This window comes from Xanthomonas sp. NCPPB 1826 (assembly GCF_056725285.1).
In genome coordinates this window covers 3677817-3735055 of record NZ_CM161521.1, presented here as the reverse complement: position 1 = coordinate 3735055, position 57239 = coordinate 3677817, and the positions used below count along the sequence as shown (strand labels likewise).

The window sequence follows — 57239 nt, the reverse complement described above, 5'->3', positions numbered from 1 at the left end:
CCAGGCCGAACACCAGCCCATGCATCAGCGGCCAGCCCATGCTCCAGGCCAGTGCCCAGCCAAGCAGCGTGGCGACCACGATCTGCGCCAACGCACCCGGAATCGCGATCCATTTCACTTCCATCAGATCGTCGAGCGAGAAGTGCAGGCCCACGCCGAACATCAGCAGCATCACACCCAGCTCGGACAGCTGGTTGGCCATGGTCTGGTCGGCCACGAAGCCGGGCGTGAACGGCCCGACGCAGACGCCGGCCAGCAGATAGCCGACCAGCGGCGAGAGTTTCACTTTCTGTGCGAGCGTGCCCAGCACGAAAGCGACCGCGAGGCCGACGGCGATGATGTCGATGAGGCTGGTGTCGTGATGCATTCCAATCCGTTGTGAGAGTGTCCGAGAGAGCGTCGCGGGCGCGACCAGCCAACGGCACTGCGCCGGGCGTCGCCTGCGGGCATTGCGTGGTCATGGCTGGAGTCCGGCGCGGGGGAAACCGGGACCGCGTTGCTGGTCCGGTTGGCCGGACGCCCATAGTACACAGCGCTTGATTAACGCGATGCGACACGCAGCGCATGCACGCAGGCCGATACATGGGTCAGACGCCGCGGGTAAACCGCTGTGGCTCGCACGTGCGCGTGCGAGTTGCGACGCAGGGCGCAAGTCCGGCACGCCGATTCAACATTGACGACACCGCTTCGCCCCTGCGCAACGCCGCGGCGCGGCACCGGCCGACAATCCGGGCTCCCAGTGGAGCGCCTGCGTCCTTCGGCAGGCCCACGCACGTATCGCCCCTGTTGCGGGTGACGCCACACGAGCCAGGCCATGCATCTCAGCGATTTGGCAACACCCCAGTTCCGGCACGATCCCTATCCGACCTATGCACGCCTGCGCGCCGAAGGCGCGTTGGTGCAGGTGGCAGACGGGCGGCTGATGTCCGGCCGCTACGCCGTGGTCGATCGCCTGCTCAGCGATCGCCGGGTCGGCCGCGACTATCTGCAAAGCATTCGTCTACGTTACGGCGAGGCGGCGGTGCACCTGCCGCTGTTCCAAGGTATGAGCCGCATGTTCCTGCTGCTCAACCCGCCGCTGCACACCCAGTTGCGCGGACTGATGACACAGGCCTTTGGTGCGGGGCAGATGGAGTCCATGCGTGAAGTGGCCAGCGATACCGCCGCCGGGTTGATCGATGCCTTTCAGGCAAACGGCCACTGCGATCTGCTGACCGAGTTCGCGTTCCCGCTGCCGATCGCCATCATCTGCCGGATGCTGGATATCGATGCGGCCGATGTCACCGCGTTGAGTCACGCGACCAGCGCACTGGCAAAAGTCTTCGATCCGATGATGACGGCGGAAGAACTGCAGGCCACCAGCGTTGCGTACGACCAGCTGGCAACATATTTCCACGGCGTGATCGCGCAACGGCGCAGCGATGGGGGCGATGATCTGATCGCGCGTTTCATCCAGGCCGAGGACAACGGCCGCCGCCTGAGCGACGAGGAGATCGTCTCCAACGTGATCCTGCTGTTCTTTGCCGGCCACGAAACCACCTCCAACATGATCTGCAATGCGCTGATCGCGCTGCATCGGCATCCACAGCAATTGCGCCTGCTGCAGGAAACCCCGAGCCTGCTGCCCAATGCAGTGCTTGAATGCATGCGCTACGACAGCTCGGTGCAGATCGCCACGCGCACGGCGTTGCAGGATTTTGAGATCGAGGGCGTGGCGGTCCCCCAGGGCGTCATGCTGTATCTGATGCTGGGCGCGGCCAATCACGACACGCTGCAGTTCACCGACCCGCAGCTGCTGGATATCCGCCGCCAGCAGGGCCGCGCGCTGTCCTTCGGTGGCGGCATCCACCACTGCCTGGGCAACCGGCTGGCGCTGATCGAAATGGAAGCCGCGCTGGCCTGCCTGCTGGCGCGTCTGCCGGCGCTTCGGCTGGAGCAGCTGGACACGCTGAGCTGGAACGATCGCGCCAACCTGCGCGGTGTGGACGCGCTGCTCGCCTCCTGGTGAGTTGCGGCCAGGCGGCGCAGTGCCGGGCCGGCACGCAGTGTTGCGGCAGTCATGGCGCTGGCAATCACCGCGGCAGATGACGCACGGCCGCTGCTGGCGAATCGAAGCCCACAACGACAAACACCGCCGATCACTCGGCGGTGTTTGCGTGGACGCATGTACGGACCGGCAGGTCCGCTCAAACCCGCCAATCAGAACCGGTAGGTGACCCGCCCGTACCAGTAGCGGCCGTTGAAGCCGAACGGCGACAGCGACGAATACTGCAGGCCGCCGGCGCGGTCGTCGTAGGCGGTGGTCAGCTGCGCCTTGGTCGGATACTGGTTGGTGAGGTTGTCCGCGCCCACGGTGAAGGTGAACGCGTTCCAGGTCTGGCTTGCGGCCAGGTTCAACAACCAGCGCGCGTCGTAGGTCTGGTCCTGGCTGCCATCGGCCGGGTCGCTGATGCGCTTGATCGATCCATAGCGGGTGGCGTTGAAGTTCAGCGCAAAACCGCCCAGCGTCCAGTCCGCCGCCGCCATGTACTTGGTACGCGGGGTGGCGTCGGTGAGCAGGCCCTGGCTGGCGCGCCCGAAGTTGGGGTTGGACAGTTCCAGGATCGTGGTCTTGTTGTAGTTGGCGCTGGCACTGAGATTGAGCTTGCCGTAGCTGCCCAGGTCGGCGAGATAGCTGTTGATCCAGTCCACGCCACGGGTGCGGCTGGTGGCGCCGTTGACGAAGAACTGCACCGCGGCCACCTGGCCGATCGGCTGTGCCAGCTGCAGCTGGTCCGAATACAGGATCTGGTCCCAGATGCGGATCTGGTAGACGTCCAGGCTGGAAGTGAAGCTGGCGGTCGGCTGCCACACGGCGCCCAGGCCGTAGTTGGTGGATTTCTCCGGGCTCAGCGGGCCGGCGCCCAGCGCCACCGCGACCGGGTCGGAGGTGCGGTAGGTACCGACCTGCACCAGCTCGCCGTTCTGGATCAGCGTCACCACCGAGGCGTAGTTCTGCTGGGCCAGCGACGGTGCGCGGAAGCCGTTGGAGATGGTGCCGCGCAGCGAGAAGGTGTCGCTGAAGGCATAGCGTGCCGACAGCTTGCCCGAACGCGTGGAGCCGGCATCGCTGTAGTTTTCATAACGCCCGGCGATGCCGCCGGACAGCTTGTCGGTGATGTCCGCTTCCAGGTTGGCGTAGACCGCATTGCTGTGGCGTCCGAACTTGCCGGCCACCGTCGGCTCCAGGCCGGAGAACACCTGCGCGCCGCCCGGATACGGCGCGCCGTCGTCGGGATTGATGGTATTGGGATCGAAGAAGTACGACTCCGGCGAGCCGGCGGTGATCTGGTAGCGGTCCTGGCGATGCTCGGCGCCGAAGGCCACGTTGACCGGATACGCCAGGCCCCAGTCGAAGGACTTGTTGACGTCCAGGTTGATCGTGCCCTGTTCGGTTTCGAAGCCACCGGAATTGAAGTTGGTCGGCGAGCTGCCGGTGGTGTAGTACAGGTTGGTGTTGATGCTGTTGAGGATGTTGAAGGTCATGTCGTTCTTGCCGTAGGTGGCCGACACGTCCCAGTTCCATTCGCTCTCGGTGCTGCCTTTCAAACCCAGCACCGCCGAGCGGTCGTTGGTGGGGTTGTAGATCTGCGGCAGGAAGCCGTTCGGGTAGATCGCCTGCACATTGCGTGCGGTGTTGTCGGCGGCGCGGTAGTAGCCGTTGGAGGTGACCTCGCGACGGCTCATGCTGAGGTGGCCGTACAGCTCCAGGTTGGGCGAGAACGCGTAGCCGAATGCAGCCAGCCCCTGATAGAACGTGGAGGCCGGGTCGCCGTGGCGCTGGTAGGGCACACCGCCCGGATTGGGCGTGCCCGGCACGGTGGTGGCGCGGTTGGTGTTCTCGCCGCGGTTGGTGCTCATGGTGTTCTGGTAGTTCCACGACAACCGCACCCAGCCTGGTGCGGTGTCGCCGCCGCTGCCGCCGAACGGCAGGCCGACCGAGCCGTCGATGCCGTTCTGCTCGCCATCGCCCTTGTCCATGATGCCGCCATTGACCGACACGCTGTTGCTGCCGGCATCGGCGCCATGCTTGAGCACGATATTGACCACGCCGGCGATCGCATCGGAGCCGTACTGGGCCGAGGCGCCGTCACGCAGCACTTCGATGCGCGCGATGGCCGACATCGGCAGCGAATTCAGGTCGGCCGGCGCCGAGCCGCGGCCGACGTACGGGTTGTAGTTGATCAGCGAGGAGGTGTGATAGCGCTTGCCGTCGACCAGCACCAGCACCGCATCTGGCGACAGGCCGCGCAGCGTGGCCGGGCGCGCGGCATCGTTGCCGTCGGAGATCGCCGGGCGCGGGAAGTTCAGCGACGGCAGCAGCTTGCCCAGCGCAGTGGCGATGTCGGTCGCGCCGGTGGCCTGCAACGACTGCTCGGTGATGATGTCGATCGGCGATTCGGATTCGGCCACCGTGCGGTCGCTGACGCGGGTACCGGTAACGATCAGGGTGTCCAGGGTTTTCTGCGGCTGGGCAGGCTGCGATTGCGCACTGGCAGCGAACGTACAGACGGTGAGTGCGACCGAGATCGCAAGCGAGAGTGCGTTGGAGGTGTGCATGGGAATGGAGACTCAAAGGGGATGGTGGACGCAGCGATGCGCTGCGCGCATTGCCGGGGGAAGACGACGGCGGACTGCGTGATCCGTGTTGCCTGCGCGCAGCGCGTGTGCGCTGGCAAGGCGACGTGCACAGCAAGACAGCAGACTGCGACGCAGCGTCTGCTGCGTGGCGCATCCTTGCGAAAGAAGGGGGGAACTCGCCCTTTCGCGACAATCGGAAAGGGCGAGCGATGCTGCGGGCGTGCTGCCTCGTCTCAGCGAGGTGGGACGAGGCGATCGACGTGCCGGTCGCTGCCGACCGGCACGCGGCGATTTACCACTTGTAGCTCACGTTGGCGTACACCAGCGCACCGTTGAAACCGAACGGCGAGGCGCTGCTGTAGGGCAGGTAGGTGCGCGTGCCCAGGCCGGCTTCCTGACGGTCGGGATACTCGTTGAGTACGTTGTCGCCGCCGATGGTGAAGTTCCAGTCGTTCAACTTGTAGGACGCGGCCAGGTCCAGCGTCCATTTGGCCGCATAGGTCTGGTCGCTGCCGGCGTTGGTGCCAAAGGTGCTGAACTCGCCCCAGCGCGTGGCGGTGCCGGTGAACGACCAGTTGCCCGGCGACCAGGTGCCGCCCAGGAAGAACTTGTCGCGCGGCGTGCCTTCGGTGATGCGACCGAGTTCGGCGCGGCCGATGCGCACCGCGCCCGGATCGATCGCTTCCAGCGCAGCCGGGTTGTCGGCGACCCGTTCCACTTCGGTCTTGTTGTAGTTGTAGCCGGAGGTCAGCTCCGCGCTGCCGCCGTCCAGCTTCCAGCGATAGGTGCCGACCGCATCCACGCCCTGGGTCTTGGTGTCCACCGCGTTGGTGAAGTAGCGCCCGCCACCGATACCCGGGAAGCCATTGGCCTGCAGGTAATTGCGTGCCGCATTGGAGGTGAGGTTCTCCGACAGCACGATGCGGTCATCGATATCGATGCGGTACGCATCGACCGTGATGTACAGGTTTTCGATCGGCTGCAGCACCACGCCAAGACCGTAGTTCTTGGATTCCTCGGCCTTCAACGGCTCGGCGCCGAGTGCGATCGCGGCCGGGTTGTCGGTACGGAAGGTGCCGATCTCGAACGGGATCGCAGTGACCGTGCCATTGGGCTGGGCCACGTTGAGGAACTGGGTGGCGATCGACTGGAAGTTCTGCTGCTGCAACGACGGCGCACGGAACCCGGTGGAGGCGGTGGCGCGGACGGCCACCTTGTCGGTGAACGCGTAGCGCAACGACAGCTTGCCGGTGGCGGTATCGCCGAAGTCGCTGTACTTCTCGTAGCGCCCGGCCAGACCGGCCGAAAGCTTTTCGGTCAGATCCGCTTCCAGGTCGACGTACGCCGAATGGCTGTTGCGGTTGTAGTAGCCGGCGTCGGAGAGTTTGAAGCCGGGGAACACCTGTGCGCCCGGGATCAGTGTGCCTGCCGCAGAGGGAATGCCGCCATTGGCCGAGGACGCCGCGTCGCCGGGCGACTGGTTGAACTTCTCACCGCGCCATTCCGCACCGAAGGCCAGTGTGACCGGATACGCCAGGCCCCAGTCGAGCGTCTTGGTGAAGTCGGCATTGAGCACGTTCTGGGTCACTTCCAGCGTGCCGGCATGGAAGTCGGTCGGGCTGGCCAGGCCCAGGCTGTTGTTCAAGCTGTTGCGCACATCGAAGGTGAGATTATTCTGGCCGTAGTTGTAGCTCAGGTCGATGTTCAAGCCGCCTTCGGTGGAGGTCTTCAAACCGCCCACCCAGGACACGTCCTTGCTGACGTTGTAGATCTGCGGCAGGAAGCCGTCCGGATAGATTTCCGGGCGGTTGCGGTTGTCGCCGGCAAAGCGGAAATAGCCGTTGGACAGTACTTCGCGGCGGCTGACCATGCCGAACGAGTAGAAGGTCAGGTAATCGGTGGGGCTGTATTCGCCGTTGAAGGAGATGGCGCCCTGGTCGATGTCCGGATCGCCGTAACGCTGCTCCACGCGGCCCTGGAATGGCAGTGCGCGGTTGGTCTGGTCCGAATGCCCGGCCTGCGCGGCCAGATGCACCTTGCCGGTTCCGGCAAAGCTGAAACCGGCATCGCCGGATAGCTGATACTGCTCGCCGTCGCCGGCGCTGTACTTGCCATAGCGGCCATTGACGCTGCCGCCTTCGCCGCTGCCCTTGAGCACGATGTTGATCACGCCGGCAATTGCATCCGAACCGTATTGCGCCGATGCGCCGTCACGCAGCACTTCGATGCGCTCCACTGCGGCGATCGGAATGGTGTTGAGATCGGCCGGCGATGAACCACGGCCCTGGGTGTCGTTGAGATTGATCAACGCGGTGCTGTGATAGCGCTTGCCGTTGACCAGCACCAGCACCTGATCGGGCGACAGGCCGCGCAACTGCGCCGGGCGCACTGCGTCCGAGCCGTCGGAGATGGCCGGGCGGGGGAAATTCAACGAGGGGATCGCGCGTGACAGCGCGGTAGCCAGCTCGGTGGTGCCGGTCGATTCCAATGCCTGTGGCGAAATGATGTCGATCGGCGATGCCGATTCGGCCACGGTGCGATCGGCCACGCGCGTGCCGGTCACGATCAAGGTATCGAGCGTCTTCTGGGTGGGAGCCTGTGACTGCGCGGACGCGTTTGAAGCGGAAAACGACAGTGCAAGAACAACGGCAACTGCGAGTGGACTGGTCTTGCAATTCATGCGGTGACAACTCCGAGTGGGGAACGGATGCATCGCAGGGGGCCCCCTCCCGGGCCGCGTCCGTTGCGGCAGCTGCGGTGCGTTCCCAACCATTAACCACGTGTAACCGCATGTCAAATTTTGGTTACGTTGCGCAAGTAACTGTCATGCATGACGTGCTACTGCCATCGTTGTCATCGTGCACCAAAGTGATGCGCCGTTTGCACCAGACCTGCGGTATCAGCCGCTTGCCTGCACCATCATGGACATCGATACCAGATATGAAACTTCTGCATCAGAACGTGATCTGCACCGCATCGGCACTGCGTTGCGCAGGACCATGGAACACCGCTTCGATGTTGTTGCCATCCGGGTCGAGCACGAACGCAGCGTAGTAGCTCGGGTGATAGGGGCGCACGCCCGGCGCGCCGTTGTCGCGACCGCCGTGGGCGAGGGCGGCCTGATGGAATGCATGCACCATGGCCACGTCGTGCGCCTGGAAGGCCAGATGATGGCGGCCGGTGAGTTGGCCTTGCGCCATCGTGTCGCGATCGGACACGAACAGCTCGTCGGCCCAGAAGAATCCATCGCCTTCGCCACCGATCGGAATGCCCAGCACATCGAACACCGCCTGGTAGAAACGTCGGCTCGCCGCCAGGTCGTGGACGACCAGATGCAGGTGATCGATCAGGCGGCCACGTGAGAGCTGCGCTGCGTCCATGGTGGGTGCTCCGGCAGGGTGGAAGCGGTGTTGATACCACCGCGGCCGCCGGCAGCTCTTCACGGCGCATCGATGCCCGCGCCTGGATAGCTGCATCAAAACGCCGCACGTACAACGGATAAAACGCACACGCCCCGGGCAGGCCGGGGCGTGTGGTCAGGCGTCAGGATGCGATCGTGCCGCGTGCGTCAGTAACCAACACGTGGCAACACCGTAGCAGTGTGGATCGCTGTCTTGATTACCAGCGATAGTTGATGCGGCCGTACACGTAGGCACCGTTGAAGCCAAACGGCGACAGATTGCTGTACGGGAACTGCCCGCTGGTGGAGTTGGCGAAGTTGTTCTCGTCCGGGTACTCGTCCAGGAGGTTGTCCGCACCCAGGGTCAGTGTCCAGCGATCGATCTTGTAGCTGGCCGAGGCATCCACCACCCACTTGGCGCCGAAGGTCTGGTCGTTGATCGCCGCGGCCGGACGCGTGCTGTACTTGCCATAGCGCGTGGCACCTAATGCCAGCGTCCAGTGCTCCAGATTCCAGCTACCGTTGACCAGGAACTTGTCGCGCGGGAAGCCTTCTTCGATGCGACCGCGTTCGGTGCGGTCGATGCGCTCCAGGCTCAGCCCGTTGGCCGACAACGCAGCTGGATTGGCGGCGACGCTGCGCACTTCGGTTTCCGAATAGTTGTAGCCGGCGGTCAGGTCCACGCTGCTGGCGGCGAGCTGCCAGCGGTAGCTGCCGACCACGTCCACGCCGCGGGTGCGCGTGTCCACCGCATTGGTGAAGTAGCGCCCGCCGTTGATGCCGAAGATGCCCTGCGCTTCGAGCAGGTTGCGCACGCCGGTGCCGGTGAGGTTGGACGACAGCACGATGCGGTCGTCCACATCGATCTGGTACGCATCCACGGTGAGGTAGAGCGCGTCGGTCGGCTGCAGCACCAGGCCCAGGCTGTAGGACAGCGAGGTCTCGGCATCCAGCGGCTCTGCGCCCAACGCGCGCGCCACGTTGCTGTCGGCCGGGAAGGTGCGGATCTCGAACGGGTTCGGATTGCCGGCCAGGAAGGTGGTGCTGGTGGACTGGAAATACTGCTGCGCCAGCGACGGCGCGCGGAAGCCCGACGCCACCGTGCCGCGCAGCGCGATCTTGTCAGTGAACGCATAGCGCCCGGACAACTTGCCCGATGCCTGGCTGCCGAAGTCGTTGAAGTCTTCGTAGCGCCCGGCCAGGCCGGCGGAGAACTTGTCGGTGAAATCGGCTTCTAGATCTGCGTAGAGCGCGTAGCTGTCACGCGAGTACCGCCCGGACACGCTGGGCGCGAATCCGCCAAAGCCCTGCGCGCCACCGGCCAGCGTGCCGGCCTGGAAATACGAGCCCACTTCGCCCGGCGACTGGTTCCACTTCTCGTTGCGGTATTCGGCGCCGAAGGCCACCGTCACCGGGTACGCCAGGCCCCAGTCGAAGCCGCGCTTGACGTCTAGGTTGACGATGTTCTGCGTGGTCTCCAGCGCGCCGTCGTAGAAGGAGGTCGGCGAGCTCGGCCCCAGGCTGACGTTGAGGGTGTTGCGGGTGTGGAAATCGATCTTGTTGTAGCCGTAGTTGTAGCTGGCATCCCAGTCCCAGCCGCTGGCGGTGGAGCCGCGCACGCCGGCCACCAGCGAGCGGTCCTTGGCGTAGGTCTGGATTTCCGGCAGGAAGCCCTGCGGATACACCGACAGGATGTTCTGGCTGCTGCCCGGCGCGCGGAAGAACGCGAACGAGGTGATGTCGCGGTTGCTGGCGGTGGCGAAGGCGTAGCCGGTGATGCTGTCGCTGAAGGCGAACTCGGTATTGGCCGACACCGCCTGCGCGTTGACGTCCGGGTCGCCGATCTTGAACGCCTTCTGGCCCACGGCCGGCTGCGAGGCGCTGGGTGCGCCGGCATAGCCGCGCGCGCGGTCGGTGGGGTCCTGCTGGTTGAGCTGGGCGGCCACGTGCAGCCAGCCGCGCTCGTTGCCGTAGGCCACGCCGGTGTCGCCGGACAGCTCGTAGTTGCTGCCGTCGCCGGCCGAATACTGGCCGAAGCCGGCCTGCAGGCTGCCGCCCTTCTCCGCGCCCTTGAGCACGATGTTGACCACACCGGCGATGGCATCGGAGCCGTACTGCGCCGAGGCGCCGTCGCGCAGCACTTCCACGCGCGCGATCGCCGCCACCGGAATGGTGTTCAGGTCCACTGCTGCAGCGCCACGGCCGATGGTGCCGTTGAGGTTGAGCAGCGAGGAGGTGTGGCGGCGCTTGCCGTTGACCAGCACCAGCACCTGGTCCGGCGACAAGCCGCGCAGCTGCGCGGGGCGGATCGCACTGGTGCCGTCGCTCAGGGCCGGGCGCGGGAAGTTCAGCGACGGCAGCGCGCGGGCCAGCGCGGTGGCCAGCTCCGAGGTGCCGGTGGCCTGCAGCGACTCGGCGCTGATGATGTCGATCGGCGACTGCGACTCGGCCACGGTACGGTCGGACACCCGGGTGCCGGTGACGATGACGGTATCGAGCGTATTGGCGGGCGCGCTGGCCGGGGTGGCGGTCTGGGCGAAGGCGGGGGAGGCGAGCAGCGCCGCAACGACGGCGGTTGCGAGCGTGGACAACGGGTAATTCATGACAACTCCGAACGGGGGTCCAGGCAGGACCAGCAAGGCTGGGCGGGGTCTGGTCGCGGCGATGCGAAGGGAACGACGGCCAGCCCGAAGGCGCTAATTATTCGTTAACGCTAGAATGGCGTCGCAGGAGTGCTGCTCATCTGCTCATTCCTTTTCGTTCTATCGGACTGTCCATCAATGATTTCCCTGCGCAACTTCTCCATGCGACGCGGCGAGCGTCTGCTGTTGTCCAACGTCGACCTGACCATGCATGCCGGCTACCGCGTCGGTGTGGTGGGCCGTAATGGCACCGGCAAGTCGAGCCTGTTTGCCGCGGTCAAGGGCGAACTGGAAGCGGACAAGGGCGATGTCGACCTGCCCGGCAAGGTGCGCACCGCCAGCGTCTCGCAGGAAACCCCGTCGCTGCCCGATCCGGCGCTGTCGTTCGTGCTCGGTGGCGACATCGAGGTCTCCGCGATCCTGCAGGAAGAGGCCGCGGCCACCGCGCGCGAGGACTGGGAAGCGGTCGCCAACGCGCACCAGAAGATGGCCGAGCTGGGCGCCTACGATGCCGAGGCGCGTGCCGGCAAGTTGCTGCACGGCCTGGGCTTCCCGGCCGACACCCATCACCGCGCGGTGTCCTCGTTCTCCGGCGGCTGGCGGGTGCGCCTGAACCTGGCGCGCGCGCTGATGATGCCCAGCGACCTGCTGCTGCTGGACGAACCGACCAACCACCTGGACATGGACGCGGTGCTGTGGCTGGAGCAATGGCTGCTCAAGTACCCGGGCACCTTGCTGCTGATTTCGCATGACCGCGAGTTCCTCGACAACGTGGCCACGCATACGCTGCATCTGCACGGCGGCACCGCCAAGCTGTACGTCGGCGGCTACACCGATTTCGAGCGCCAGCGCATCGAGCACCTGCGTCAGCAGCAGATCGCCCACGACAAGGAACAGGCCGAGCGCGCGCATCTGCAGAGCTTCATCGACCGCTTCAAGGCGCAGGCCAGCAAGGCCACCCAGGCACAGAGCCGCATGAAGCGCCTGGCCAAGATGGCCGGCACCGAGGCGGTACGCGCCGAGCGCGAATTCCGTATCCAGTTCGCCCAGCCCAATCGGTTGCCGTTTTCGTTGATCCGGCTGAATCATGCTGCTTGCGGGTATGCGGCTGCGCCGGCGGAATCGGGAATCGGGAATGGGGAATCGCAAAAGCGCGGGTCCAGCGATGCGATTACCGTGTTGCACGATGTTGGATTCGGATTGGAGGCGGGTGACCGGATTGGTTTGCTGGGGCCGAATGGTGCGGGTAAGTCAACGCTGGTCAAGACGTTGGTGGGCGAGCTGCAGCCGCTGTCGGGCGAGCGCAGTGCGCATCCGGATCTGCGGATCGGCTACTTCGCCCAGCACACGGTGGAATCGCTGCACGAGGGCCAGTCGCCGATGGATCACTTCCGCGAACTGTCGCCGGATGGCTCCAATCAGGCGTTCCGCGATTTCCTGGGTAAATGGAATTTCGCCGGCGACCGCGCCTTCGAAGTGGTGGATGGGTTCTCCGGCGGCGAGCGCGCGCGTCTGGCGCTGGCGCTGATCGCCTGGCAGCAGCCGAACGTGCTGCTGCTCGACGAACCGACCAACCATCTGGACCTGGAGATGCGCGAAGCGCTGGCCGAAGCGCTGAGCGACTTCGAAGGCGCCATCGTGATGGTCTCGCATGACCGCCATCTGATCGGCCTGGTCTGCGACAGTTTCTGGCGCGTGGCCGATGGCGTGGTCGAACCGTTCGCTGGCGATCTGGACGAATACGCCGCCTGGCTGCGCAGCCGCCCGGCCGCCCAGGGCACCAAGCAGAAGATGGCCGAAGTGGCGCCGACTCCGCCGCCGCCGACCAAGCCGCTGCCGCCGAAGAAAGCCGTCAACCCGCACAAGCTGGCCAGCGCGGAAAAGCGCGTCGGCGAACTGGAATCGGCGCTGGCAGCACTGGACCGCGAACTGGCAAACCCCGGCAACTATGCCGACAGCGACAAGATGGCGGTGCTGGGCCGTGACCGCGAGGCCACGGCCCAGCAGTTGGCCGCCGCCGAGGCGGCGTGGATGGAGTTGCTGGACGGGGCGGGCTGACAGCGCGCATCCGGCTGGCGCCGTAGCGGCGCACCCAGCTGGAAGAACGTCACTGCGCCGGTATCGCGCCGCGCTCGCCTCATCAAGGCGCGCGTGCGTGGCACCGCCCACGCTGCAAGACCATCGCGGCCTACGCGGCACCGGCGTTGCCGATCCCTGCGACGGTCACGTCGTGCGATCAGCCTGCCCGCAGTCGTGCCAGTAACGACGTGCTGGCATACCCGTCTTGCGGCAACTGCTGGCTGCGCTGGAATGCACGGATTCCCTGGCGAGTTCGCGCCCCCAGCGCACCGTCGACGCCGCCCACGTCGAATCCCTTGTCGGTCAGCCGCTGCTGCAGCTCGGTGATATCTGCCACGCTATTAAGCGGCGGATCGTCTTTGGGCCAGGGCTGCTCGACCCCGGCTCCACCCGCATAGCCATCGGCCAGCAGACCGACCGCCAGCGCATAGGCGGTGGAATTGTTGTAGCGCAGAATGCTGCGGAAATTGTCGAACACCAGGAACGCCGGGCCGCGATACCCGGTGGGCAAAAGCACCGATGCCTGTTCCTGGGCCAGTGCGGGCGCAATCGGCTTGCTGCCACACACCACACCCTGGCGCTGCCATTCGGCAACGGTTTTCTTGATCGTCATGTCGGCCTGCGCGTAGTCGAAGCCGCCTGACAGATGCACTTCCTGGCCCCAGGGAACAGCGCTGCTCCAGTTGCTCTGCTTAAGATAGTTCGCGGCAGAGCCCAAGGCATCCGCACTGGAATTCCATACATCCCGTTTGTGGTCCCCATCGTCGTCGACGGCGTAGTCGCGATAGGTGCTCGGAATGAATTGCGTCTGTCCCATGGCGCCGGCCCACGAACCCACAAACTGCGATCGATCGACGCCTTTTTCCGTCTGCAGGATCTGCAACGCCGCAAGCAGTTGCGTATTGCCATAGCGGGTGCGCCGACCCTCATGCGCCAGCGTCGCCAGCGAACGGATCACGTAGCGGTCGCCGATCTGTTTGCCGTACTCGCTTTCCATGCTCCAGATGGCCGTCAGGATGCCCGGATCCACACCGTACTGCTGCTGCAACTTTTGAAAGAGGGCGCGCTGGCTGACCAGTAGTTGCTGTCCTTGCTGGATGGCGGACGGGGTGACACGGTCGTCGAGATAATCCCAGAGATCGCGGGTGAATTCGGGCTGCTGCTGATCCAGCGCCTGCACCGATGGATCGGGTGTGACGCCAGCGAATGCGGTGTCCAGTGTGGTTGGTTCAATGCCGGCAGCGAGCGCACGCTGGCGGAAGTCGACCAGCCATTGTTCGAAGCTGGGCGTGGGTGCGGCATCTTGTTGGGCAGCGGCGTTCGTTGCGGAAGGCGAGGTTGTTCCAGGGGCAGTGGCTTGCGCTGTCGCGTTGGCGGCAGCAACACCTGCGCCGATACAGAGCGAGAAACGAAGAAGATGCGAAGGCGTGATCATGGGGCCGCCCGATGCGGGATGGGAGCCCAATGTAGCCATCACTTTCCGGGAATAAAGCTATTGCAGCTATTCGTTTTCATCACTTCTTTCATCTCTAAAACAGGCGGCTAACAGCGAGTATGTCGGCGTGCGCCTTCGGCGCGGGTCCAGAGGGAACAGGTGCCGCTGGACCGCTCATGCGGAAATGGTTTGCGCTAGTCAGCGGTGAAAGCTGAGCTCGGCGGCGCCGGCCGGTCGCGAGCGCAGCCGGGTCAGCCAGTAGCGTCCGGCATTGATCTGGATCGGGAACGGGCACACCAGGCGTCCCGCATCCAGATCCTGGCGAAACATCGGCAACGGCAACAACGCCACGCCGGCACCGGCCGCCGCGGCGCTTGCCAGGGTCAACGATGAATCGAACATCGCCCCGCGCGCGGCGACCTCGGTCATGCCCGCCGCGCGAAACCACTGCGGCCATTCGTCCAGGCGGTACGAGCGCAACAACGGCATGCCTGCCAGATCGGCCGGGGTGCGCAAGCCACGCGCCATGCTGGGTGCACACACCGGCGCAAACGGCGCCTCCATCAACGCCTCGGCAATCTGGCCTTGCCAGTCGCCATCGCCAAAACGGATCGCCAGATCCAGGCCTTCGCCGGCCAGATCGACCCTGTTGTTGTGAGTCGACAGACGCAGCTCGATCTCCGGATGCGCCGCATGAAAGGCGTCCACGCGCGGCAGCAGCCAGCCGGTGGCGAAGGTACCGACCACGCCGACGCTGAGCACCTCGCGATAACGGCCATCGGCAAAGCGCTCCAGGGTGGCCGCGATGCGGTCGAAGGCCTCGCCGAGCACCGGCGCCAGCGCCGCGCCTTCGTCGGTAAGCGCCACGCCGCGCGGCAGGCGGTGGAACAGGCTGGTTCTCAGTTGCTGCTCCAGCGCCTTGATCTGGTGGCTGAGCGCGGCCTGGCTGACGCACAGCTCGCTCGCGGCGCGGGTCAGGTTCTGGTGGCGCGCGGCGGCCTCGAAGGCGCGCAGGGCATTGAGCGGAAGACGGGGCCGGGGCATGCACAGAGATTAGTTCAATTCATGCCAGGGATCGAAACATCGCAATAGTCCGGTGGCCGGCATGCGCCGATACTGCGGGCTCTCACCGGGAGGCTGCTGCATGTTGAACCGTCGACAATTCTTGTACGCAACCGGCGCGGGCGTGCTGCTTGCGGCCTCCAGACCTGCATGGGCACTCACCCCGGCGATGACGGTGGACGATGTGCTGCGGGCACAGTGGGCGGAGATCGAACGCCGCACCGGCGGCCGCCTGGGCATCAGCCTGCTCGACAGCGCCACCGGCAGGCGCCTCGGCCAGCGCGAGGACGAGCGCTTTCCGATGTGCAGCACCTTCAAATTTGTATTGGCTGCGGCAGTCTTGCAGCGGGTGGACCAGGGCAAGCTGACGCTGGCGCAACGGGTCAAGATCCGTGCCTCCGACATGCTCGAGCACGCCCCGGTCACCGAGCGCCATGTCGGCGGGGCGCTGAGCGTGGCCGAGCTCTGCCGGGCCACGATGATCTACAGCGACAATCCGGCCGCCAACCTGCTGTTTCCGCTGGTCGGCAACCCGGCCGGACTGACCGCCTTCCTGCGCGGCATCGGCGATGCGCACACCCGCAGCGACCGCCGCGAGCCGGAGATGAACCGGTTTGCCCCGGGCGACCCGCGCGACACCACCACGCCGGCGGCAATGGCCGCCACCTTGCGCACCCTGCTGCTCGGCAACGCGCTGCAACTGGCCTCGCGCAAGCAGCTGACCGACTGGATGATCGACAACCGCACCGGCGAGACCTGCCTGCGCGCCGGCCTGCCGCGGGGCTGGAAGATCGGCGACAAGACCGGCAGCAACGGCAGCGACACCCGCAACGACATCGCCATCATCTGGCCACCGGCAGGCAAGGCACCATTGCTGCTCACCGCGTACTTGAATGGCGCCAGCGTCGACAGCGATGCGCGCGATGCGGCGTTGAAGGCAGTGGCGGCCGCGGTGCGCGACAGCATCGTGGTGTGAGCGCAATGACCCGCTGCCTCCCGCGATCCATGTCGCGTGTGAGTCCACAAGCTGCTTGCTGTTTCCTGCCAGCTGTTCGAGGTACGACCGTGCGCATCAAGGTGTGTCATTGCCATCGCCGTCTATCCGGGCCATCTGTGGGCGCACGAGCACGACGACCGCGCCACACGCGATCCAACCCATCTGTCGCTGCGGCCAGACATCACCGTCACTGCACGGACGCCGCCGACCTTCTTGCTGCAGGTCGAGGACTGATGCGGTGAATGGCGTCAGTCAATCGCTGGCCTACTACGTGGCACTCAAGCAGGCCGGCGTACCCGTGGGAATGCATCTCTATGCCGATGGTGGGCAAGCGTTCGGTCTACGCGCAGGCGCACTGCCGATCACGCAATGGCCGCATGTGGTGGAAACCTGGTTGGGGACGATCGGCATGCTGGATGCGGCCGACGCACACTGAGCGCGACCGTGCGCAAGCGTGCTGATCACGCAGCCGCCTGCGTTCTCACCGCCTGCCCAGCTGCAAGGCTCAGCCGGGCGCGCCGAACGGCAAAGGCAGGTCTTGCTGCAGCCGCGCCGGCCCACCCATGGCTGGATCACTGACACTGTCTGCACCGGTTTCGATACGTCCGGCCAGACGCTGGGCTGCGCCGTCGTGGTGTACCCACAGGTCGTACCAGCCGCCAGTCGCCGCCGCTTTCCAACGGCGCTGCTCGGTGGTGCCGGGCGCAACGCTCAGGCGTTCATGCGGCTGCGCGGCTGAATATGCGGCCGGCTGCAGTTCCACCTGCACGGCAGTGCTGCCGGCGTTGCGCAGCGATAACGACATGGCTTCGGGATCGTTCGCATCCTGGGTGATTTCGGCCGCCAGCAACGCTGCGCTCAGATCGCCACGGTAGTGGCGATGAAATCCGTTGGGGCCGAGCAACCACAGATCGTAACGGCCATCGTCGGTGGTCCACGTGGCGTCCACTGCTGCGCCGCTCCCTACGGTGTAACGGCGTGGAACCGCCGCAAGAGCGAAGCGGTCGTAGACATGCAGGACCACCGCAGCGCCCGCGTTGGACATGCGCAACTTCACCTGGCCACGCTCGGGCAACAGGGCCAGTTCCACGCTTTGGCGATACGGCAGCGCCCGCGAACGGCGTGTACCGAAGGGCTGCTGCGGCGGTTGCAACGCGGCAGGCAACGGCGGCAGTGCGTGTTCGCGCAGGGCTGCTGCGCGCGCTGCGGTCGCGCTGACATCGGGCAGCGCCGCGGCGAACGGGCGCGCATCGGCCGTGCGGAAATCGAACGCATTGACCAGGTCGCCACAGACTGCGCGCCGCCACGGCGTGATCTCCGGTGCGGGCACGCCGAAGCGGCGTTCCAGCAGCCGCAATACCGATGTGTGGTCGTACACCTGCGAATCCACCCAGCCGCCGCGGCTCCACGGCGAGATCACGTACAGCGGCACACGCGGACCCAGGCCATAGGGGCGGCCGCGCAGCTCGGGCAGATCCACTTTCTGTTCGCCCGGTGCCGGGTGGCGATGGTAGTCATCGTCGGTGGCGATGCTGGATGCGCCCGCAAAGCCGCTGGCCGCGTGCGGGTCCGGCGACGGTGGCGCCGGTGGCGGCATGTGATCGAAAAAGCCGTCGTTCTCGTCGAACATCAGCAGCAATGCGGTGCGGCTCCATACCTGTGGGTCGGCGGTCAGCGCATCCAGCACGCGTGCAGTGTAGGCCGCGCCTTGCGCTGGGCTGGAGGGATCAGGATGTTCGCTGCCGGCCGCATCGGCAATGATGAAACTCACCGATGGCAGTTGCCCGCCCAGCACGTCGGCGCGCAGCTGCTCGACACCGCGCGTGCTGACGCCACGCGCGCGCAGTTGCGCATCGTGCCCGGGCGCGGCAGTGAAGGCCTGCCGGAACGGCGCAAAGCCCGCCAGCGGGTTGTCGGTGAAGTTGTCGCGCATGTCCTGATAGATCTGCCAGGACACGCCGGCGTTCTGTAGCTGCTCGACGTAGGTCGTCCAGCGGTAGGGTTCGGCGAAACCGCCCAGCTCCGCAAAGTTGTCGTGCGAGTTGCCGATCACCGGGCCACCGGCTCGCGCCTGCGGGTCGTTGCCGCCGCTCCACAGGAACACGCGATTGGAATTGGTGCCGGTCTGGATTGAGGCGTGGTACGCATCGCAGATGGTGAAGGCGTCGGCGAGCGCGTACTGGAACGGAATATCCGCGCGCCGGTAATAGCCCAGCGCATGGTTGTGCTTGGCGGCGGCCCAGTGCCCGAGCCGGCCGTGATCCCAGGCGCGTTGCGCATCCACCCAACTATGCGGCGTGCCTTGCACGCGCATGAAGCCGAACTGCGCTGCCGTATCCAGCGCAAACGGCGTCAGCCATTGGCGGCCGTCCTCGCTGGGCTGCAGCCACACCGTGCGCGCGGGCGCGCCCGGTAACGGCGGTGCGGGAATCGGAAAACGATCGCCGAACCCGCGCACGCCGGGCAGGCTGCCGAAGTAATGATCGAAGGCGCGGTTTTCCTGCATCAGGATCACCACATGCTGCAGATCCTCCAGCGTGCCGGTGCGGCGGTCCGGCGCGATGGCGGCGGCCCGCGCGATGCTGGGCGGCAGCAGCGCGGCGGCGGCACTGGCAAGACCGGTCTGCAGAACGCGGCGGCGGGGAAGGTCGATCATCGTGTCACCTGGTTGGCGCTCCCATCCTGTCTACGCTGGAGCGGGTCGAGCGTACCCGACGCGTCAGCGCGTGTGTTCTCTTGCGTGCTTGCAACACCGCCGACCCTTTTCGTTTGCACCTGCGCGGCAGCCGATGCAGGGAGCGGATCGGGTGGCGTGTCTTCAACCCGATCCACTCGCGCACGTTGCAGGCCCATCCCGCGCAGGTCGGCCCTACGCCGCCGACGTTAGAGATCCAGCGTCAACGTCAGCCCGACCGTGCGTGGCGCGGCGATAAAGGCACTGTCGCTGCCGTCCACGCCTTCCAGGTAGCGTTTGTCGGTGAGGTTGCTGACGTTGAGCGCCAGCTGCAGGCCCTTGAGCTGCGACGACAGCTGCGACAGCTCCACCCCGAGGTTGGCATCGAAGGTGGTCACGCCATCGAGTGCGGCACGGTTGGAGGCATCCAGGTAGCGCTTGCCCAGATAGCGTCCGGACACACCGAAGCGCCACGCCTGGCCGCGCCAGTCCGCCGACATCACCAAGGTGTTGCGCGGTTGCCCGATTACCTGCGCGCCGGGGGTGATCTCCAGCGCGGTGTCGCGTGCGGCGTCGCCGCTGCCCAGGTAATCGGCCTTGTTGTAGGTGTAGGCACCGTTGATGCGCCAGCCGTTGTCCCAGCCATAGCCCAGTGCCGCTTCCACGCCGCGCGCATGCACGCCGCCAAAGTTCTCGTACACGCCGTCGGTTTCGCCCAGGTAGTCGATGCCGGTGACGAAGTTGGCCGGCACATAGACGATGCGGTTGTCGAAGCGGATGTCGTACAGGGTCACGCTGCCGGTCAGCGGCCAGCGGCTGAGACGCAGGCCGAGTTCGACGTTGTCGGCGGTCTCCGGTTGCACGCGGCTCAGTGCGACCGGGTCGGTCTCGCCGAGCACGCCGGAGGGAATCGCAGCGAAGTTCTGCGAGTAACCGGCGAAGGCTTCCAGGCCCTGCACCGGTGTGGTCCAGGTCAGGCCGGCCGACAGCAGCGGGTCCGAATGCGAATCCGATTCCACATGCTGCGCATCGCCGATGCGGCGGTCGCGGGTCTGGTCGACGAAGAACTGCTTGACGCCCACGCGCCAGGCGAAGGCGCCGTAGCGCATCACGTCCTCGACGTAATACATCTGCTCGTCGGTCTGGTAGTTGTCCTTGAACTGCACCCAGTACGGCTGATGATCGAAGCTGATGTTGGTGCCGACGTTGAGCAGGCGATGCCAGTCGCGGGTGACACTGCGGTCGTAGCGCTCCAGCCAGGCGCCGGCGCGCACGGTGTTGTCGATGGCGCCGAGATCGGCGCGCCATTCCACATCGGCCATCGCGCCGGCGCGGTGGTTGTCGTAGTGGCTGTGCCGATACGACTGCACCGGCACCGAGCCGGCCGGATAGCAGGCCGGGTTGGATTCGGCCGGCACCGCATCGCTGCCGGCGCAGCCGGCCAGCATGGTCGCGGCCGCGCCGTTGGGCGTGAGGTAGTACAGCTTGCCCAGGTCGCTGCCGGCGTACACGGTGTTGCCGCCACGTGCTTCGGATTCCGGCGCGCCGGCGCCATCGTTGGTGACATCCACCAGATACGGCGGAATCCAGTCGCCGCGGCCCTGCATGCGATGCGCATAGCCGGTCAGCGTTGCCTTGAAGCCATTGCCGCCATCGAAGGCGCCACGCAGGTAGCCAAAGGTGTTCTTGCGCAGCGCACGCGAGCCGGAGCGGTAGTTCTGGTCCAGGTACGGAATGCCGGTGAGCGTGCCGGTCAGCAGGTCGTGCTCGGGGTCGCGCGCGAACTGCTCGGGCGTCACGCTGGTGTATTCGGATTCGTCGGCATCGTCGTAGGACGCATAGCCGCTGAGTGTCCACTTGTCCAGGATGCTGACGAACTTGCCGGCCAGGTGATCGCGGCTGGTGTGGCCGCTGCCGTCGATCCAGTCGTCGTTGCGTGCCGACGAGCCGCTGACCCAGGCGCGCGTATTGCCGCCGAGCAAGCCGGTGTCGTAGCGCGCGTAATACTTGCGCGCCTGGTTGTCGCCGATGCCGCCGATCACGCGCACGCGCTGCTCTTCCAGCGGCTCGCCGGTGAGATAGTTCAAGGTGCCGCCCAGCGCTTCGTTGGAGCGCGAGGCGATATCGGCGGTGCCCTGGCTGACTTCCACCGTTTCCAGGTCCGGCATGTCGATGAAACGGTTGGCCTTGGAGCCGCCGCCATACGCCGAGCCGCCGTTGGGCACGCCATCGATGGTGGTGCCGATCTGCTGGGTATCGCGGTTGCTGACAAAGCCGCGCATGCTGATCTGCGTGCCCCAATCCGACGAGCCGAAGGCATCGGCCTCGGTGACCACCACGCCGGGCAGTTCGTTGAGCGCATCGTTGACGCTGCCGAGCACGAACTGGCGGTCCAGCATTTCCTTGCTGACATTGGTCTTGGAATACGTCATCGCCTGGCCGACCACCTGCACCTGATCCAGCGTGGACACCTGTTCGCCAGCGCTGCCCGGTTCGGCCGCAGCCGGGCCAGATGCCGCGCCATCCGGGACTTGTTGTGCGTAAGCGGGCAGGGTGAGCGGAACCAGCAACAAGGCGAGCGTGGCCGGACGGCGCACGCGCGAGGAGGACGTCGAATCCATTGCAATCCAACAAGCGGGGAGGGTCCGCAAAGACTGCCGCGCTTGCATTGCGTGATGATGACCGCGCTAAAGGTGTGGCCGGGATCACCAGATGGACTTAGGAAGTCCTAACGTCGGGGCGATGGCGATTCAGCGCTGTTTGGATGTTTCCGGGCCGCGCTGTTGCAAGACACCCGGAGTTTCGTGTTGCAGCGTTGTCTCCACTTCAAGACAAGCGATTTCGAGTCGTCGCGTTGTTGTAGATGCACTCAGGTGCTCAGGTCAAAAGCCTGGTGAGTCGAGTGCGCGGTGCCCTCACCACTTGTGGGACACGCCGTGAATCCGTCCATGGAGGCTCCTTGGCGGCATCCATGCCGCCAAGGGTCCCGCAACCGGTAAGGACACCGCACCAGGAAGTTGGTCGATGCCCGCGCGAAAAGCCGCTTGTCGAAACGTGTGTCGGACATCGAGCCGGCGCATCAAGATCAAACGACGCGCACCACGCACCGCTCTGACTGCTCTTAACCATGCACACCGATCACCTCGACTTGGTCCTTGCCCGCTCACTGTCGCGGGACCTTACGCGGCATGGATGCCGCGTAAGAGCCTACAAGGACGTACTTGCGGCGTGTCCCGCGGGGGTGGGCGGGCAAGGACCTTGCAGCCAAGCGGCAGATAGACCGCTCCATAGCTGATCCATCCAAAAAGTCCTCCACCAGCTGCTCCGCCTTGCGGCGCCCCTCGCAATGGTGGGCGGGCAAAGGGGCCTCTGCAGCAACGCCGCAGATCGCCTGATCAGCAGCGCAGCGACTGACGACGGTGAAACAGGTGTGTCAGCCGCCCTTGACGTGCGGCGGTGCTTCGGCCTGTTGTGTTTCCGGCATCAACTCCAGCGCCGATGGCGTGGTGCGCAGCATCGGGCGGAACGAGATCGGATGGGTGCGGCGGCGCGTGAAGCGCAGCAAGCGTGTCAGCGTAAATCCGGACAGCGCCAGCAGCATCACCGCGAAATACACCGGCAGTGCCGCTGGTCCGAATTTCTGCATTGCGCCACCGGCCAGGGCCGGACCGATCGCCGCGCCCACGCCATGCACCAGCAGCAGGCTGCTGCAGCCGGAGAGCAGATCTTCGCGCGGCAGGTAATCGAGCATGTGCGCCACCGCAAACGGATACAGCGAGAACGCCAACCCGCCGTACACGAAGAACAGCACGAACAGCAGGTGGGTCTGTGCCTGCACCATCGGCACCGCGGCAGCGATCGCGATGCCGGCCGCCAGCACGCTGATCATGACCAGGCCGATGCGCCGGTCATGGCCATCGCTGATGCGCCCGATCGGCCACTGCAACACCGCGCCGCCGATGATGGCGGTGAGCATGAACATCGCCACGCCATCGGCATCCAGCCCGATGCGGTTGGCGTACACCGGCAACAAGCCCCAGAACGCCCCCATCGCCAGGCCCGACAGTCCCGCGCCGATGGTCGCCACCGGCGCCAACGCGTACAGCGTTTTCAGTCGCAGCCGCGAGACGTGCGGGACTTCGGGCGGAATCAGGCGCGTGGTCATCACCGGCATCACCGCCGCACAGATCAGGATTGCCGTCAGCGTGAACATCGCCGGTGCGCCCGCATCGCCTGCGGTGAGCAGGATCTGGCCCAGCGCCAACGCCGACAGGTTGATCGCCATATACACCGAGAACACCCGGCTGCGCCGACGCGCGTCCGGCTCGGCGTTGAGCCAGCTTTCGATCACGGTGTACAGGCCGACCAGTGCCGCGCCGGTGACCAGGCGCAGCAGGCCCCAACCCCAGGCGTTCAACCAGATCGGATGCAGCAATACGGCAATCGCCGCCAGCGCTGCGTAAAAGGCGAATGCGCGGATATGCCCGATGCGCCGAATCAGCGGCGGTGCGAAAAAGGTGCCGAGAAAGAAGCCGGCGAAATACCCGGACATGATCAGGCCCAGCGCACGCGCATCGAAACCGGCCTGGCCACCGCGCACGGCAAGCAAGGTGCCGAGCAGCCCGCTGCCGGTCAGCAGCAGGGCAACGCCTAGCAATAAGGCAGTCAGCCGCAACATGGATGCGGTCCTCGTGGGGGGAGAGGCGCGTCAATCACGTGTTCGAGTGTAGCAGCCCGGGTCGTGCGGCTTGATCGAAACGACCTGGCTCTGTAGCTCTCGCTACCCGCTGGTGTGATGTCAGGTTGATGCGAAGCGTGGGCTTCTGGCGTGCGGGATGACTGCCTCATCTACCGGCGCAGTTCGGGCAGTCGCGCCGATCTGATGACCATCCATTACGTAGATTCGCGTTCTTCGGCATACGCGCGAACGTTCCGACCGTCCTGCTATCTGCCAATGAGGGCTGCGGTGGTCAGCGAGCGCACCTGGCGTGCAAGTGCGACACAACTACCATCGATCGATGTCTCTTGCCCGCAACACGCTCGCGCGTGTTCAAGGTCGCAGACGGCCCACTGCACCAGCCCGCCCGCATCCGTCTAGAATCTGCGCCCCGCATCGTCTTCAGCTGATCCTGCCATGCCCATCTACGGTTTCCAGTGCACCACCTGCGGTCACGCCTTCGACCGCCTGCAGAAGATGGCCGACCCCGATCCGCAGACCTGTCCGGCTTGCGCGGCGGCCACGATCAAGCGCCAGATCACCGCGCCGTCGTTCCGTCTGTCTGGCAGCGGCTGGTACGAGACCGACTTCAAGTCGGCGGGCGAGAAGAAGAAGAACCTCACCGAAAGCAGCAGCGCCGGTGGCGATGCCAAGCCGGCAGCCGCCGCCGAGAGCAAGCCCGCTGCCAAGCCCGCGGCCGACCCCGCCTGAGCCGGACCAGCGCGCCGCAGCCGCTGGCAGGGCGGAAGGCCTAACCCCTGGACCCAGCCGCGCGCGGCGCGCCCATCCGCGGCCTCAACGCGCCTCGAAGCGTGCCCGGCAACCATCGTTGACCCACACCGTCGCGCGGCGCTCGTCGTACCCCCAACTGCGGCCTTCCTCGCAACGGGTGTCGGACAGCTGGCGGGTCAGCACTGGGCGGCCATAGCGGCCATCCCAGCCGCAGGTACGCAGGCGGCGGTCGTCACTGGCGCAGGTGATGGCGTAATCGTTGCGCGGGCGGTCGTCGCGGCCACCGTAGCCGCCGTCACCCCGGTCCCAGCCGCCGCGTGCCTGCGCAAACTCGCCGCGGCAGCCGTCGTCCACCCAGATCCGGCCCCCATCCTGGCGCCAGTTGCGGCCTTCCACGCAGGGCGTGTTGGACAGCTGGCGCACCAGCGTGGCGCGGCGCCAGCCGGTGTCGCAGATCTTCTGGCGCTGGTCGTTGCTCTCGCAGCGCACCGTGCCGGCCACCCCGCCGCCGCCGGGACCACCGTTGCCGCCCCAGCCGCCGCCGTTGCGGCCATCGACAAAGCGCGCGCGGCAACCGTTGTCGACCCAGACGCGGCCGCGCTCGCTGCCCCAGTTGCGGCCTTCGATGCAGCGCGTGCCGGAGATGTTCTCGACCAGCACCGCGCGGCCGCGGAACGGCGTATCGCACTCGCGGCGACGGTTGTCGTTGCTGGAGCAGGTGATGCTGGGGCCGTTCCAGCCGCGGTCCTGCGCGGCGGCAGGCGCACTGGTCAGCAGGCCGGTCAGGGTGATCAGGCCGAAGCCGGAGAGCAGCAGGGCGGTGCGCAGCATCGTGGCGTCCTTGGTGCGGAAGGGTCTGGCGCCTATTCAGCCGGGCACTGACTTAAGCGGCCATGAGCGCCCGCAGATTTGCTCCTGCCGCCCGCCGGCCCCAGAATATCCGGCTCTCCGGCGCTGTCCTGTGCCGGGTTTTTCAGCGGAGCTTTCGATGCGTACCCACTTCTGCGGCCTGGTCGACGAGACCTTGATCGGCCAAACCGTCACTCTCGCCGGCTGGACCGACGTGGCCCGCAACCTGGGCGGGGTGTGCTTCATCGACCTGCGCGACCACGAAGGCATCGTGCAGGTGACGGTCGAACCGGTGGCCGGCGACGACGCCAGCGCCGAGCTGTTCAAGGTGGCCGCCAGCCTCGGCTACGAGGACGTGCTGCAGGTCGAAGGCGTGGTGCGCGCGCGGCACGCGGTCAACGACAAGCTGCGCACCGGCAAGGTGGAAGTGATCGCCACCCGCATCAGCATCCTCAACAAGGCCGCGCCGCTGCCGTTCCATGCGCACGAGAACCCGGGCGAGGAGACGCGCCTGAAGTACCGCTATCTGGACCTGCGCCGTCCGGAAATGCAGCGCATGCAGCGCACCCGCATCAAGCTGGTACAGGCGCTGCGCCGACACCTGGACGCACGCGATTTCCAGGACATCGAAACCCCGATCCTGACCAAGGCCACCCCGGAAGGCGCGCGCGACTTCCTGGTGCCGGCGCGCATGCATCCGGGCGAGTTCTACGCCTTGCCGCAGAGCCCGCAGCTGTTCAAGCAGATCCTGATGGTGGCCGGCTTCGACCGTTACTACCAGATCGCACGCTGCTTCCGCGACGAAGCGCTGCGCGCCGACCGCCAGCTGGAATTCACCCAGCTCGACATGGAATTCGCCTTTGTTCGCGAGCGCGACGTGCAGGATTTCGTCGAAGACATGATCCGCGCCATCTTCGCCGAAGTGGTGGACGTCGAACTGGCCGCGCAGTTCCCGCGCATGACCTGGGCCGAGGCGATGCGTCGCTATGGCTCGGACAAGCCGGACCTGCGCATCGCGCTGGAACTGGTCGACGTGGCCGAACTGGTCAAGACCAGCGAATTTCCGGTGTTCACCGCCGCCGCCAACGATGCCGATGGCCGCGTGGCCGCGCTACGCATTCCCGGTGGCGCCACGCTGAGCCGTAAGCAGATCGACGAGTACGCCGCCCACGCCGCCAAGTACGGCGCCAAGGGCCTGGCCTACGTCAAGCTGTCGGAGAGCGGCGAAGTCAGCTCGCCGATCGCCAAGTTCTTCGGCGAAGACGCCTTCGCTGCGCTGCTCAAGCACGTCGGGGCCGGCAACGGCGACATCGTGTTCTTCGGTGCCGGCGGCTACAACAAGGTGTCCGACTTCATGGGCGCGCTGCGTTTGAAGGCCGGCAAGGATTTCAGCCTGATCGCCGATGGCTGGGCGCCGCTGTGGGTCACCGATTTCCCGATGTTCGAGTGGGACGAGGAGGCGCAGCGCTACGTGGCCCTGCATCACCCCTTCACCGCGCCGGCGGTGGACGACATCGCCGACCTGCGCGCCAATGCCCGCACCGCGGTGTCGCGCGGCTATGACATGGTGCTCAACGGCAACGAAATCGGCGGCGGCTCGATCCGTATCCACCGCCCGGACATGCAGAGCGCGGTGTTCGAACTGCTGGGCATCGGCGCTGAGGAAGCGCGCGCCAAGTTCGGCTTCTTGCTGGATGCGCTCAACTACGGCGCACCGCCGCACGGCGGCATCGCCTTCGGCATCGACCGCATCGCGGCGCTGATGGCAGGCACCGACTCCATCCGCGACGTCATCCCGTTCCCCAAGACCACCGGCGCACAGGACCTGATGACCGACGCCCCGTCGCCGATCGCCGCCGATCAGCTGGCCGAAGTGCACGTGCAGGTACGCCCCAAGCAGGTCTGACCTGCCACCCACACGGCCACCCCAGCGTGGCCGTGCAGCCGACACGCTGCACCGCGCAGCGCGTCGCATACATGGATGGCGCGGGCGCATCGCGCCCCCGCCCAACGATCGATGCCCGCATCTGCGGCCGCGCCTGCCGCAGAGCCCCGGCAGAGGGCCGCGCCCCTCGCTCGCCCTTATCAACGCACTGCGCGTAATCCAAACCCGCGCCGGCCCGCAAACGCGGGTCGGATCTCGGATGCTCTTCCGATTCCCGATTCCCGATTCCCGATTCCCGATTCCCGATTCCCGATTCCCGAATCCCGAATCCCGAATCCCGAATCCCGAATCCCGAATCCCCGCTTGCGACCCCACCACCGCATGCGCGAAGCTGCCACGTCCACCCGGCACGAGACGCCCGTATGACCCGCATCCGCCGCGCTACACCGGACGATGCCGAAGCCTTGTCGCTGCTGGCTGCGCAGACCTTTACCGAAACCTTCGGGCATCTGTATCCAGAAGAAGACCTCCGCGGTTTTCTCGAAGAGACCTATGCAGTCGAGCGCGCGCGCATCGTGCTGGCGCATCCGGACTATGCGATCTGGCTGCTAGAGATGGACAACCTGCTGGTCGGCCACGCTGCCGCCGGCCCCTGCGGGCTGCCGCACCAGGACGTGCGTCCCGGCGACGGTGAGCTCAAGCGGCTGTATCTGTTGAAGGACTACCAGAACAGCGGCTGGGGCAGCCGCCTGTTCGAGACCACGCTGGAATGGCTGGAGCGCGACGGCCCGCGCACGTTGTGGATTGGCGTGTGGTCGGAGAATTTCGGCGCGCAGCGCTTCTACGCCCGCTACGGGTTCGAGAAGGTCGGCGAATACGATTTCCCGGTCGGCAAGATCCTCGACCGCGAATTCATCCTGCGCCGCACCCCGCGCATTGCGGCCGATTGAACGGCGCGCCGATGCCCGGCTTGCGTGGCGTGCGACCACGATTGCCGGCGCCCGGCCACGCTGAGTGCCACCGGCACCATCCCCACCTCGGTCGCCTGCAGGCCGGCACGCGCATTGGTTGTCGGTCTGCCGGCCCGGCGCGGGTGGCATTGATTCGCGCGCAAGCGACCTGCGGCAGATTCGTCGCACATCCGCGCTCACCTGAGGCTTGCGCCATGGCGCGGTCATGACCTCCGTGTCCGGCGCATCCTCGTTCATCCCGGGTCACTCCCAACGCATCCTGCGTGAGCGGGCGAGCGCCGCGACCGCCGACGTGCTGCTGGTGCACGGCATCTGGAACACCGCGCACTGGCTATTGCCGCTCGCGCGCCGGCTGCGTGCCGAGGGCCTGGCGCCAGCGCTGTTCGGCTACGCCAGTGTGCTCGGCGGACCCGAACGGGCCGTGCCACGGCTGATCGAACGCCTGCAGGCGACCGGCGCGCAATTGCTGGTCTGCCACAGCCTGGGCGGGCTGGTCGCGCTGCAGGCCCTGCGCGCCGCGCCCGAATTGCCGGTGCGCCGCGTGGTCTGTCTGGGCTCGCCGTTGTGCGGCAGCGCCGCCGCGCGCGGCCTGGCCCGCCGCGGCGGGCGCTGGGCGCTGGGGCGCAGCGCGGCCTTGCTGCAGCACGGTGTCGTGCAATGGGAGGGCGAGGCGGAGATCGGCCAGATCGCCGGCACTGTCGCGCGCGGGGTGGGGCAATGGCTGGCGCCGCTGGACGGCGGCTCGGACGGCACCGTGGCGCTGGCCGAAACCCGCCTGCCCGGGCTGCGCGACCATTGCGTGGTGCAGGCCAGCCACAGTGGCCTGTTGCGCTCGCCCGAGGCCGCGCAGCAGGTACTGCGCTTCCTGCGCCAGGGCCGGTTCCGCCACTGAACGTCGCCGCCCCGGTGCGGGCGAGCAATCAGGTAAAATCCGCGCCCTGTCATCCAAGCCAGTCTGGAACCACCCATGGGTAGAGGCCCCTCCATCGAAGGCCGCAAGAACGCCTCCGACGCCAAGCGCGGCAAGATGTTCACCAAGATCATTCGCGAGATCAGCGTCGCCGCACGCGGCGGCGGTGGCGATCCGTCCAACAACCCGCGCCTGCGCGTGGCGGTGGACAAGGGTCTGTCGGCGAACATGTCCAAGGACGTCATCGAGCGCGCCATCAAGAAAGCCACCGGCGAGCTGGAAGGCGTGGAATACGAGGAAGTGCGCTACGAGGGCTACGCCCCCGGCGGCGTGGCGGTGATCGTGGACTGCCTGACCGACAACCGCGTGCGCGCGGTGGCCGACGTGCGCCATGCCTTCAGCAAGTGCGGCGGCAACATGGGCACCGACGGCTCGGTGGCCTTCATGTTCAAGCGCCTGGGCGTGCTGAGCTTTGCCGCCGGCACCGACGAAGACACTCTCACCGACGCGGCGATCGAGGCCGGCGCCGACGATGTGGTGGTCTACCCGGAAGACGGCGCCATCGACGTGCTGACCGCCCCGGACGCCTTTGCCCAGGTCAAGCAGGCGCTGACCGCCGCCGGCCTGGAGCCGGCGCACGCCGAAATCACCTTCCGCGCCGAAAACGACATCGCCGTCGACGGCGACACCGCCGTGCAGGTCCGCAAGCTGCTCGACATGCTCGAAGACCTGGACGACGTCCAGGACGTCTATTCGAACGTCGATCAAGCGGCGCTTGGCGCCTGATGATGGCCGGGATGGCGGGATTCGTTATTCGGGATTCGCAACAGCAATGCGATCGCCGCACGGCAGGTGCGTCACCAATCCCGAATCCCGAATCCCCAATCCCGGCATTTCGATGACCCGCATCCTAGGCATCGATCCCGGCTCCCAGCGCACCGGGCTCGGCATCATCGACGTCGACGAGAGCGGTCGCAGCCGGCATGTCTATCATGCGCCGCTGGTGCTGCTGGGCGAGGGCGACTTCGCGCAGCGGCTCAAGCGCCTGCTGCACGGGCTGGGCGAGGTGATCGAGACCTACCGGCCGCAGGAAGTGGCGATCGAGAAGGTGTTCATGGGCAAGAGCGCCGATTCCGCGCTCAAGCTGGGCCACGCGCGCGGCGCGGCGATCTGCGCGGTGGTGCTGCGCGATCTGCCGGTGCACGAGTACGCTGCCACCGAGATCAAGCTGGCACTGGTTGGCAAGGGCGGGGCGGACAAGGTGCAGGTGCAGCACATGGTCGGCATCATGCTCAACCTGAAAGGCAAGCTGCAGGCCGACGCCGCCGACGCACTGGCGGTCGCCATCACTCACGCCCACGTGCGCGCCACCGCGCAGCGCCTGGGCGTCAATACCCAACAGGCCTGGAGCCGCAAGAAATGAGAATCGGGAATCGGGAGTCGGGAATCGGGAATTGCAAACGCAGAGTCCACAGCAGTGCGCGCTGTTGCGATTCCCCATTCCCGATTCCCCATTCCCGGCACCGCCAAGGCGGTGCCCAATGATCGGCCGCCTGCGCGGGCTGCTGGCCTACAAGCAGCCGCCGTGGCTGGTGATCGATGTCGGTGGGGTGGGGTATGAGCTGGAGGCGCCGATGAGTACCTTCTACGACCTGCCCGATGTCGGCCGCGACGTGATCCTGTTCACCCACTACGCGCAGAAGGAAGACAGCGTGTCGCTGTACGGATTCCTGCGCGAAGGCGAGCGCAGGCTGTTCCGCGACGTGCAGAAGGTCACCGGCATCGGCGCCAAGATCGCGCTGGCGGTGCTGTCCGGGGTCAGCGTGGACGAGTTCGCCCGTCTGATCACCAGCGGCGACATCACCGCGCTGACCCGCATCCCCGGCATCGGCAAGAAGACCGCCGAGCGTATGGTGGTGGAGCTGCGCGACCGCGCCGCCGACTTCAGCAGTGGCGCGCCGATCACCGGCCAGCTTGGCCCGGATGCGGTGTCCGAAGCCACGGTGGCCTTGCAGCAACTGGGTTACAAGCCGGCCGAGGCCGCACGCATGGCACGCGAGGCCGGGGCAGAAGGCGACGAAGTCGCCACGGTCATTCGCAAGGCCCTCCAGGCCGCGCTGCGTTAAGGACGACTGGCAAAACGACTGCGCGCCCGCCAGGCGGGCGCGGCCGGTGCTCGGAATCGGCAGGGACCACTCGTACACTGCGGCTCCCTACGCGCCGCCCGCACCCAGCCGACCATCGATCGCTACGTTTTTAGTCACTCAACGCCGCGCCGTCTTCCCCTCCTTCACGCCACTTGGCGATACCCTGCCCACTTCATGTCCCAGACCCCCACTTCCGCAGCTGGCCACGGCCATGCGCCTGCCAATAGCCATATGGCCTTGGTCATCGGCGCCATTGGCGTCGTCTTCGGCGATATCGGTACCAGTCCGCTGTACACCCTCAAGGAGGCGTTCTCGCCGCACTACGGGCTGACCAGCGACCACGACACCGTGCTGGGCGTGCTGTCGCTGGCGTTCTGGGCGCTGATGGTCACGGTGACGCTCAAGTACGTCACCATCATCATGCGTGCCGACAACGAGGGCGAGGGCGGCATCATGGCCTTGATGGCGTTGACCCAGCGCACCCTGCGCAGCGGGTCGCGCTCGGCGTACGTGGTCGGCATCCTCGGCATCTTCGGCGCCTCGCTGTTCTTCGGTGATGGCGTGATCACCCCGGCCATCTCGGTGATGGGCGCGGTCGAAGGCCTGGAAATCGCCGCGCCCAGCCTGCATCCCTTCATCGTGCCGATCACCGTGATCGTGCTGCTGGTGGTATTCATGGTGCAGCGCTTCGGCACCGAAAAGGTCGGCAAGGTGTTCGGCCCGATCACCTGCCTGTGGTTCCTGTCGCTGGGGGCAATCGGCGCCTGGAACATCGTTGACGCGCCGGAAGTGATGAAGGCCTTCAACCCCTGGTGGGCGATCCGCTTCTTCATGGAGCATGGCTGGCACGGGGTGTTCATCCTCGGCGCGGTGGTGCTGGCGGTGACCGGCGGTGAAGCGCTGTACGCGGACATGGGCCACTTCGGCGCCAAGCCGATCCGCCATGGCTGGTATTTCTTCGTGTTGCCGATGCTGCTGCTCAACTACCTGGGGCAGGGCGCGCTGGTGCTCAATCACCCCTCCGCACTGAAGAACCCGTTCTTCGAAGCGGTGCCGGGCTGGGCGCTGTATCCGATGATCATCCTGGCCACGCTGGCGGCCGTGATCGCATCGCAGGCGGTCATCACCGGCGCCTACTCGGTGGCCCGCCAGGCGATGCAGCTGGGCTACATCCCGCGCATGCTGATCAAGCACACCTCGCGCACCACCATCGGCCAGATCTACGTGCCCGGCATCAACTGGCTGTTGATGGTGATGGTGATCGCGCTGGTGCTGATCTTCCGCAGTTCCACCAATCTGGCAGTGGCCTACGGCATCTCGGTGTCGATGACCATGCTGATCGATACCCTGCTGCTGGCGCTGGTGGCGCGCTCGCTATGGCCGCGCTGGCGCAACTGGGTGCTGCCGCTGTGCGTGGTGTTCTTCTTCATCGAGCTGGCCTTCGTCATCGCCAACGGCGCCAAGCTGTTGCAGGGCGCCTGGTTCCCGCTGGCGCTGGGCATCGTGGTGTTCACCCTGATGCGCACCTGGCGCCGCGGCCGCGCGCTGCTGCGCGAGGAAATCCGCAAGGACGGCATCCGCATCGACAGCTTCCTGCCGGGCCTGATGCTGGCCCCGCCGGCGCGCGTGCCGGGCATGGCGGTGTTCCTCACCGCCGACCCGATGGTGGTGCCGCACGCGCTGATGCACAACCTCAAGCACAACAAGGTGCTGCACGAGCGCAACATCTTCCTCAACGTCGACACCTTGCCGATCCCGTACGCGCCGGCGGACAAGCGCCTGCAGATCGAATCGATCGGCGACGAGTTCTACCGCGTCTATGTGCGCTTCGGCTTCATGGAAACGCCGGACGTGCCGCTGGCGCTGATGCGTTCCTGCGACCAAGGCGGCATCCATTTCGACCCGATGGACACCACCTTCTTCGCCAGTCGCGAGACCATCGTGGCCAGCGCCAACCGCGGCATGCCGATCTGGCGCGACAAGCTGTTCGCGCTGATGCATCGCAATGCCGCCCCGGCCACCGGCTTCTTCCGCATCCCCGGCAACCGCCTGGTCGAGCTGGGCGCCCAGGTTGAGATCTGAGGCCGCCGGTGGCGGCCCGGGAGTGGGGATTGGATATTCGGGATTGGCAAGAGCGTAGCGCCGGAGGCGCCCCGCGGCCCATACTAGTGCGCTGCCAATCCCGTCTGCCGAATCCCCAATCCCCGCCCTAATGGACCGCATCATCGCCAGCAGTGCCACCCGCGAAGACGATGCCGCCGATGCGAGCATCCGGCCCAAGCGCCTGGCCGATTATCTGGGCCAGCAGCCGGTACGCGAGCAGATGGAGATCTACATCGAAGCGGCGAAGGCGCGCGGCGAGGCGATGGATCACGTGCTGATCTTCGGTCCGCCGGGTCTGGGCAAGACCACGCTCAGCCACGTCATCGCCAACGAGCTGGGCGTGAATTTGCGCTCGACCTCCGGCCCGGTGATAGAGAAGGCCGGCGATCTGGCCGCGCTGCTGACCAACCTGCAGCCGCACGATGTGCTGTTCATCGACGAGATCCATCGCCTCTCGCCGGTGGTGGAGGAAGTGCTGTATCCGGCGATGGAGGATTTCCAGATCGACATCATGATCGGCGACGGCCCGGCCGCGCGCTCGATCAAGATCGACCTGCCGCCGTTCACCCTGATCGGTGCCACCACCCGTGCCGGCCTGCTGACCGCGCCCTTGCGCGACCGCTTCGGCATCGTGCAGCGGCTGGAGTTCTATTCGCCGCAGGAACTGACCCGCATCGTGATCCGCTCGGCGGCGATCCTGGGCATCGACTGCACGCCCGACGGTGCGGCCGAGATTGCCCGCCGCGCGCGCGGCACCCCGCGTATCGCCAACCGGCTGCTGCGGCGGGTGCGCGACTTTGCCCAGGTCAAGGCGGCGGGGCATATCGACCTGCCGGTGGCGCAGGCGGCGATGCAGATGCTCAAGGTCGACCCGGAAGGCTTCGACGAGCTCGACCGCCGCATGCTGCGCACCATCGTCGATCATTTCGACGGCGGCCCGGTCGGGGTGGAGTCGCTGGCCGCGTCGCTGTCGGAAGAGCGCGGCACGCTGGAAGACGTGATCGAGCCCTATCTGATCCAGCAGGGCTTTTTGATCCGCACCGCGCGCGGCCGCATGGTCACCACCAAGGCCTATCTGCACCTGGGCCTGAAGCCGCCGCGCGACCGCTCTCCGGGCATCGGCGAGCCGGGAGACCTGTTCTGATGACGCTCCGTTCGTCGCGCGCCCGGGCCGTCTCGATCAATCAGCCGTGCCCATGACCGCCGATTCCCGACCCCCGATTCCCCAATCCCCGCCTGTATTCAGTTGGCCGACACGCGTGTACTGGGAAGATACCGACGCCGGGGGCGTGGTCTACCACGCGCGCTACGTTGCTTTCATGGAACGGGCGCGCACGGAGTGGATGCGCGCACTCGGCTACGGGCAGGAGCGCATGCGCCAGCAGCACGAGCTGGTGTTCGCGGTCCGCTCGATGCAACTGGATTTCCTCAAGCCGGCCCGGCTCGACGACGCGCTGTCAGTGTCGGCGGTACTGCTGCGATGCAAACGGGCCAGCCTGCTGTTTGCGCAGTCGGTACGTCGCGAGGGCGAAGTGCTGCTGACCGCCGAGGTGCGCATTGCCGCACTCGGCACCAGCGACTTCCGCCCGCGCGGGATGGACGATGCGCTGTATGACGTGTTGAAAGCTCTAGAAACCCCAGAATCCGATTACTGAGGAACAAACGGATGTCGATTGCATTGCTCCTGGCCCTGCAGGACACGGTAGTGGAAGCACTACCGCAGGACGTTGCCGCCGCTGCGGCACAGACCGCCAGCGTGGCGCACAACAGCAGCATCAACTATGTCGATCTGATTCTGCGGGCGAGTATTCCGGTCAAGATCATCGTGTTGCTGCTGCTGATCGGCTCCTTCATCAGCTGGGTGATCATTTTCCGCAAGGCGCGCGCCTTCAAGCAGGCCAACCGCGAGGCGGACGAGTTCGAAAACCGCTTCTGGTCCGGCGCCGATCTGGCCAAGCTCTACGCGTCGGCCACCGACCGTAACCGCACCGTCGGCGGCCTGGAGTCGATGTTCGAGAGCGGCTTCCGCGAGTTCTCGCGGCTGCGCGACCGTCGCCGGCTGGACGGGCGGGTGCAACTGGAAGGCGCACAGCGCGCCATGCGCACCGCCTTCACCCGCGAAGTCGACCAGCTCGAGCGCAATCTCGAATTGCTGGCCAACATCGGTTCCACCGCGCCGTACGTCGGCCTGGTCGGCACGGTGTTCGGCATCATGGTGACCATGCACGACATGGTCAGCAGCGGCGAGCAGGCCGGTATCGCTGCGGTCGCACCGGGTATTTCCGAAGCGCTGTTCGCCACCGCCATCGGCCTGTTCGTGGCGATTCCCGCGGTGTGGGCCTACAACCGCTTCACCACCCGCGTGGAACGGCTGTCGGTGCGCTACGAGACCTTCGCCGACGAGTTCAGCTCGATCCTGCAGCGCCAGGCCGGCGCGGACGAGTAATGCGCGTGCCCTGCGACAGCCGGCAGCCAGGCGAATGCCCCGTCACGGCACGCACATCCCGGTGCGTGGACGTGGCAGGTGCGGCGTTCGCACATGCGCGTCTGACGTGGCGCAGGGATTGGACAGGCAAGCCCCTCGCGACAGCGCGCACACGCATGTGCGGGGGATTGGATGGGCGAGTCCCTCGCAAGAGCCCGCACATCCATGTGCGGGGGATCAATAGGAACGTTCCGCGATGATTTCCGGTATTTCCCGCCGTAAGAAGCGCAAGCTCAAATCCGACATCAACGTCGTGCCGTATATCGACGTGATGCTGGTGCTGCTGATCATCTTCATGGTGACCGCACCGCTGCTGACCCTGAGCACCGACGTCAACCTGCCCAGCTCGCGCGCCAAGGCGCTAGAGAGCAAGCAGGATCCGGTCGTGGTGGTGGTCGCCGCCGACGGCCAACTCGCATTGCAGCTGCCCAAGGGCAAGCCGCAGGCGATGGACGTGGCGGCGCTGCAGGCGCAACTGGCCGCCATCGTGGCGCAGGACAAGGACGCGCGCGTGGTCGTGGCCGGCGATCGTGCCGCGCCGTATCAAAAGATCATGGACGCCATCGACGTGCTTAAGCAGGCCAAGGTCGAGAAGGTCGGCCTGATCTCCGACTCCGGCGGCACTGCAGGCAGCGATGCACGCTGACGCACTCCCCACTCAGACGGCGCGCGAGGATGGCTGGCTGCGGCCGGTCGTGCTGGCCCTGGTCGTGCACGTGCTGGTCGCGCTGGTGTTCATCGCCGGCTGGCTGTGGTCGCCCGAACGCTCGGTCGAGCCGGCCGCGGGCGACCCGAGCATGGAAGCCTCGCTGGACGTGTCCGCGGCCGAAGCGCGCGTTGCGCGCCAGGCGCTGAAGGCCACGCCGGTGGAGGCGCCGCCACCGCCGGCACCGCTGCCCGAACCGGCGCCGGAAGATACCGTGCCGCCGCCGCAGCCGATTCCCGAGCCGCGTCCGCAGGATGCGCCCACGCCGCAACAGGCGCAGGCGCAGGAGCGTGTCGCGCAGCCGGACAAGGTCGACCAGGACCGCGTCGACGCACTGGCTCTGTCGGCGGAAAAGGCCAAGCAGGAACAGGAGGCCAAGCGCCGTCAGGAGCAGATCGACCTGACCGAGCGCAAACGCCAGGAAGAGGCCGAGCAGAAACTGCGCCTGGCCAAGCAGCAGGAAGAAGCCGACGCCAAGAAGAAGCAGGCCGCAGCGCAGCAGGCTGCCGCTGATGCCGAACGCGAGAAGAAGATCGCAGACATCCGCCGCCAGCGCGAACAGGCCACCAAGGAAGCCGCGCTGGCCGAGCAGAAGTTGCGCCAGGTCGCCGCCGCGCGTGCGCAGCAGGCTTCGTCGGCTGCCGCCGCCACCGCGCAGCCGACCGCAGGGCAGGGCGGTACCAACACCGATCTGTCGGCCAAGTACGCCGCGGCGATCCAGCAGAAGGTGCTGGCGCAGTGGGTGCGTCCGCCATCGGTGCCGCCAGGCCAGAAGTGCAGCATCAACATCCGCCAATTACCGGGTGGCACCGTGATGGAAGCCAAGGTGGCGCCGGGTTGCCCTTACGACGAGGCCGGCCAGCGCTCGATCGAGGCCGCGGTGCTGAGCGCGCAGCCATTGCCGTACCGTGGGTTCGAGTCGGTGTTCCAGCGCAACCTGACGTTTGTGTTCACCCCGCAGGACTAGCAAGCCCCAGATCGGGGGGCGGCCGCATGACCTGCGCTGCGCCTCGGTCCGGATGTAGATTTGCGGGGTGTGGCCCGGCTGCCTGGCATAGTCCTGCCGGGTAGGTCGTGCTGCACCACCGCACGCCTGCTCGCTGGTCTGGCCGATGGAACGCCCGATGGTTGACCACTCGCTCCACTTTCACGCTGTCTCGTTCACGATTGCGAGTATGTTCACTCGCTGATTGGTATCCCTTGCACACTTTTCCTGCCCGATCCGAGCCGTCCATGAAAAAACCGCTGCGTTGGCTAGCTGCCTTGACCGCCCTGTTGTTGCCGCTGAGCGCACTCGCGCAACAGCAAGGGCTCACCATCGATATCGTCGGCGGTAGCGCTTCGGCGACGCCGATCACCGTCGTGCCCATGCCCTACCAGGGTTCCGGCACTGCGCCGCAGACCGATGTGTCTGCCGTCGTCGGCGCCGACCTGGACCGTTCCGGCCAGTTCCGCACGTTGCCGGTTGCGCAGATCGTCGAGAAGCCGACCCGCGGCACAGAGGTGCAGTTCCAGACCTGGCGTACGCTCAAGCAGAACTACATCGTGGTCGGCCGCGTGATGGATGCCGGCGAAGGTGCCTACCGCGTCGAGTACGAACTGTTCGACGTGGCCAAGGGCGAGCGCCTGCTCGGCCTGGCGATGACCGCACGTGCCAACGCGATGCGCGATGTCTCGCACCAGATGGCCGACGCGATCTACGAAAAGATCACCGGCGTGCGTGGCGCGTTCTGGACCCGGATTGCCTATGTGACCGCCAGCGGCAAGGGCGGCGCCATGCGCTATGCGCTGATGGTGGCCGACTCGGACGGCTACAACCCGCAGACCATCGTGCGCTCGGCCGAGCCGCTGCTGTCGCCGAACTGGAGCCCGGACGGCAAGAAGCTGGCCTATGTGAGCTTCGAGCGCGGCAACTCCTCGATCTACCTGCAGGACATCGCCACCGGCGCGCGTGAGCTGGTATCCAGCTTCCGCGGTATCAACGGTGCGCCGTCGTTCTCGCCGGACGGTCGCCGCCTGGCGCTGGCACTGTCGCGCAGCGGCAACCCGGAAATCTACGTCATGGATCTGGGCAGCAAGCAGTTGACCCAGCTGACCAATCACTTCGGCATCGACACCGAGCCGACCTGGGCGCCGGACGGCGGCAGCATCTACTTCACCTCCGATCGCGGCGGTCGTCCGCAGATCTACCAGGTGGCCGCAAGCGGCGGCAGCGCCAACCGCGTGACCTTCCAGGGCAACTACAACGCCACCGCCAGCGTCTCGTTCGACGGCAAGAAGGTCGCCGTGGCACAGGGCAGCGGCAATAGCTACCGCATCGCCATGATGGACCGCAGCCTGGGTTCGCCGAGCTGGAGCACGCTGTCGCCGGGTTCGCTGGACGAGTCGCCGAGCTTCGCGCCGAACGCCAGCATGGTGCTGTACGCCGCACGTGAGGGTGGTCGCGGCGTGCTCTACGCCGTCTCCTCCGACGCTCGCGTCCGCCAGCGTCTGGTCCTGGCCGATGGAGATGTGAGAGAACCTGCATGGGGGCCTTACCGAACCGCGCATTAATGTTAATATTTCGCTGCGTTAAACCACTCATTGGCCCAGAGCCTCCATAGGTATCCCATGAACAAGTCCACCCGCGTCTTGCTTGTCTCCCTGTTGTCCGTTGCCGTGCTGGCCGGTTGTTCGAAGAAGGTGAAGGAAACTCCGCCTCCTGCGACTGACACCACCGCTGGTTCCTCCGTTCCCACCGGCCCGTCCACCTCTGGCCTGTACGGCCCGGGCGACCTGGATACCGATGCCTGCCTGCGCCAGCGCGTTGTCTACTTCGATCTGGATCAGGACTCCCTGAAGCCGGAATTCCAGGCAATCATGGCGTGCCACGCCAAGTACCTGCGTGACCGTCCTTCCTCGCGCATCACCCTGCAGGGCAATGCTGACGAGCGCGGTTCGCGTGAGTACAACATGGGTCTGGGCGAGCGTCGCGGCAATGCCGTGTCGTCTTCGTTGCAGGCTGCCGGCGGTTCCGCCAGCCAGCTGACCGTCGTCAGCTACGGCGAAGAGCGTCCGGTCTGCACCGAAACCAGCGAAAGCTGCTGGTCGCAGAATCGTCGCGTCGAAATCGTGTACACGGCTCAGTAAGAAGCGATGCGCTTTCGAGTGACATCCCTGTTCGTCGCGGCGGCCCTTGTGGTCGCCGCGCCGGCGCACGCGCAGCGAGCCAGTCTCGCTGATCGTGTTGCCGTCCTCGAGCAGCAGCAGGCCAACAGCCAGGCCAACAACGATCTCCTCAACCAGCTGCAGCAGGCGCGTTCGGACCTGCAGGGCTTGCGAGCGACCGTGGAGCAGCTGCAGCACGACAACGAACAACTCAAGCAGCAGTCCAAGGATCAGTATCTCGATCTGGACGGACGCCTGAATCGGCTGGAAGGTGCAGGTGGCGCAACCCCGCCATTGCCATCGCCCACCGGCAGCGTCACACCCGCCCCGGCTCCGGCCGCGCGGCCTGCAGCGGCGGCAACTTCCGAGAAGCCGCCCAGCGTGCATGGCGACCCAGGCACCCTGGCCGTCAGCAACGAGGAACGCACTGCCTACAACGTCGCCTTCGATGCCTTGAAGAACGGCAAGTACGACGATGCCTCGCAGTTGTTCCTGAGTTTTCTGGAACTGTATCCCAACGGCGTCTACACCCCCAATGCCTTGTATTGGCTGGGCGAGAGTTACTACGCCACCCGAAATTTCCAGCTTGCCGAGGCGCAGTTCCGCGATCTCGTCAGCCGCTATCCCACGCATGACAAGGCCTCTGGCGGCCTGTTGAAGCTTGGCCTGTCGCAGTATGGCGAAGGCAAGAACGACCAGGCCCAGCAGACCTTGCAGCAGGTCGCATCGCAGTATCCCGGCTCCGACGCAGCGCGCGTGGCCCAGGAACGCCTGCAGTCCATCCGTCTCGGCCAGCAACTGCGCTGAGCCCGCGCGTGCGCGCCTTCGGGCGTGACGCATACTTTGCCAATGAACGCCGCCGCCGTCCCCAGCGAGATCGTCCAGTCGCCGTTGCCGCGATTGAAGATCACCGAAATCTTTCTGTCCCTGCAGGGCGAAGCCGAGGCCGCCGGCTGGCCGACCGTGTTCGTGCGTCTGACCGGTTGCCCGCTGCGCTGTCATTATTGCGATACCGCCTACGCCTTCCACGGCGGTGAATGGCACGACATCGATGCGATCGTCGCCGAAGTTGCCAGCCACGGCGTGCGCCATGTCTGCGTGACCGGCGGCGAGCCGTTGGCGCAGAAGCGCTGCCTGGTGCTGCTGCAGAAACTGTGCGATGCCGGCTTCGATGTTTCGCTGGAGACGTCCGGTGCATTGGACGTGTCGGCCGTGGATCCGCGCGTCTCGCGCGTGGTCGACATCAAGACGCCCGCATCCGGCGAGGAACAGCGCAATCGCTGGGAGAATCTGCCGCTGCTGACCGCACGCGACCAGATCAAGTTCGTGATCTGCAGCCGCGCCGATTACGAATGGTCGCGCGAGATTGTCGCCGCGCATGCGCTGGACCGCCGCTGCACGGTGTGGTTTTCGCCCAGCAAGAGCGAAGTGACGCCGCGGGAGCTGGCTGACTGGATCGTGGCCGATCGTCTGCCGGTGCGCTTCCAGATGCAGCTGCACAAGCTGCTGTGGAACGACGAGCCTGGGCGCTAGGCCCGAGCGCGAAGCCCGGGCGATAGAGCGACCGCGCTCACCCAAGAAAGGCGGGCGCAGCCGGTTGCCCGCAATCGGCATGTGTCACGCATCCGTTGCGGTTGCCAGCATGCCGTCCGCACCCAACTGACGATCACCCGCGACGCTTCGTTGGCCGCTCCCGGTCCCCGGTGCAAGGCGCTGCCTGCCAGGACACGGCCGTCTGCGCTTACGCGGCGATCCTGTTCAATTCTTCGACGGCATCGGCCGGCAGTTTCAGTTCCGCTGCGAACAGATTGGCGCGCAGATGCGCCACCGACGAGGTCCCCGGAATCAGCAAGATGTTGGGCGAGCGCTGCAGCAGCCACGCCAGTGCCACCTGCATCGGGGTTGCAGCCAGGCGCTGGGCAACAGCGGCAAGCGTGGACGATTGCAATGGCGAGAAGCCGCCGAGCGGGAAGAACGGCACGTAGGCAATGCCGTCGCGCGCGAGCGTGTCGATGAGTTCGTCGTCGTGTCGATGCGCGATGTTGTACATGTTCTGCACGCAGACGATGTCGGTCATGGCGCGTGCCTCGGCCACCTGCGCTGCGGTGACGTTGCTGATGCCGATGTGCCGCACCAGGCCATCGCGCTGCAGCTTGATCAAGGCCGCCAGTTGCTCCGCGATCGAGCCTTCTGCCGGCTCCTGCGCCTTGAACATCACGCGCAGGTTGACCACATCCAGCGTTTCAAGCCCCAGGTTGCGCAGATTGTCGTGCACCGCCTCAACCAGCTGCTGCGGCGAGAAGGCAGGTAGCCAGGAACCATCCGTGCCGCGCGCGGCGCCGATCTTGGTGACGATGGTCAATTCCTGCGGGTAGGGATGCAGTGCCTCGCGGATCAGCTGATTGGTGATGTGCGGCCCGTAGAAATCGCTGGTGTCGATATGGTTGACGCCCAGCGCGATGGCTTCGCGCAGCACCGCCAACGCACCGTCGCGGTCCTTGGGCGGGCCGAACACGCCAGGCCCCGCGAGCTGCATTGCGCCGTAGCCGATGCGGGTGAGCTTGCGGTCTCCAAGCAGAAACGTTCCGGCTTTTTCGATGTTGGTCATGGCGTGGCGCTCGCGTGTCGTTGAGCCAACAACGATAGGAAACGTGGCGCGGCATGTGAATTCGCATTTGCCGCGGCGCCAGTCCACTGCCGCCAGGGCTTGTGGCATATGGGCGCAGCCGCAGCGCCCCGGGCCGATCGTCCGGCGGGATGTGCTGGAGTTTCAGGTTTTGCTGGCTGCGCGGGCAGTGCTTTCGCCGCGTTTCTTCGCAACCGTCGTCGCCGCGTGGCGCGTTTTGCGTTGACAGGCGCCGAGCGTCGGCGCGAGTATTCCAACGTCGCCGCACAATCGGCGACCGGGATTGGCGTCCCGAACCAAAAGGCGCACCAGCGCCCATCGACCGATGCACGGCGCTTTTTTATCGCCCGCATCGTCGCGGGCGCATGCCGGCCAGTTTTATGGCGGGCGGTGCGCGGGGGCCGCAAGGCCCACCGGGTCCTTTTGGCCGGCACGCCAACCGCGTACCGTCCGCCACCCCGATTGGCGTCTGGGTGGCGGATTCCAAAACACAAAAGGAATCCAGCATGTCTCACGACACACATGAAGCACCCACGTCTGTGGCATACCAGGTCGTCCATGATGTGGGGCCGATCTTCAATGCCCTCGAAGCGACGCGTGTCGCCGGGCGAAGCCCGAATGCGCGTCCCGACGTCGTAAATAAAGCTGTGCATGCGCTCACGCTTGCCGGCGCCGATGCAATCGCTAGCGTCGATAGCGCGGTGACGGAGCCGCAGCAATGAGCCTGGGCAAACAGTTCCGCGTCTGTACGGGCGTCGTCCTCAGCTTCGAGATGATGCAGGGCTATGTGCTGGCCATGCTGCATTCCGACGCGCAGCCCGATGCCTCGCCCGTCCTGATCGCCTGCGAAGCCACCGGCTTTGACGAGATCCTGCCGGGCGGCGATGCGCAGAGCGTTGTGCTGGGCCGCCTGCATGTCTGCATGCGCGTCGACGCTGCAGTGGACGTCCTCAGCTGGCTGCGCAAGCAGGCACGCGCCGCTGGAACTGCGCGACGAACGCGGCGCGTGCAATCGCGTATCCAGAAGGCGGGACCCACATGATTGGCGAGAACGCCACGGCCGCCTGCGCCGGGCCCACGACCTGCAAGATGATGCGCCATCTGCAGGGGAGAAGCCGGCTTTGACGGCAGCGCGCCAGTTGCGGCAGATGGTGGATGCCATCCGACTCCGCGGCCGTAACGCAGGGTCCCTGGCGACGAAGGTCCCGGCAACTTCCGGCGGGCACAAAAAAAGCGCCTTCGGCGCTCTTCAAGTTGCTGATTTGATTGGTGGGCCGTGATGGATTCGAACCATCGACCAAAAGATTAAAAGTCTTCTGCTCTACCGACTGAGCTAACGGCCCACTGTCCCGGCAGTGCGCCGGGGTGCGCATTCTACCCTACAGCGGCGTCAAGGCGAAATGGCGTAGTGGGTGGGGTCTGGGACGCCGGCGTCGGCGAAACCGGCGGCACGCAGGCGGCAGGCGTCGCAGTGGCCGCAGGCGCGTCCGTCGGCGTCGGCGCGGTAGCAGGACACGGTCAGGCCGAAGTCCACGCCCAGGCGCACGCCTTCACGCACGATGTCGGCCTTGCTGAGGAACTGCAGCGGTGCGTGCACGCGCAGGCCGGCGCCTTCCACGCCGGCCTTGGTGGCCAGGTTGGCCAGCACCTCGAAGGCGCGCACGAATTCGGGCCGGCAGTCGGGGTAACCCGAATAATCGACCGCGTTGACGCCGCAGAACAGGTCGTTGGCGCCGATCACCTCGGCCCAGCCCAGTGCCAGCGACAGCATGATGGTGTTGCGCGCCGGCACGTAGGTGACCGGGATGCCGTCGCCACCGGCATCGGGCACCTCGATGTCGTCGGTGAGCGCCGAGCCGCCGATGCTGCGCAGGTCCACGTCAACCACCTTGTGCGCGATGACGCCCTGCGCCGCGGCAACGCGCGCGGCGGCGTCCAGCTCGGAGGTATGGCGCTGGCCGTAGCGCACGCTCAAGGCATGCACGGCAAAGCCCTGCTCCTGCGCAAGCGCGATGACGGCAGCGGAATCCATGCCACCGGACAACAGAACAACGGCTTTTTTCATGACGGATCGGCAATCACAACGGAATAGGCGGAAAGGCTAGCAGGCTCGGCGTGGCACGGCGACCCGGCAGTTGATGCGGCGGCAGCGGGATGCCGGGCAACGCGGCTGGGCCAAGCGTGCGCGGGCAGGGCAGCGACCGCATCTGCACGTCAATCCGGTGCGACAGCCCGCCGGCAGTTGCGCGCCTCGGGCATCGTGTTTTTGCCGGCGTCGGTGCGGCACGGCCGGTCTCAGCGCAGGCTTGCAGCCGCGGCCTTGCGCAGGGCCTGGCCCAGTTGCTGCAAGGCGCTCGAGCGCACCGCGGCGCATTGCCAGTACAGCGGCACATCGAGCCAGCGTGTCGGGTCGATGATGACCACCTGCCTGTCGCGCACGGCAGGCACGACCATCGATTCCGGCGCCAGACACCAGCCGAGTCCGCGTGCGGCCGCTTCGACAAAACCGGTCGAGGTCGGCAGGTAGTGGATCGGCGGCGCCACCTGCGTGCGGGTGATGCGGCGGACAAAGCGGGTCTGCAGCGTGTCCTTTCGGTTGAACACCAGCATCGGTGCGTGGGCCAGGGCCGCTGCGCTGAAGCCCTGCTTGAAATGTGTCGCAACGAATGCGGCCGACGCGATGGCGTGGTAACGCATCACTCCCAACGCCTGCACATTGCAGCCCTGCAGTGGCTTGCGCTCGGCGGTGACCGCGCCGAGCACCGCTCCGGAGCGCAACAGCTCCAGGGTGTGGTCCTGGTCGTCCATCTGCACATCGAAAAGAACGCCGTGCTCCCGGTGCAGCGCCGACAGGGCCGCCAGAAACCAGGTCTGCAGCGAGTCGTCATTGACGGCGATGGCCAGCGTGCGCGGATGCCCGGCGCTGCTGTCGCCGGGGAGGAAGTCGGCGATCGCTTCGGATTCCAGGACCTGCATCGGCTTCACCCGGCGCAGCAGGCGCTCGCCGGCCGGGGTAGGGCGGCAGGGGGCCTTGCGGATCACCAGCACCTGGCCGAGCCGGTCTTCCAGCGCCTTGACCCGCTGCGAAATCGCCGACGGCGTCACCGACAGCCGACGCGCAGCGGCGTCGAAGCTGCCTTCCTCGAGAACGGCAGCGAATGCGGCCAGTTGCGGATGCAGAAGATCCATGACGTTCGGCAGGATTAGAAGTTCTAAGCAGGATACAGAAGATTTAGTTTTCCTAATTGCAGCGGAACGCCCAGCATTGGCGCCTGTGATCCGGGAGATGCTCGTGTTCCTTCAAGCCGCAATCTCTGGCTTCATCGCCAGCGCAGGTCTCATCATCGCAATCGGTGCGCAGAATGCATTCGTGCTGCGGCAGGGACTGCAGCGCCAGCATGTCGGTCTGGTGGTGGCGATTTGCGCGTTCGGCGATATCGCGCTGATCGTGCTGGGCGTGGCCGGGATCGGCGTGCTGGTGACGCAATGGCCGGAGCTGCTGCAGGGACTTCGCTATGCGGGAGCTGCATTTCTCGCGGCATATGGCGCGCTGGCTGCACGCAGGGCCTGGCGTGGCACCAGCGGGTTGGCGCCGTCGCAGGCCGGTGCGCAACGCTGGCAGCGCGCCATGCTGGCGTGCCTGGCATTTACCTTTCTCAACCCGCATGTCTATCTGGACACGATGCTGCTGCTGGGCAGCCTGTCCGCGCGTTACCCGGGCCAGCTGCGCTGGGCATTCGCGTCGGGTGCGTGCCTGGCCAGCATCGCCTGGTTTTCCGCTCTGGGTTATGGCGCGCGCTTGTTGCAGCCGGCCTTCTGCGATCCGCGCGCATGGCGTGTGCTGGATGCGGCGATCGCAGGATTCATGCTGGTGCTGTGCGCACTGTTGCTGCTGCCTGCGCAGGCGCTACCCTGAGGCCCACTGTTGCCGGAGCTGTCGTCATGTCGCCGCTGCGCGTTTCCACCGATCACTCCGAACTCGATGTTGCGCTGGTCCATCGCTACCTGGCCCAGCACAGCAGCTGGGCCAGGGACATTCCGCTTGCGGTAGTACAGCGCTCCATCGCCAACTCGCTGTGCTTCGGCGGGTTTCTGCAGGGCGGGCAGGTCGCGTTTGCGCGGGTGGTTTCCGACTATGCAACCGTCGCCTATCTGGGCGATGTGTTCGTGTTGCCCGAGCACCAGGGCAAGGGCTATGGCAAGGCAATGATGGATGCGGTCATGGCGCACCCCGGTCTGCAGGGGCTGCGCCGTTTCAGCCTGGCTACCAGCGATGCGCATGGTCTCTATGCGCGCTACGGCTTCACGCCGCCGCTGGCTCCGCAGTCGCTGATGGAACGCTATCGTCCCGGTCTCTACACGCGCTAGCCGCGGCGGGCCGGCTGTTGCGCGGCCGCACCGGCATGGCACTGCGTCAGGGCAGAAAGACGGTTCAACGCGCTGCCGCGCTGCATGATGTTAGGCGAGCACTGCGACCTCGTCACCGCACAGTGCCGGCCAGGCATCGGCAGCGCGCATTGCCGCCAGCGATGAATCGCAGTTGCCGCCGCACAGGTGCCGATCCTGCCGCAGGTCGATGGCTTCCCACTCCCAGCGCAGCGAATGCGGCATCTGCCAGGCTGCCAACAGCACCGACATCCCGTCCTGAAGCATGAGCTGCCGCCGCCAGATCACGCGCGTGTCGAGATGGGCTTGTTTCCAGTGCGATAAGGCATCGTCGTATGGCTTTGCGTCTGCGGCCCCTGCGTATGCGCGAGCATGCACGTTGGCATGCTCGCCGTTGCGTGGGTGATGCAGATCGCGACTGTCGTTACTGGTATTCACGGGTGATCCTTCCTGATTGAGAAGGCGTGCCGAGCGGTGACGAGAGCACGCACGGACACACCTGCAGTGCCGGCATCGCCGGCTGCGGATGTCGTGGGTACCGATGGCTAAGATGCCGCCTGCGCTGCAGACGGTGGCCGGGCTACCATCCGGCCTGCTCTCTTTCGACCGGCGCAGCGTAACCAGGCATGGCGCTGGAAACAAGCGCTTTTGAGTGGTTTGCGTGCTTGTTTTCCAGGTTTTTTTGTGGGCACTGCGCGCGCGTTGCGGGTGTTTGAGCTGTCTGCACCGAATGCCGGTGAGCGTGCGGGATAAACGCAGAAAGCGCCCTGGCAGGCGCTTTCTGCGTGTGCGATGGCATCAATGGCTGCGGGCACATCCACAGTGTCGCATCAGCATGGCTGCACCGACGACCCGGTCGACGGCGCAGTGCCGGCTGCTGGCTCAGGCGTTGCGGACCTTGCTCAGCAGCTGTGCGACCGGTGCCGCTACGCGCGAAGCGGACTGCCGTGTCTGGCGTGCGTCGATCTTGAAGATCGCCACCGCATCGGTGAGCTGCACCGCCTGCTCTTCCATCGCGCGCGCGGCGGCCGTGGCTTCTTCCACCAGCGCAGCGTTCTGCTGGGTGGTTTCGTCCATGTGGGTGATGGTCTGGTTGACCTGCTCGATGCCGGCCGACTGTTCCTGCGAGGCTGCAGAAATCTCGCCCATGATGTCGGTGACGCGTTGCACGCTGGCCACCACGTCACCCATGGTCTTGCCTGCGCTGTGCACCAGTGCCGAACCCTCGGCCACGCGTTGCACCGAGTCATCGATGAGGTTCTTGATCTCCCTGGCGGCGCCGGAGGACCGCTGCGCGAGCGTGCGCACCTCCGAGGCCACCACGGCAAAGCCGCGGCCTTGCTCGCCGGCACGGGCGGCTTCCACCGCCGCGTTCAAGGCCAGGATATTGGTCTGGAAGGCGATGCCGTCGATGACGCTGATGATGTCGGCGATCTTCCTGGACGAGGCTTCGATACCGGTCATGGTGTCCACCACCTTGCCAACCACGTCGCCACCTTGCGAGGCGACGCGTGCGGCGCCGATCGCCAGCTGGTTGGCCTCGCGTGCGCTTTCGGCATTCTGCTTGACGGTGGAGGTCAGCTCTTCCATCGATGCTGCGGTTTCTTCAAGGTTGGCTGCCTGCTGTTCGGTGCGTTGCGACAGGTCCTGGTTGCCGGCGGCGATTTCGCTGGCCGCGGAGTTGATCGACACGGCCGACTCCTGGATGTTGCCGACGATCTGCGCCAGCTGGCTGGCCGTGGTGTTGGCGTCATCGCGCATCTGTGCGAACACGCCGCGGAATTCGCCGCTCATGCGTGCGGTCAAGTCGCCAGCGGCGATGGACTGCAGCAGCGACGACAGCGACTGCAGATTGCCGTCGGCCGTGGACATCAGGTGGTTGAGGCTTTCGACCATGATGCGGAAGTCGAACTGGAAGCGCTCGGCATCGCCGCGCGCGCTGAAGTCGCCATTGGCGGCGGCCTGGGCGAGATGCTTGATCTCGTGATTCATCGCCGACAGGTTGAGCTTGACCTGCGACATGGTGTCGCTGAAAACGGCCTTTTCGCCGGGCAGCGGCTGCATGTCTTCGGAGAGTTCGCCAACCGCATACCGGCCCATGATGCGTGCCAGGTCGGTCTGCACTGCCACGTGCGAGGCAACCAGCAGGTTGGTGTCGTTGGCCATGCGCCCATAGTCGCCCGGGAATGCGGCCGCATCGATGCGGAAGCTGATCTGGCCATTGTCGTGATGCCTGGCCATGTCGGTTTGCGCGGTGATCAGGTTGCGCAGCTGCAGCTGCATCTTGTCCATGGCCTTGAGCAGACGGCCGGTTTCATCGTTGGCGTTGGTGTGCACATCGTTGTGCAGGTTGCCGGCCGCGATCGCTTCTGCGGTGCGTGTGGCCTGGCTGAGCGGCTGGGTCAGGCTGCGAGTGATCAGCCATGCGAGCAGGCCGCTGATGACCAGTGCGGCAATGCCGCCGGTGGCCAGGGTGATTTTCCCTCGATGCATCGAGGCAACCGCGGCCGCATAGGCATCCTTGCTGAGGCGGCGCTCCAGTGCAGCGTTCTCGCGGATCGCCGTCTGCTGCGCATCCATGGCCGCTGCGGCGTCGCCTTGCAGCAAGGCCTGCGCTTCCTGGTTCTGGTCGCGGAGGCCGTATTCGAGAATCTGGTTATTGAGCTTGACCGAGATGTCGCGCTTTTCCTGCACCAGGTCGAGCGCCTGTTTTTCAGCCGCGCTGCTGGGCAGTGCGGCCAAGGCGTCGTGTGCCTGCTTGTAGCGTGCGCGGTTCTTTTCGATCATGTCCATCGCACGGCGATTGGCCGCGTCGCCAGAGACCATGACGATGTCGCGCAGGCCGATTGCCACGTTGGTGTTGGCGTCGAGCATTTCCGAGGACAGCTGGATCCTCTCCATGTTGCTGTTGACGATAGTGTCCAGCTCGAAACGGGCGTTGGACATGGTGACCAGGCCGGTGGCCACAAGCAGGCCCGACAATAGGATCAAGATGCCAAAGGCCATGCCCAAGCGGCGGCCGACATTGAGGCGTTGCAGATATGTATTCATGACCGCATCCAGGTAGTGCAACTGAGGGGCTTGATGAATGGGTCATCCACCAGAGCGTCTTGCCCCAGCTAGCGGCCGGATTGCGACGAGCTAAAGGCTCGTATTTGAAAGTACTTATATTGAATTCATCGTGTGGAAGAAATTTCCCGACAGCCGTCCGCAGCGGCCTGACATGCGCGCAGAAATTGCTTGTTTATTGCGTTATGGCTGGATCGAAGCGTGCCAACGGCGGAACGATTTTCCGACGTTCTGATGACGGGTGGCGATGCACCCAGGGCAAGGACGTTGCTGGGACAGGGTGCAATTCATCCCGTGTCGCGATACCGGCAATGCGCTTGTCTTCAAGCAGCGGCGGCGCCATTGCTACCGAGTGCTCAGGTGCTTGGATCGGCCGTGATGCGGTGCGACAAGCCCACGTTGCCGCGAGCGATTTGCGGGCCCGCAAGTGCTGGCTGCTCTGCCGGCAACGCCCATCGCGCGTGAGGCATCACGCGCGTGACGGCACTGTGGGTCTTGCGCTCAACCTTCCAGTGCAGCGAGCACCTCTGCATGCAGCTGCTCGGCGCCGGTTTCGGTATTGAAGCGTGCAAAGATTTCCTCGCCGGAGAGCAGGCCGACCCGGACCGAGTGGCAATACGAGCCGAAGTTTTCGCCTGCATTGAAGGGATCGCTGATGACGGAGATATGGTTGAGGCGGACCCGGGTGGTGCCGAACTTGATGAACATCTGCAATCTCCTGTGTGAGCGCCCAGTTTCCCATGTTGTCGGGCGGTGCAGAAGCCGGCCTCACGCATCCATCGACCCAGCACGTACACTGCCGTGCCCTGAAGCCGAGCTCGCCCGATGTCCGATCCGATCCGTCTCGACAAATGCGTGGCCGCGCTGTTCGGTTGCTCGCGTGGCGAGGCGCAGCAATACATCGAAGGCGGCTGGGTCAGTGTGGACGGGGCCGTGGTCGAAGAGCCGCAAGCCTTGGCCACTGCAGCGCAGGTGACGCTGGCGGAAGACGCCGTGCTCGCAGCTGCCGAGCCTGCCACGCTGCTGCTGCACAAACCGGCAGGCATGAGCGCCGAAGCGGCGCTGGCACTGGCCACGCCGGCAACGCGCAGCGCACTGGACCAGCTCGAGATGCGGGTGCTGAAGCGGCACTTCCTGCGCTTGAACGCGCCGCTGCCGCTGGAGGACGAAGCGAGCGGCTTGCTGGTGCTGAGCCAGGACGGCCGCGTGCTGCGCAGGCTCAGTGCCGATGCGACCTCGATCGAACAGGAATTCCTGGTGGAGGTGCGCGGTGAGCTGCGCCCGTATGGCATGGCGCGGCTTGCGCATGGCCTGGTGTATCAGCAGCGCAGCCTGTCGCTGTGCAAGGTGAGCTGGCAGAACGAAGAGCGCTTGCGGTTTGCGATCAAGCACGTGCAACCAGGCCAGCTGCGTTACATGTGCGGTGAGGTGGGGCTGGAGGTGGTCAGCATCCGGCGCCTGCGCGTGGGCCGTGTGTCGCTGGGCAAGCTGGCCATTGGGGAATGGCGCTATCTGCCGACAGGCGAGCGGTTCTAATTGGTGTCGGTTTTCGGCGCGCCTAATCGCAAGGCGGTCGCCTGCCGATGCTGCTGACACGGTATGTGCATCAAATGTCGTGCGGCCTCAACGCAGCGATGTCGCTGCGGGGGCCTTGCTGTCCAGACAGCTTCAGCACTGGTGCGCTGTTACGCGGGAAGTAGTGCGTGTTAGTTGTGCCAGGCAAGGCCGGCCTAGACCGGCGCTTGGCATCAGCAACTGAGGGTAAGTGCGCATCAAGCGCAGGCTATGTGGCATCCCGATGTTTGGCGCGCTTCCTGTGTTGCTTACTTCTTGTTGCGCTTCTTCTTGGCGCGGGTCACCAGCCAGAACACCACGGCAATCACGCCGATAACCAGAATGACGAACGCCGGTGACAGAAACGAATTGTCGCCCATAGGAATTTCCTGAAAGTCTTCGCAGCCAAGTGCTGCACTGACATCAGCCTAGCGAGCGGCCTGCTTGATGGCGTGAAATACACTGCATTCGTCCCTCGCAGCAGCGGTGCATCGCCATGCGCGCAAGAGCACGCTACAGCTGCGAGCGCGCTTGCTGGGCATCTGCCTGCCGGCGCTGCCGTGCGAATACCGGCGCACTGACGCTGTGTTGGCGGTAACCGCAAACCGATAAGTCTCAAGCCACAAGCGCATAGGCAGCAGCGTTTGGAGATCGCTATGCCGGTGATCAATTCAACGCGCATGCAACGCCAGCGCATGAGCTCAGCCACAACCTGCGTCAGCACAGATCGAGGTGCAGGTTGGAGCTCGTAACGTTGGAGCTCGGATACAGGGCCGGCGTGTCACCGAGCAGTTCGACTGCAAACCCAAGTGAGTCGTCTGCGCTTGCGCACGAACGACTTTTTCATTGAGTAAAGCGCGCAGCCAGGCTGATGGACGACCAACCCACCACGATGTGGGAACCGCTTGGCCGGTGCAGGCAAATGTTCCGGCAGGGGCGTGCTCAGCGCCTCGCGAGTCGAGCGGCCCAACAGGCCTCGCGTCCGGTGGCTGCAGTCTAAATGAGGTGCGCATCACGTAAATCGGGGCCGCGCCGACAGCTTGTCGGGACGTTTCCGACAGTTTTCGTCACATCGGGGTGCGTCCATCCTCACCCGAGCCTGGTCACATCACCGAAGGCCGAGTTGCAGCGGAAGCCGGCATATCGATCTGCGCGGTGCCGCTGCCCTTATGCGACCGGGGTAGGGAGCACCCGGTGTTTGGCCATCACGCTGCGGATCGCGCTCAGCAGCTGCTCGGGGGTATAGGGCTTTTCGAGGAAGGCCACACCGTCCGGCAGGATCTCTTCCACATACTCGACCGCCAGGCCGGAGGTCAGCAGCACCGGCAGGTTGTAGGGCGCGTGCGCCGTCTTGAGCGCCAGGTCCACGCCGGTCAGGCCGCCCGGAAAATGGATGTCGGAGAACAGCACATCGACGCGCGGGTCGCTTTCGATCAGGGTCAGCGCTTCTTCGACCGAGCCTGCGCTACGGCAGGTAAAACCATAGCTTTCCAGCACAAGGCAGCTGAGTTGTCGGGTGCCATCGCCGTCTTCGACGACGAATACAACTGGCCGTTCCTTGTTCTGTGACATGAGCACGTCTCGTAAGGCAGGCCACATTCTCAGCGATGCGGCAGTGAACCCTCTGTCAACGCAGACGGAGCCGTACGGTTACCAGCCGAACGGGCCGGGGCCGTAGCCGCCGGGGCCGTAGCGCGGGCCGAACAGCGCGCCTTCGCCGCGTCCGACGCTGATGCTGACGCCGATCTGGTGCGCCTTGCCGTCGTCGTCGTAATAGGTCTTGCAGGAATTCAGGTTGACGGCCTGCCAGTTGCTGTTGCCGCCGCGGTTGGAATAGCCCATGCCGGTTTCGACTGCGCCATGCAGCTTGCCCTGGCATTGTTCGGCGCGTTCGGCGGCAAGTGAGGCCGCGCTGGGGCGGGTCAACGCAGGCTTGGGGCCGCTCTTGTCGCCGTAGAAGGTGCCCGGCGGATCGGTGCTGTATTCCGGGTCGGAGCGGTACTGCACCGGGGCTTGCGGAACGCTCAGGTCCAGCGACCGCGCCGACCCCGGCTCGGCACTGCTCTCGCCGGCCTGGGCAAGCGCGCTGCCGGCGGCAAACAGAGTGGCCAGAAGAAGCAGGCTGCGTTTCATGGGTGGACTCTACTCAAGAGGGACTGACAGCGCGTGCCAGATCGCCTTGTGAAACTAGCAATTGCTGATTGAATGCGCGCTGTCGATTCTGCGGATTTTTGTGCCAGCCCCGCCACCGCGATGACACATGCTGTTGCATCAGCCCTGCTCGCGCACGATCTCGATCAGTTGCGCTCCATAGCGGGCCAGTTTGCCGCCACCGATACCGCCGACGCGCGACAGTGCATCGATGCTGGTCGGCCGCTGTTCGGCGATATTGCGTAGCGTGCTGTCGTGGAAGATCACGAAGGCCGGCACGTTCTGCTCCTTGGCCAGCTCCGCGCGCAGGCCGCGCAAGGCATTGAACAGCACCAGATCCTGCGGCTGCACCGGCAGGCCGGTCCGCTGCGCGCTGCGCTCGCGCCCGGCAGCCGGGTTCTCGCGCCGCATCATCACCTGGCGCTCGCCCTTGAGCACCTGGCGGCTGGCATCGGTCAGGCGTAGTCCGCCGTGGCCCTCGCTGTCGACCTCCAGCAGGCTGGCCGCCACCAGCTGGCGGAACACCCCGCGCCAGGTGCGCTCGTCCAGGTCGCGGCCGATGCCGTAGGTGCTCAGCTGGTCGTGGCCGAGCTGCTTGATGCGCTCGTTCTCGCTGCCGCGCAGGATGTCGATCAGGTGGCCGACACCGAAGCGCTGCCCGCTGCGGTACACGCAACTGAGCGCCTTCTGCGAGGCCACGGTGGCATCCCAGGCGGCGGCAGGTGTCAGGCAGTTGTCGCAGTTGCCGCAGGGCTTGGGATAGGTCTCGCCGAAGCCGGCCAGCAGCACCTGGCGGCGGCATTGCATCGATTCGCAGTAGCCGAGCAGGTGATCGAGCTTGGCGCGCTCCAGCCGCTTGCGCTCCTCGGCCGCTTCGCCCTGTTCGATCATCTGCTTGAGCAGCACCACATCGCCCAGGCCATAGCAGAGCCAGGCCTCGGCGGGATCGCCATCGCGGCCGGCGCGGCCGGTTTCCTGGTAGTAGCCTTCCAGCGATTTGGGCAGATCCACATGCGCCACGAAGCGCACGTCCGGCTTGTCGATACCCATGCCGAAGGCGATCGTGGCGGCCATGATGATGCCGTCCTCGCGCAGGAAGCGGCGCTGGTTTTCCGCGCGCACCTCGGCCGGCAGGCCGGCGTGGTAAGGCAGGGCGTTGAAGCCCTGCGAGCACAGATATTGCGCGGTCTCCTCGACCTTGCGCCGCGACATCGCATAGACGATGCCGGCCGAGCCGCGGTGGCGGCCCAGGAACTCCTGCAGCTGCTTGCGCGCGTTGTCCTTCTGCACCACGGTGTAACGGATGTTGGGGCGGTCGAAGGAGCTGACGAAGTGGCGCGCGTCGACCAGGTCCAGGCGTTCGGCGATCTCGCGCTGGGTCGGCGGATCGGCCGTGGCGGTCAGCGCCATGCGCGGGATATGCGGCCAGCGTTCGTGCAGCACCGTGAGCTGGCGGTATTCGGGGCGGAAATCGTGGCCCCACTGCGAGACGCAATGCGCCTCGTCGATGGCGAACAGCGCGATGCGGCTGCGTTCCAGCAGGGACAGGAAGCGCGGGTTCAGCAGGCGCTCCGGGGCGACGTAAAGCAGGTCCAGATCGCCCGACAGCAGGGCGCGTTCGACCCGCTGTGCGTTCTCCGCGTCCAGCGTGGAATTGAGGAATTCGGCGCGCACGCCGAGCTGGCGCAAGGCCTCGACCTGGTCCTGCATCAGCGCGATCAGCGGCGAGACCACAATGCCGATGCCGTCGCGCAACAGCGCCGGCACTTGATAGCACAGCGACTTGCCGCCACCGGTGGGCATCAGCACCAAGGCATCGTTACCCGCAGCGACGTGTTCGACAATGGCTTGCTGTGGGCCGCGGAAGTCGTCGTAACCGAAGACGCGGCTGAGCAGTTCGTGGGCGGGGGAAGACATCCGCTTAGGATACCGCGCGGGTCAAGCCCTGGTCGGTGTCAGGCTGACGCTGTTGCGCGATGGCGCGTCGGGGATTGCCGCGATGTGGTGGGTGCGCCCACGAGTGCTGATGCGGACGTTGCTGAATATGCGGCGTGCGGCATGGAAAATGGCCGGTGGCCGAGCGTTGCCTAAGGCGACTGGAGCTTCGCTCCGTAAGCTCACCCCAACCCCTCGCTCCGCGCCCCAGCCCGCGCTTGTGGCGCGGGCGCTCCAAGACACGCGCGCCCATGGCGCGAAAGCTGTCACTTTTCGCCCGAGGGGAGAGAGGCTCTGTGTCTAATTTATGCAGCAGGAGCCCAAGGTTTCGGCGCAGCGAAACCTTGGGCAAACCCGCGGGGGGGGAAGCCAAGGGGGTTACTGCAGCAGCGAACGCAGCATCCAGGCGTACTTCTCGTGGGTCTGCAGGCGCTGGGTCAGCAGGTCCACGGTCGGGTCGTCGCCGGCGTCGTCGGCGGTGCCCAGCACCTTGCGTGCGGTGCGGCAGACCGCCTCGTTGCCGCTGACCAGCTGGCGCACCATTTCACGCCAGTCGGCGCTGTCGCTCAGCCCCTGTTCTTCCGGGATCGAGGTCAGGGCGACGAACTCGCTGTAGGAGCCCGGTGCGTTGTAGCCCAGGGCGCGGATGCGCTCGGCCACTTCGTCCAGCGCAGCCCACTGCTCGGTGTACTGCGTCTCGAACATGGTGTGCAGCGAGTTGAACATCGACCCGGTGACATTCCAGTGGAAGTTGTGGGTCTTCAGATACAAGGTGAAGGCGTCAGCCATGTAGCGGGCCAGACCGTCGGAGATCTGCTTGCGATCGCTGTCCTTGATCCCGATATCGATGTGTGGTGCCGATGCTGCGGCGACCGGCAGTGCGTCCAATGCTTCATTGATGAAGACGGGCTTGTTGGCGTTCTTTTTCTTGGACATGTGGATGGTCCTCCTGAGGAAACTGATATCGGGTCACAATAGACAGGCTAAAGGATCTCTTGTCATTCAATCTTTCACATTTTTCCATCAATGAGCGCTATCGACACCGACCTTGCCAACACCTTGCGTGAGCGCCGCCGCGCCGTCGATGGCGCGATGAGCCGCGACCGTGGCCGGCTGCTCGGTCTATGGTCGCGCTGGCAAGGCAAGCCCGGCAACCCGCAGGTGCGCGAGGCCTTCGAGCAGGCGCTGGCGGCATCGCAGGCGCAACGTCAGGCGCGCGCTGAGCAGCAGCCGGCCATCACACTCGATGAGCAACTGCCGATCGCGCGCGAGGCCGAGCGCATCATCGCGCTGATCCGTGACCATCAAGTGGTTGTCATCGCCGGCGAAACCGGCTCGGGCAAGACCACCCAGCTGCCCAAGCTGTGTCTGGCGGCCGGGCGCGGTGCGGCCGGCATGATCGGCTGCACCCAGCCACGCCGGATCGCCGCGCGCGCGGTGGCGGCGCGCGTGGCCGAGGAGCTGAAGACGCCGTTGGGCACCACGGTGGGCTTCCAGGTGCGCTTCACCGACCGGGTCGGCGAGCAGTCGCGGATCAAGTTCATGACCGACGGCATCCTGCTGGCCGAGATCGCCAGCGACCGCTGGTTGTCGGCCTACGACACCATCATCGTGGACGAGGCACACGAACGCAGCCTCAACATCGATTTTTTGCTGGGCTATCTCAAGCAGTTGCTGCAAAAGCGCTCCGATCTGAAGTTGATTGTCACCTCGGCCACCATCGATACCGAGCGCTTCGCCCAGCATTTCGACAATGCGCCGGTGATCGATGTGGAAGGCCGCACCTTCCCGGTCGAAGTGCGCTACCGGCCGCTCGAAGGCGAGGCCGGCGACACTGAAGACGGCGAGCGTGGCAATGGCCGCGATGGCGAACGCACCGTCAACGATGCGATCGTGGCGGCGATCGACGAGATCACCCGCATCGATCCGCGTGGCGACGTGCTGATGTTCCTGCCCG

47 protein-coding genes, 1 tRNA gene, 2 other RNA genes and 1 pseudogene (2 of these 51 cut by a window edge) are annotated in these 57239 nt (G+C 65.8%); 29 read left to right on the top strand and 22 right to left on the bottom strand.

Annotated elements, in window-relative coordinates:
* Positions 1-367 carry the 5' end (the start) of a YbaL family putative K(+) efflux transporter gene (gene ybaL, locus AC1PLA_RS15785; protein ID WP_435014554.1) on the bottom strand. Its footprint begins 1331 nt before the window's first position, so the window shows 367 of its 1698 coding nt (coding positions 1-367); it begins with the start codon at positions 365-367; the stop codon falls past the left edge of the window.
* A gap of 447 nt (positions 368-814) precedes the next feature.
* On the opposite strand from ybaL, the gene AC1PLA_RS15780 reads away from it, so the two are divergent.
* A complete protein-coding gene (locus AC1PLA_RS15780) occupies positions 815-2008 on the top strand; it encodes a cytochrome P450 (RefSeq protein WP_481104898.1) in 1194 nt (397 codons plus the stop codon).
* 191 nt (positions 2009-2199) lie between these two features.
* Here AC1PLA_RS15780 and AC1PLA_RS15775 read toward each other — a convergent pair whose 3' ends face one another.
* From AC1PLA_RS15775 to AC1PLA_RS15760, 4 genes are all read right to left on the bottom strand, one after another.
* Complete coding sequence (locus AC1PLA_RS15775; RefSeq protein ID WP_065049427.1) at positions 2200-4599, bottom strand: TonB-dependent receptor plug domain-containing protein; 2400 nt, start codon at positions 4597-4599, stop codon at positions 2200-2202.
* A 313-nt stretch (positions 4600-4912) separates the two neighbouring features.
* Positions 4913-7300, bottom strand: coding sequence for a TonB-dependent receptor plug domain-containing protein (locus AC1PLA_RS15770; protein WP_481104897.1), 2388 nt, complete (start codon positions 7298-7300; stop codon positions 4913-4915).
* Positions 7301-7574: 274 nt separating this feature from the next.
* Positions 7575-8000 carry a VOC family protein gene (locus AC1PLA_RS15765; protein WP_481104896.1) on the bottom strand — a complete coding sequence of 142 codons (426 nt, stop codon included), beginning with the start codon at positions 7998-8000 and terminating at the stop codon, positions 7575-7577.
* A gap of 238 nt (positions 8001-8238) precedes the next feature.
* Positions 8239-10623: a TonB-dependent receptor plug domain-containing protein gene (locus AC1PLA_RS15760; protein ID WP_039525915.1), complete on the bottom strand. Its 2385-nt coding sequence runs from the start codon at positions 10621-10623 to the stop codon at positions 8239-8241.
* A 177-nt stretch (positions 10624-10800) separates the two neighbouring features.
* Here AC1PLA_RS15760 and AC1PLA_RS15755 point away from each other — a divergent pair, with 177 nt between their 5' ends.
* Complete coding sequence (locus tag AC1PLA_RS15755; RefSeq protein ID WP_481104895.1) at positions 10801-12720, top strand: ABC-F family ATP-binding cassette domain-containing protein; 1920 nt, start codon at positions 10801-10803, stop codon at positions 12718-12720.
* Between the two features lie 178 nt (positions 12721-12898).
* Here the strand turns inward: AC1PLA_RS15755 and AC1PLA_RS15750 are convergent, their stop codons facing one another.
* Positions 12899-14176, bottom strand: coding sequence for a lytic murein transglycosylase (locus AC1PLA_RS15750; RefSeq protein WP_481104894.1), 1278 nt, complete (start codon positions 14174-14176; stop codon positions 12899-12901).
* A 198-nt stretch (positions 14177-14374) separates the two neighbouring features.
* Complete coding sequence (ampR, locus tag AC1PLA_RS15745; protein WP_481104893.1) at positions 14375-15220, bottom strand: LysR family transcriptional regulator AmpR; 846 nt, start codon at positions 15218-15220, stop codon at positions 14375-14377.
* A 100-nt stretch (positions 15221-15320) separates the two neighbouring features.
* On the opposite strand from ampR, the gene bla reads away from it, so the two are divergent.
* Together bla and AC1PLA_RS15735 are read left to right on the top strand one after the other, a co-directional pair.
* Positions 15321-16214 (top strand): class A beta-lactamase, encoded by an 894-nt coding sequence (gene bla, locus AC1PLA_RS15740; protein WP_349781594.1) that lies wholly within the window; start codon positions 15321-15323, stop codon positions 16212-16214.
* Positions 16215-16325: 111 nt separating this feature from the next.
* A pseudogene (locus AC1PLA_RS15735) lies at positions 16326-16671 on the top strand (alpha/beta hydrolase); the annotation flags it as partial.
* 69 nt (positions 16672-16740) lie between these two features.
* On the opposite strand, the gene AC1PLA_RS15730 reads toward AC1PLA_RS15735, so the two are convergent.
* The 3 genes from AC1PLA_RS15730 to AC1PLA_RS15720 all read right to left on the bottom strand — a co-directional run bounded on the left by AC1PLA_RS15730 (position 16741) and on the right by AC1PLA_RS15720 (position 23587).
* On the bottom strand, positions 16741-18891 hold the full coding sequence (locus tag AC1PLA_RS15730) for a phosphocholine-specific phospholipase C (protein WP_481104892.1): 2151 nt from the start codon (positions 18889-18891) through the stop codon (positions 16741-16743).
* 227 nt (positions 18892-19118) lie between these two features.
* Positions 19119-21530, bottom strand: a complete 2412-nt coding sequence (locus tag AC1PLA_RS15725; RefSeq protein WP_481104891.1) for a TonB-dependent receptor domain-containing protein — start codon at positions 21528-21530, stop codon at positions 19119-19121.
* An 812-nt stretch (positions 21531-22342) separates the two neighbouring features.
* On the bottom strand, positions 22343-23587 hold the full coding sequence (locus AC1PLA_RS15720; RefSeq protein ID WP_481104890.1) for an MFS transporter: 1245 nt from the start codon (positions 23585-23587) through the stop codon (positions 22343-22345).
* Between the two features lie 456 nt (positions 23588-24043).
* Here AC1PLA_RS15720 and AC1PLA_RS15715 point away from each other — a divergent pair, with 456 nt between their 5' ends.
* Positions 24044-24337 carry an FmdB family zinc ribbon protein gene (locus AC1PLA_RS15715; RefSeq protein ID WP_016904137.1) on the top strand — a complete coding sequence of 98 codons (294 nt, stop codon included), beginning with the start codon at positions 24044-24046 and terminating at the stop codon, positions 24335-24337.
* Between the two features lie 84 nt (positions 24338-24421).
* On the opposite strand, the gene AC1PLA_RS15710 is transcribed toward AC1PLA_RS15715, so the two are convergent.
* A complete protein-coding gene (locus AC1PLA_RS15710; protein WP_104559866.1) occupies positions 24422-25189 on the bottom strand; it encodes a DUF3011 domain-containing protein in 768 nt (255 codons plus the stop codon).
* A gap of 157 nt (positions 25190-25346) precedes the next feature.
* Between AC1PLA_RS15710 and aspS the strand changes: the two genes are divergently transcribed.
* The 18 genes from aspS to AC1PLA_RS15620 all read left to right on the top strand — a co-directional run bounded on the left by aspS (position 25347) and on the right by AC1PLA_RS15620 (position 41250).
* A complete protein-coding gene (aspS, locus tag AC1PLA_RS15705) occupies positions 25347-27113 on the top strand; it encodes an aspartate--tRNA ligase (protein ID WP_481104889.1) in 1767 nt (588 codons plus the stop codon).
* Positions 27114-27514: 401 nt separating this feature from the next.
* Positions 27515-28042, top strand: coding sequence for a GNAT family N-acetyltransferase (locus AC1PLA_RS15700; protein ID WP_065049412.1), 528 nt, complete (start codon positions 27515-27517; stop codon positions 28040-28042).
* A 235-nt stretch (positions 28043-28277) separates the two neighbouring features.
* Positions 28278-28955: an alpha/beta fold hydrolase gene (locus AC1PLA_RS15695; RefSeq protein ID WP_425512705.1), complete on the top strand. Its 678-nt coding sequence runs from the start codon at positions 28278-28280 to the stop codon at positions 28953-28955.
* A 75-nt stretch (positions 28956-29030) separates the two neighbouring features.
* Complete coding sequence (locus tag AC1PLA_RS15690) at positions 29031-29759, top strand: YebC/PmpR family DNA-binding transcriptional regulator (RefSeq protein ID WP_024940614.1); 729 nt, start codon at positions 29031-29033, stop codon at positions 29757-29759.
* Positions 29760-29871: 112 nt separating this feature from the next.
* Positions 29872-30396, top strand: a complete 525-nt coding sequence (gene ruvC, locus AC1PLA_RS15685; protein ID WP_016904120.1) for a crossover junction endodeoxyribonuclease RuvC — start codon at positions 29872-29874, stop codon at positions 30394-30396.
* Positions 30397-30514: 118 nt separating this feature from the next.
* The gene (gene ruvA, locus AC1PLA_RS15680) at positions 30515-31099 is read left to right on the top strand and encodes a Holliday junction branch migration protein RuvA (protein ID WP_016904121.1); all 585 of its coding nucleotides are present in this window, start codon (positions 30515-30517) and stop codon (positions 31097-31099) included.
* 61 nt (positions 31100-31160) lie between these two features.
* A non-coding RNA gene (locus AC1PLA_RS15675) (sX9 sRNA) lies at positions 31161-31235 on the top strand.
* Between the two features lie 59 nt (positions 31236-31294).
* Positions 31295-33202, top strand: coding sequence for a potassium transporter Kup (locus tag AC1PLA_RS15670; RefSeq protein WP_026064726.1), 1908 nt, complete (start codon positions 31295-31297; stop codon positions 33200-33202).
* Positions 33203-33332: 130 nt separating this feature from the next.
* Positions 33333-34367: a Holliday junction branch migration DNA helicase RuvB gene (gene ruvB, locus AC1PLA_RS15665; protein WP_039519511.1), complete on the top strand. Its 1035-nt coding sequence runs from the start codon at positions 33333-33335 to the stop codon at positions 34365-34367.
* A 52-nt stretch (positions 34368-34419) separates the two neighbouring features.
* Positions 34420-34878, top strand: coding sequence for a tol-pal system-associated acyl-CoA thioesterase (gene ybgC, locus AC1PLA_RS15660; protein ID WP_102251480.1), 459 nt, complete (start codon positions 34420-34422; stop codon positions 34876-34878).
* Between the two features lie 11 nt (positions 34879-34889).
* Positions 34890-35669 carry a protein TolQ gene (gene tolQ / locus AC1PLA_RS15655; RefSeq protein ID WP_016904125.1) on the top strand — a complete coding sequence of 260 codons (780 nt, stop codon included), beginning with the start codon at positions 34890-34892 and terminating at the stop codon, positions 35667-35669.
* 235 nt (positions 35670-35904) lie between these two features.
* Complete coding sequence (tolR, locus tag AC1PLA_RS15650) at positions 35905-36354, top strand: protein TolR (protein ID WP_016904126.1); 450 nt, start codon at positions 35905-35907, stop codon at positions 36352-36354.
* Entirely contained in the window at positions 36344-37381 is a 1038-nt protein-coding gene (gene tolA / locus AC1PLA_RS15645; protein ID WP_024939949.1) for a cell envelope integrity protein TolA, read from the top strand. Before tolR ends, tolA begins: the two co-directional genes overlap by 11 nt.
* 266 nt (positions 37382-37647) lie before the next feature.
* Positions 37648-38967: a Tol-Pal system beta propeller repeat protein TolB gene (gene tolB / locus AC1PLA_RS15640; RefSeq protein WP_026064729.1), complete on the top strand. Its 1320-nt coding sequence runs from the start codon at positions 37648-37650 to the stop codon at positions 38965-38967.
* Between the two features lie 57 nt (positions 38968-39024).
* Positions 39025-39543: a peptidoglycan-associated lipoprotein Pal gene (gene pal / locus AC1PLA_RS15635; RefSeq protein WP_016904129.1), complete on the top strand. Its 519-nt coding sequence runs from the start codon at positions 39025-39027 to the stop codon at positions 39541-39543.
* Positions 39544-39549: 6 nt separating this feature from the next.
* Entirely contained in the window at positions 39550-40368 is an 819-nt protein-coding gene (gene ybgF / locus AC1PLA_RS15630) for a tol-pal system protein YbgF (protein WP_024939947.1), read from the top strand.
* Positions 40369-40410: 42 nt separating this feature from the next.
* Positions 40411-41094, top strand: coding sequence for a 7-carboxy-7-deazaguanine synthase QueE (queE, locus tag AC1PLA_RS15625; RefSeq protein WP_024939946.1), 684 nt, complete (start codon positions 40411-40413; stop codon positions 41092-41094).
* A gap of 79 nt (positions 41095-41173) precedes the next feature.
* Positions 41174-41250, top strand: a non-coding RNA gene (locus AC1PLA_RS15620) — sX9 sRNA.
* A gap of 52 nt (positions 41251-41302) precedes the next feature.
* On the opposite strand, the gene AC1PLA_RS15615 is transcribed toward AC1PLA_RS15620, so the two are convergent.
* Positions 41303-42169: an aldo/keto reductase family oxidoreductase gene (locus AC1PLA_RS15615; RefSeq protein ID WP_481104888.1), complete on the bottom strand. Its 867-nt coding sequence runs from the start codon at positions 42167-42169 to the stop codon at positions 41303-41305.
* Between the two features lie 524 nt (positions 42170-42693).
* On the opposite strand from AC1PLA_RS15615, the gene AC1PLA_RS15610 reads away from it, so the two are divergent.
* Together AC1PLA_RS15610 and AC1PLA_RS15605 are read left to right on the top strand one after the other, a co-directional pair.
* Positions 42694-42909: a hypothetical protein gene (locus AC1PLA_RS15610; RefSeq protein ID WP_126750586.1), complete on the top strand. Its 216-nt coding sequence runs from the start codon at positions 42694-42696 to the stop codon at positions 42907-42909.
* Entirely contained in the window at positions 42906-43229 is a 324-nt protein-coding gene (locus AC1PLA_RS15605) for a hypothetical protein (RefSeq protein WP_481104887.1), read from the top strand. The genes AC1PLA_RS15610 and AC1PLA_RS15605 overlap by 4 nt, the downstream gene beginning before the upstream one ends.
* Before the next feature lie 225 nt (positions 43230-43454).
* Here AC1PLA_RS15605 and AC1PLA_RS15600 read toward each other — a convergent pair.
* The 3 genes from AC1PLA_RS15600 to AC1PLA_RS15590 all read right to left on the bottom strand — a co-directional run bounded on the left by AC1PLA_RS15600 (position 43455) and on the right by AC1PLA_RS15590 (position 45376).
* Positions 43455-43530, bottom strand: a tRNA-Lys gene (locus tag AC1PLA_RS15600).
* Positions 43531-43577: 47 nt separating this feature from the next.
* On the bottom strand, positions 43578-44252 hold the full coding sequence (gene queC / locus AC1PLA_RS15595) for a 7-cyano-7-deazaguanine synthase QueC (RefSeq protein WP_104600176.1): 675 nt from the start codon (positions 44250-44252) through the stop codon (positions 43578-43580).
* 230 nt (positions 44253-44482) lie between these two features.
* Positions 44483-45376 carry a LysR family transcriptional regulator ArgP gene (locus AC1PLA_RS15590; RefSeq protein ID WP_435013368.1) on the bottom strand — a complete coding sequence of 298 codons (894 nt, stop codon included), beginning with the start codon at positions 45374-45376 and terminating at the stop codon, positions 44483-44485.
* 97 nt (positions 45377-45473) lie between these two features.
* Here AC1PLA_RS15590 and AC1PLA_RS15585 point away from each other — a divergent pair, with 97 nt between their 5' ends.
* Positions 45474-46103, top strand: a complete 630-nt coding sequence (locus AC1PLA_RS15585; protein WP_481106212.1) for a LysE/ArgO family amino acid transporter — start codon at positions 45474-45476, stop codon at positions 46101-46103.
* Positions 46104-46129: 26 nt separating this feature from the next.
* Entirely contained in the window at positions 46130-46555 is a 426-nt protein-coding gene (locus tag AC1PLA_RS15580; protein ID WP_481104886.1) for a GNAT family N-acetyltransferase, read from the top strand.
* A 90-nt stretch (positions 46556-46645) separates the two neighbouring features.
* On the opposite strand, the gene AC1PLA_RS15575 is transcribed toward AC1PLA_RS15580, so the two are convergent.
* The 3 genes from AC1PLA_RS15575 to AC1PLA_RS15565 all read right to left on the bottom strand — a co-directional run bounded on the left by AC1PLA_RS15575 (position 46646) and on the right by AC1PLA_RS15565 (position 50350).
* Complete coding sequence (locus AC1PLA_RS15575; protein WP_481104885.1) at positions 46646-47011, bottom strand: hypothetical protein; 366 nt, start codon at positions 47009-47011, stop codon at positions 46646-46648.
* Between the two features lie 444 nt (positions 47012-47455).
* Positions 47456-49624, bottom strand: coding sequence for a methyl-accepting chemotaxis protein (locus AC1PLA_RS15570; protein ID WP_481104884.1), 2169 nt, complete (start codon positions 49622-49624; stop codon positions 47456-47458).
* 519 nt (positions 49625-50143) lie between these two features.
* Positions 50144-50350: a hypothetical protein gene (locus tag AC1PLA_RS15565; RefSeq protein ID WP_167706967.1), complete on the bottom strand. Its 207-nt coding sequence runs from the start codon at positions 50348-50350 to the stop codon at positions 50144-50146.
* Between the two features lie 117 nt (positions 50351-50467).
* On the opposite strand from AC1PLA_RS15565, the gene AC1PLA_RS15560 reads away from it, so the two are divergent.
* Complete coding sequence (locus tag AC1PLA_RS15560; protein ID WP_481104883.1) at positions 50468-51178, top strand: rRNA pseudouridine synthase; 711 nt, start codon at positions 50468-50470, stop codon at positions 51176-51178.
* 1185 nt (positions 51179-52363) lie between these two features.
* On the opposite strand, the gene AC1PLA_RS15555 is transcribed toward AC1PLA_RS15560, so the two are convergent.
* From AC1PLA_RS15555 to AC1PLA_RS15540, 4 genes are all read right to left on the bottom strand, one after another.
* On the bottom strand, positions 52364-52768 hold the full coding sequence (locus tag AC1PLA_RS15555) for a response regulator (RefSeq protein ID WP_016903708.1): 405 nt from the start codon (positions 52766-52768) through the stop codon (positions 52364-52366).
* Positions 52769-52846: 78 nt separating this feature from the next.
* Positions 52847-53329: a hypothetical protein gene (locus AC1PLA_RS15550; RefSeq protein ID WP_016903709.1), complete on the bottom strand. Its 483-nt coding sequence runs from the start codon at positions 53327-53329 to the stop codon at positions 52847-52849.
* A 138-nt stretch (positions 53330-53467) separates the two neighbouring features.
* Positions 53468-55264, bottom strand: a complete 1797-nt coding sequence (recQ, locus tag AC1PLA_RS15545; RefSeq protein ID WP_039519542.1) for a DNA helicase RecQ — start codon at positions 55262-55264, stop codon at positions 53468-53470.
* 396 nt (positions 55265-55660) lie between these two features.
* Entirely contained in the window at positions 55661-56218 is a 558-nt protein-coding gene (locus AC1PLA_RS15540; protein WP_481104882.1) for a Dps family protein, read from the bottom strand.
* A gap of 90 nt (positions 56219-56308) precedes the next feature.
* Between AC1PLA_RS15540 and hrpA the strand changes: the two genes are divergently transcribed.
* A protein-coding gene (gene hrpA, locus AC1PLA_RS15535; protein ID WP_481104881.1) for an ATP-dependent RNA helicase HrpA crosses the window boundary here: on the top strand, positions 56309-57239 show its 5' portion. It continues 3191 nt past the right edge of the window; the window shows 931 of its 4122 coding nt (coding positions 1-931); the start codon lies at positions 56309-56311; its stop codon lies beyond the right edge, outside the window.

Excerpts from the sequence above, each read along its gene's own strand:
- AC1PLA_RS15585 (WP_481106212.1), top strand. The coding sequence starts at position 45,474 with ATGCTCGTGTTCCTTCAAGCCGCAATCTCTGGCTTCATCGCCAGCGCA.
- ruvC (WP_016904120.1), top strand. The coding sequence starts at position 29,872 with ATGACCCGCATCCTAGGCATCGATCCCGGCTCCCAGCGCACCGGGCTC.
- ruvB (WP_039519511.1), top strand. The coding sequence starts at position 33,333 with ATGGACCGCATCATCGCCAGCAGTGCCACCCGCGAAGACGATGCCGCC.
- AC1PLA_RS15610 (WP_126750586.1), top strand. The coding sequence starts at position 42,694 with ATGTCTCACGACACACATGAAGCACCCACGTCTGTGGCATACCAGGTC.
- queE (WP_024939946.1), top strand. The coding sequence starts at position 40,411 with ATGAACGCCGCCGCCGTCCCCAGCGAGATCGTCCAGTCGCCGTTGCCG.
- ybgF (WP_024939947.1), top strand. The coding sequence starts at position 39,550 with ATGCGCTTTCGAGTGACATCCCTGTTCGTCGCGGCGGCCCTTGTGGTC.
- AC1PLA_RS15555 (WP_016903708.1), bottom strand. The coding sequence starts at position 52,768 with ATGTCACAGAACAAGGAACGGCCAGTTGTATTCGTCGTCGAAGACGGC.
- queC (WP_104600176.1), bottom strand. The coding sequence starts at position 44,252 with ATGAAAAAAGCCGTTGTTCTGTTGTCCGGTGGCATGGATTCCGCTGCC.
- AC1PLA_RS15775 (WP_065049427.1), bottom strand. The coding sequence starts at position 4,599 with ATGCACACCTCCAACGCACTCTCGCTTGCGATCTCGGTCGCACTCACC.
- tolB (WP_026064729.1), top strand. The coding sequence starts at position 37,648 with ATGAAAAAACCGCTGCGTTGGCTAGCTGCCTTGACCGCCCTGTTGTTG.
- bla (WP_349781594.1), top strand. The coding sequence starts at position 15,321 with ATGTTGAACCGTCGACAATTCTTGTACGCAACCGGCGCGGGCGTGCTG.
- AC1PLA_RS15730 (WP_481104892.1), bottom strand. The coding sequence starts at position 18,891 with ATGATCGACCTTCCCCGCCGCCGCGTTCTGCAGACCGGTCTTGCCAGT.
- ruvA (WP_016904121.1), top strand. The coding sequence starts at position 30,515 with ATGATCGGCCGCCTGCGCGGGCTGCTGGCCTACAAGCAGCCGCCGTGG.
- AC1PLA_RS15670 (WP_026064726.1), top strand. The coding sequence starts at position 31,295 with ATGTCCCAGACCCCCACTTCCGCAGCTGGCCACGGCCATGCGCCTGCC.
- AC1PLA_RS15710 (WP_104559866.1), bottom strand. The coding sequence starts at position 25,189 with ATGCTGCGCACCGCCCTGCTGCTCTCCGGCTTCGGCCTGATCACCCTG.
- AC1PLA_RS15780 (WP_481104898.1), top strand. The coding sequence starts at position 815 with ATGCATCTCAGCGATTTGGCAACACCCCAGTTCCGGCACGATCCCTAT.
- ybgC (WP_102251480.1), top strand. The coding sequence starts at position 34,420 with ATGACCGCCGATTCCCGACCCCCGATTCCCCAATCCCCGCCTGTATTC.
- AC1PLA_RS15725 (WP_481104891.1), bottom strand. The coding sequence starts at position 21,530 with ATGGATTCGACGTCCTCCTCGCGCGTGCGCCGTCCGGCCACGCTCGCC.
- AC1PLA_RS15690 (WP_024940614.1), top strand. The coding sequence starts at position 29,031 with ATGGGTAGAGGCCCCTCCATCGAAGGCCGCAAGAACGCCTCCGACGCC.
- tolQ (WP_016904125.1), top strand. The coding sequence starts at position 34,890 with ATGTCGATTGCATTGCTCCTGGCCCTGCAGGACACGGTAGTGGAAGCA.
- AC1PLA_RS15750 (WP_481104894.1), bottom strand. The coding sequence starts at position 14,176 with ATGATCACGCCTTCGCATCTTCTTCGTTTCTCGCTCTGTATCGGCGCA.
- AC1PLA_RS15720 (WP_481104890.1), bottom strand. The coding sequence starts at position 23,587 with ATGTTGCGGCTGACTGCCTTATTGCTAGGCGTTGCCCTGCTGCTGACC.
- AC1PLA_RS15755 (WP_481104895.1), top strand. The coding sequence starts at position 10,801 with ATGATTTCCCTGCGCAACTTCTCCATGCGACGCGGCGAGCGTCTGCTG.
- recQ (WP_039519542.1), bottom strand. The coding sequence starts at position 55,264 with ATGTCTTCCCCCGCCCACGAACTGCTCAGCCGCGTCTTCGGTTACGAC.
- AC1PLA_RS15550 (WP_016903709.1), bottom strand. The coding sequence starts at position 53,329 with ATGAAACGCAGCCTGCTTCTTCTGGCCACTCTGTTTGCCGCCGGCAGC.
- ampR (WP_481104893.1), bottom strand. The coding sequence starts at position 15,220 with ATGCCCCGGCCCCGTCTTCCGCTCAATGCCCTGCGCGCCTTCGAGGCC.
- AC1PLA_RS15590 (WP_435013368.1), bottom strand. The coding sequence starts at position 45,376 with ATGGATCTTCTGCATCCGCAACTGGCCGCATTCGCTGCCGTTCTCGAG.
- AC1PLA_RS15765 (WP_481104896.1), bottom strand. The coding sequence starts at position 8,000 with ATGGACGCAGCGCAGCTCTCACGTGGCCGCCTGATCGATCACCTGCAT.
- AC1PLA_RS15540 (WP_481104882.1), bottom strand. The coding sequence starts at position 56,218 with ATGTCCAAGAAAAAGAACGCCAACAAGCCCGTCTTCATCAATGAAGCA.
- AC1PLA_RS15715 (WP_016904137.1), top strand. The coding sequence starts at position 24,044 with ATGCCCATCTACGGTTTCCAGTGCACCACCTGCGGTCACGCCTTCGAC.
- AC1PLA_RS15760 (WP_039525915.1), bottom strand. The coding sequence starts at position 10,623 with ATGAATTACCCGTTGTCCACGCTCGCAACCGCCGTCGTTGCGGCGCTG.
- pal (WP_016904129.1), top strand. The coding sequence starts at position 39,025 with ATGAACAAGTCCACCCGCGTCTTGCTTGTCTCCCTGTTGTCCGTTGCC.
- AC1PLA_RS15560 (WP_481104883.1), top strand. The coding sequence starts at position 50,468 with ATGTCCGATCCGATCCGTCTCGACAAATGCGTGGCCGCGCTGTTCGGT.
- AC1PLA_RS15605 (WP_481104887.1), top strand. The coding sequence starts at position 42,906 with ATGAGCCTGGGCAAACAGTTCCGCGTCTGTACGGGCGTCGTCCTCAGC.
- AC1PLA_RS15615 (WP_481104888.1), bottom strand. The coding sequence starts at position 42,169 with ATGACCAACATCGAAAAAGCCGGAACGTTTCTGCTTGGAGACCGCAAG.
- aspS (WP_481104889.1), top strand. The coding sequence starts at position 25,347 with ATGCGTACCCACTTCTGCGGCCTGGTCGACGAGACCTTGATCGGCCAA.
- tolA (WP_024939949.1), top strand. The coding sequence starts at position 36,344 with ATGCACGCTGACGCACTCCCCACTCAGACGGCGCGCGAGGATGGCTGG.
- AC1PLA_RS15570 (WP_481104884.1), bottom strand. The coding sequence starts at position 49,624 with ATGAATACATATCTGCAACGCCTCAATGTCGGCCGCCGCTTGGGCATG.
- AC1PLA_RS15565 (WP_167706967.1), bottom strand. The coding sequence starts at position 50,350 with ATGTTCATCAAGTTCGGCACCACCCGGGTCCGCCTCAACCATATCTCC.
- AC1PLA_RS15700 (WP_065049412.1), top strand. The coding sequence starts at position 27,515 with ATGACCCGCATCCGCCGCGCTACACCGGACGATGCCGAAGCCTTGTCG.
- AC1PLA_RS15770 (WP_481104897.1), bottom strand. The coding sequence starts at position 7,300 with ATGAATTGCAAGACCAGTCCACTCGCAGTTGCCGTTGTTCTTGCACTG.
- AC1PLA_RS15580 (WP_481104886.1), top strand. The coding sequence starts at position 46,130 with ATGTCGCCGCTGCGCGTTTCCACCGATCACTCCGAACTCGATGTTGCG.
- tolR (WP_016904126.1), top strand. The coding sequence starts at position 35,905 with ATGATTTCCGGTATTTCCCGCCGTAAGAAGCGCAAGCTCAAATCCGAC.